Annotated in this window: 43 protein-coding genes, 2 tRNA genes and 1 other RNA gene (2 of these 46 cut by a window edge); 40 read left to right on the forward strand and 6 right to left on the reverse strand. The window is 62.3% G+C overall.

The annotated features are described in order from the left end of the window. From LLH00_16650 to LLH00_16820, 35 genes are all read left to right on the forward strand, one after another. Positions 1 to 1601: the 3' portion of a hypothetical protein gene (locus LLH00_16650; GenBank protein MCE5272911.1), read on the forward strand. 271 nt of this gene lie to the left of the window's left edge; only the last 1601 of its 1872 coding nucleotides appear in the window; its start codon lies beyond the left edge, outside the window; it ends in the stop codon at positions 1599 to 1601. 245 nt (positions 1602 to 1846) lie between these two features. Then, positions 1847 to 3094: an isocitrate dehydrogenase (NADP(+)) gene (icd, locus tag LLH00_16655; protein MCE5272912.1), complete on the forward strand. Its 1248-nt coding sequence runs from the start codon at positions 1847 to 1849 to the stop codon at positions 3092 to 3094. Positions 3095 to 3381: 287 nt separating this feature from the next. Next, a complete protein-coding gene (gene obgE, locus LLH00_16660; protein ID MCE5272913.1) occupies positions 3382 to 4395 on the forward strand; it encodes a GTPase ObgE in 1014 nt (337 codons plus the stop codon). 39 nt (positions 4396 to 4434) lie between these two features. After that, positions 4435 to 5559 carry a DNA-processing protein DprA gene (dprA, locus tag LLH00_16665; protein MCE5272914.1) on the forward strand — a complete coding sequence of 375 codons (1125 nt, stop codon included), beginning with the start codon at positions 4435 to 4437 and terminating at the stop codon, positions 5557 to 5559. Positions 5560 to 5582: 23 nt separating this feature from the next. Continuing rightward, positions 5583 to 6746: a radical SAM family heme chaperone HemW gene (gene hemW, locus LLH00_16670; protein ID MCE5272915.1), complete on the forward strand. Its 1164-nt coding sequence runs from the start codon at positions 5583 to 5585 to the stop codon at positions 6744 to 6746. A 63-nt stretch (positions 6747 to 6809) separates the two neighbouring features. Then, a complete protein-coding gene (hrcA, locus tag LLH00_16675) occupies positions 6810 to 7862 on the forward strand; it encodes a heat-inducible transcriptional repressor HrcA (protein MCE5272916.1) in 1053 nt (350 codons plus the stop codon). 46 nt (positions 7863 to 7908) lie between these two features. Beyond that, entirely contained in the window at positions 7909 to 9078 is a 1170-nt protein-coding gene (gene dnaJ, locus LLH00_16680; protein MCE5272917.1) for a molecular chaperone DnaJ, read from the forward strand. Positions 9079 to 9103: 25 nt separating this feature from the next. Next, positions 9104 to 9886 (forward strand): 16S rRNA (uracil(1498)-N(3))-methyltransferase, encoded by a 783-nt coding sequence (locus LLH00_16685; GenBank protein ID MCE5272918.1) that lies wholly within the window; start codon positions 9104 to 9106, stop codon positions 9884 to 9886. Between the two features lie 126 nt (positions 9887 to 10012). Further along, entirely contained in the window at positions 10013 to 11278 is a 1266-nt protein-coding gene (locus LLH00_16690) for a hypothetical protein (protein MCE5272919.1), read from the forward strand. A gap of 113 nt (positions 11279 to 11391) precedes the next feature. After that, on the forward strand, positions 11392 to 11583 hold the full coding sequence (rpsU, locus tag LLH00_16695; GenBank protein MCE5272920.1) for a 30S ribosomal protein S21: 192 nt from the start codon (positions 11392 to 11394) through the stop codon (positions 11581 to 11583). Positions 11584 to 11794: 211 nt separating this feature from the next. Continuing rightward, the gene (locus tag LLH00_16700) at positions 11795 to 14260 is read left to right on the forward strand and encodes a Smr/MutS family protein (GenBank protein ID MCE5272921.1); all 2466 of its coding nucleotides are present in this window, start codon (positions 11795 to 11797) and stop codon (positions 14258 to 14260) included. 193 nt (positions 14261 to 14453) lie between these two features. Beyond that, positions 14454 to 16271, forward strand: coding sequence for a DNA primase (dnaG, locus tag LLH00_16705; protein ID MCE5272922.1), 1818 nt, complete (start codon positions 14454 to 14456; stop codon positions 16269 to 16271). A gap of 372 nt (positions 16272 to 16643) precedes the next feature. Then, positions 16644 to 18311: a sigma-70 family RNA polymerase sigma factor gene (locus LLH00_16710; GenBank protein ID MCE5272923.1), complete on the forward strand. Its 1668-nt coding sequence runs from the start codon at positions 16644 to 16646 to the stop codon at positions 18309 to 18311. Between the two features lie 71 nt (positions 18312 to 18382). After that, positions 18383 to 18459: transfer RNA gene (locus LLH00_16715), tRNA-Ile, on the forward strand. A gap of 12 nt (positions 18460 to 18471) precedes the next feature. Beyond that, positions 18472 to 18547 (forward strand) — tRNA-Val (locus tag LLH00_16720). A gap of 189 nt (positions 18548 to 18736) precedes the next feature. After that, positions 18737 to 19456, forward strand: coding sequence for a C4-type zinc ribbon domain-containing protein (locus LLH00_16725; GenBank protein MCE5272924.1), 720 nt, complete (start codon positions 18737 to 18739; stop codon positions 19454 to 19456). 26 nt (positions 19457 to 19482) lie between these two features. After that, positions 19483 to 19858, forward strand: an RNA gene (rnpB, locus tag LLH00_16730) — RNase P RNA component class A. 46 nt (positions 19859 to 19904) lie between these two features. Beyond that, positions 19905 to 21614 (forward strand): single-stranded-DNA-specific exonuclease RecJ, encoded by a 1710-nt coding sequence (gene recJ, locus LLH00_16735; GenBank protein MCE5272925.1) that lies wholly within the window; start codon positions 19905 to 19907, stop codon positions 21612 to 21614. Further along, the gene (gene rsmD / locus LLH00_16740) at positions 21615 to 22175 is read left to right on the forward strand and encodes a 16S rRNA (guanine(966)-N(2))-methyltransferase RsmD (GenBank protein MCE5272926.1); all 561 of its coding nucleotides are present in this window, start codon (positions 21615 to 21617) and stop codon (positions 22173 to 22175) included. Beyond that, positions 22172 to 22663 (forward strand): pantetheine-phosphate adenylyltransferase, encoded by a 492-nt coding sequence (gene coaD, locus LLH00_16745; protein MCE5272927.1) that lies wholly within the window; start codon positions 22172 to 22174, stop codon positions 22661 to 22663. The genes rsmD and coaD overlap by 4 nt, the downstream gene beginning before the upstream one ends. Positions 22664 to 22849: 186 nt before the next feature. Further along, positions 22850 to 23314 carry a ribosome maturation factor RimP gene (locus LLH00_16750; GenBank protein ID MCE5272928.1) on the forward strand — a complete coding sequence of 155 codons (465 nt, stop codon included), beginning with the start codon at positions 22850 to 22852 and terminating at the stop codon, positions 23312 to 23314. 86 nt (positions 23315 to 23400) lie between these two features. After that, a complete protein-coding gene (gene nusA / locus LLH00_16755; GenBank protein ID MCE5272929.1) occupies positions 23401 to 25197 on the forward strand; it encodes a transcription termination factor NusA in 1797 nt (598 codons plus the stop codon). A gap of 251 nt (positions 25198 to 25448) precedes the next feature. Continuing rightward, complete coding sequence (gene infB, locus LLH00_16760) at positions 25449 to 27734, forward strand: translation initiation factor IF-2 (protein ID MCE5272930.1); 2286 nt, start codon at positions 25449 to 25451, stop codon at positions 27732 to 27734. A gap of 26 nt (positions 27735 to 27760) precedes the next feature. After that, entirely contained in the window at positions 27761 to 28042 is a 282-nt protein-coding gene (locus tag LLH00_16765) for a DUF503 domain-containing protein (GenBank protein MCE5272931.1), read from the forward strand. Continuing rightward, positions 28042 to 28452: a 30S ribosome-binding factor RbfA gene (gene rbfA / locus LLH00_16770; protein MCE5272932.1), complete on the forward strand. Its 411-nt coding sequence runs from the start codon at positions 28042 to 28044 to the stop codon at positions 28450 to 28452. Before LLH00_16765 ends, rbfA begins: the two co-directional genes overlap by 1 nt. Next, positions 28439 to 29428, forward strand: coding sequence for a tRNA pseudouridine(55) synthase TruB (gene truB / locus LLH00_16775; GenBank protein MCE5272933.1), 990 nt, complete (start codon positions 28439 to 28441; stop codon positions 29426 to 29428). The genes rbfA and truB overlap by 14 nt, the downstream gene beginning before the upstream one ends. A 46-nt stretch (positions 29429 to 29474) precedes the next feature. Next, entirely contained in the window at positions 29475 to 30410 is a 936-nt protein-coding gene (gene ribF / locus LLH00_16780; GenBank protein MCE5272934.1) for a riboflavin biosynthesis protein RibF, read from the forward strand. A gap of 105 nt (positions 30411 to 30515) precedes the next feature. After that, on the forward strand, positions 30516 to 30785 hold the full coding sequence (gene rpsO / locus LLH00_16785) for a 30S ribosomal protein S15 (GenBank protein ID MCE5272935.1): 270 nt from the start codon (positions 30516 to 30518) through the stop codon (positions 30783 to 30785). Between the two features lie 167 nt (positions 30786 to 30952). Then, positions 30953 to 33043: a polyribonucleotide nucleotidyltransferase gene (locus tag LLH00_16790; GenBank protein ID MCE5272936.1), complete on the forward strand. Its 2091-nt coding sequence runs from the start codon at positions 30953 to 30955 to the stop codon at positions 33041 to 33043. Positions 33044 to 33053: 10 nt separating this feature from the next. Then, positions 33054 to 34322 carry an insulinase family protein gene (locus tag LLH00_16795; GenBank protein MCE5272937.1) on the forward strand — a complete coding sequence of 423 codons (1269 nt, stop codon included), beginning with the start codon at positions 33054 to 33056 and terminating at the stop codon, positions 34320 to 34322. A 104-nt stretch (positions 34323 to 34426) separates the two neighbouring features. Further along, entirely contained in the window at positions 34427 to 35329 is a 903-nt protein-coding gene (gene rsmA / locus LLH00_16800) for a 16S rRNA (adenine(1518)-N(6)/adenine(1519)-N(6))-dimethyltransferase RsmA (protein MCE5272938.1), read from the forward strand. An 88-nt stretch (positions 35330 to 35417) separates the two neighbouring features. Further along, a complete protein-coding gene (locus tag LLH00_16805; protein MCE5272939.1) occupies positions 35418 to 35759 on the forward strand; it encodes a FliM/FliN family flagellar motor switch protein in 342 nt (113 codons plus the stop codon). Positions 35760 to 35794: 35 nt separating this feature from the next. Next, on the forward strand, positions 35795 to 36364 hold the full coding sequence (locus LLH00_16810) for a hypothetical protein (GenBank protein MCE5272940.1): 570 nt from the start codon (positions 35795 to 35797) through the stop codon (positions 36362 to 36364). 146 nt (positions 36365 to 36510) lie between these two features. Then, complete coding sequence (locus LLH00_16815; protein ID MCE5272941.1) at positions 36511 to 38721, forward strand: GH92 family glycosyl hydrolase; 2211 nt, start codon at positions 36511 to 36513, stop codon at positions 38719 to 38721. A gap of 239 nt (positions 38722 to 38960) precedes the next feature. Continuing rightward, positions 38961 to 41246 (forward strand): beta-N-acetylhexosaminidase, encoded by a 2286-nt coding sequence (locus LLH00_16820; GenBank protein ID MCE5272942.1) that lies wholly within the window; start codon positions 38961 to 38963, stop codon positions 41244 to 41246. 143 nt (positions 41247 to 41389) lie between these two features. On the opposite strand, the gene LLH00_16825 is transcribed toward LLH00_16820, so the two are convergent. The 5 genes from LLH00_16825 to LLH00_16845 are packed head-to-tail and all read right to left on the reverse strand — an operon-like array spanning position 41390 to position 46785. Next, the gene (locus LLH00_16825; GenBank protein MCE5272943.1) at positions 41390 to 42595 is read right to left on the reverse strand and encodes an ABC transporter permease; all 1206 of its coding nucleotides are present in this window, start codon (positions 42593 to 42595) and stop codon (positions 41390 to 41392) included. Then, positions 42595 to 43326 carry an ABC transporter ATP-binding protein gene (locus LLH00_16830; GenBank protein MCE5272944.1) on the reverse strand — a complete coding sequence of 244 codons (732 nt, stop codon included), beginning with the start codon at positions 43324 to 43326 and terminating at the stop codon, positions 42595 to 42597. Before LLH00_16830 ends, LLH00_16825 begins: the two co-directional genes overlap by 1 nt. Next, positions 43323 to 44606, reverse strand: a complete 1284-nt coding sequence (locus tag LLH00_16835; GenBank protein ID MCE5272945.1) for an efflux RND transporter periplasmic adaptor subunit — start codon at positions 44604 to 44606, stop codon at positions 43323 to 43325. Before LLH00_16835 ends, LLH00_16830 begins: the two co-directional genes overlap by 4 nt. Further along, on the reverse strand, positions 44606 to 46081 hold the full coding sequence (locus LLH00_16840; protein MCE5272946.1) for an efflux transporter outer membrane subunit: 1476 nt from the start codon (positions 46079 to 46081) through the stop codon (positions 44606 to 44608). The genes LLH00_16835 and LLH00_16840 overlap by 1 nt, the downstream gene beginning before the upstream one ends. 44 nt (positions 46082 to 46125) lie before the next feature. Then, entirely contained in the window at positions 46126 to 46785 is a 660-nt protein-coding gene (locus LLH00_16845; GenBank protein MCE5272947.1) for a CerR family C-terminal domain-containing protein, read from the reverse strand. 509 nt (positions 46786 to 47294) lie between these two features. Here LLH00_16845 and LLH00_16850 point away from each other — a divergent pair. Then, positions 47295 to 47720 (forward strand): response regulator, encoded by a 426-nt coding sequence (locus LLH00_16850; protein MCE5272948.1) that lies wholly within the window; start codon positions 47295 to 47297, stop codon positions 47718 to 47720. Here the strand turns inward: LLH00_16850 and LLH00_16855 are convergent. Further along, complete coding sequence (locus tag LLH00_16855; GenBank protein ID MCE5272949.1) at positions 47698 to 51276, reverse strand: PAS domain S-box protein; 3579 nt, start codon at positions 51274 to 51276, stop codon at positions 47698 to 47700. The genes LLH00_16850 and LLH00_16855 overlap by 23 nt on opposite strands. Before the next feature lie 298 nt (positions 51277 to 51574). On the opposite strand from LLH00_16855, the gene LLH00_16860 reads away from it, so the two are divergent. The 4 genes in view from LLH00_16860 to LLH00_16875 are tightly spaced (at most 49 nt apart) and all read left to right on the forward strand, a layout consistent with a single transcriptional unit that may run on beyond the window. Beyond that, positions 51575 to 52291 (forward strand): helix-turn-helix domain-containing protein, encoded by a 717-nt coding sequence (locus tag LLH00_16860; GenBank protein MCE5272950.1) that lies wholly within the window; start codon positions 51575 to 51577, stop codon positions 52289 to 52291. Positions 52292 to 52329: 38 nt separating this feature from the next. Continuing rightward, positions 52330 to 52995 (forward strand): hypothetical protein, encoded by a 666-nt coding sequence (locus tag LLH00_16865; protein ID MCE5272951.1) that lies wholly within the window; start codon positions 52330 to 52332, stop codon positions 52993 to 52995. A gap of 49 nt (positions 52996 to 53044) precedes the next feature. Beyond that, on the forward strand, positions 53045 to 55558 hold the full coding sequence (locus tag LLH00_16870; protein ID MCE5272952.1) for a T9SS type A sorting domain-containing protein: 2514 nt from the start codon (positions 53045 to 53047) through the stop codon (positions 55556 to 55558). 36 nt (positions 55559 to 55594) lie between these two features. Next, positions 55595 to 57671 carry the 5' end (the start) of an Ig-like domain-containing protein gene (locus LLH00_16875; GenBank protein MCE5272953.1) on the forward strand. The gene runs 7247 nt beyond the window's last position, so 2077 of the gene's 9324 nt are visible here — the first part of the coding sequence; it begins with the start codon at positions 55595 to 55597; its stop codon lies beyond the right edge, outside the window.

Consider the following 57671-nt stretch of genomic DNA (forward strand, 5'->3'; position numbering starts at 1 on the left):
TTTCCAGCCAGCTCCAGCTTTTGCGCAAGACCTATTCCGACAACATCGAGGAGATTCGTCTGCGCCACCTGCTGGGCGAGTACGGGCCGGAGGAGTTCGACCGTCTGACCCGCGACCACGAGGAGCGCATGCGTATTTTCGAGGAGAACCTGGCGCGCTACGACAGTGAGGAACGCCGGATCCAGGCTTTCCTGGAGCAGACCGGGTTCAGCCGCGCGGAGATGGCGGCGGGCGCGGCAGCCGCACCCGAACCAGCCCCGTCCGCGCCGCAGGCCAAGGGCGCAATACGGGTCAAGGCCGAGCCGCAAGCCAAGGCGGAGCCGCAGGCCAGGGTCGAAACTCCAGCCCCGGTCATGCCCGCGCCGACTGCGCGAAGCGCTCCGGAGCCGGCCGCCGAACCGGTGCTCGAAGCTCCGGCCCCGCCCAAAGCCGAGGCCGTCCCGAGCACGCCGCCCCCAGCGGCTGCGCGGCTCGAATTGCGCCAGGCGCCAGCGCCCAGTCAGAAACGCCCGCCGGTCGAGGTCACGCCGTCGGATATCGCCGACCTGATGGGTCCCTCTCCGGTGGGCCGGCCGGGCAGCGAGCCGCAGCCGGAACCTGCACCGGAGTTCAAGAGCGAAACAGAGGGGCTCCCCGGCCTGGAGGAGATATTCGGCGCACCCGTCCCGGAGAAGTCCCTGGAGATGGCAGTCGCGCTGGATGCCGTTGCCCCGGCCGAACCCGCTACGCCGGTCCAGGGCCAGGCCGCCGGCCCGGAGGAGCTGTTCGAGTCCCTGCTTCAGGAACAGAGCGCAGCGGAGCCGGTGGCGGCTCAGGAAAGCGAACCGGTCGAAGCCGCTGCCGAGGCGGCCCCGGAGGCATTGGAGCAGTTCGCCACGGCGGGAATCCCGGAGCTTGAGATCAGACTGGACCAGGCCCCGACTGCGGCCGAGACTGCACTCGCCGAAAAGCAGGGCGCGGTCCAGGACGAGCTGGATGCGCTCGACTTGGACCTGCTGCAGATAAAGAACGCCGCTGCGGCCAAAAGCCCGGCGGAGGAGCCTGCGCAGTCAGAGAAAGAGCCCGTGGCCGCCGCGCCCTCGGTCAGCTTCGACCTCGACCTGGAGGCGCTGATGGAGGCCAACCGTGGCGCCGAGCAGGCGCCCAAGCCCGCGGCTCCGGTCCCGCAACCGCCTGTCGAGGCCGCTCCGGTCCAGCCCCCGCTGATCGAGATACCATCCGCTCCGGCCCTGGATGCCCCGGTCCCGGTCACGGACGCGGCCGAGCCGGAAATGATCCAGCCGCCGGCTGCGGCGGAGGAAGAGATTGAGCTGCGCTGGGAGCCGCTTCCACGCGAGAGCGCGGCTGAGCACGAGGTCCAGCCGGCCTCCGGCGTGCCGCAGACGGAGAAGGCCGCGCGGCGCGCCCTGCCGCTGGACGGCAGGATCGAGCTGACACTGGACCTCGACCGCACGGACCTCGATCCGCAGAAAATCCTGACCGTCAATCAGACTATCGACGCGATCAAGAAAAAGACAGTCAAGTGCCCCAACTGCGGGACCATGAATTACGCCATCCGCTGGTACTGCGAAAACTGTGAGGCCACTCTCACCACTCTCTGAGCCCGGGGCGATACTGAATGCGTGAGCCGGCGGAGCCGCCTGTCCGCCGGTTTTTTTTGTCCCCGCCGCCCTGGCCGCCGAACGAGTTGCCGCGACGGCGGTTGGACAGTATATTTTCAATGTCCGGCGCGATTGGGCTTTACACGTGCATGGCCCGTGACCGACCGTCAGGGACCATACCGTAAACGATTTCATGTTCGGTGCGATAGAACAAGACTGAACCAATACGCAAGGAGACCAGAGCCATGACCAAGATCGACATCTCAGCCCCGGCCGGAGCGGAGGCCATAAAAGCCAAGCCGGACGGCGCCCTGGCCGTGCCGGACCATCCGGTCATCCCGTTCATCGAGGGCGACGGCACCGGGCCGGATATCTGGGCCGCCTCGGTCCGGGTGTTCGACGCCGCGGTGGAGAAAGCCTACGGCGGCAGGCGCAAGATCCACTGGCTCGAAATCTATGCCGGCGAGAAAGCGTTCAACCGCTTCAACAACTGGCTGCCCGAGGAGACCCTCGACGCCGTGCGTCGCTACCTGGTGGCGATCAAGGGCCCGCTGACCACACCGATAGGCGGCGGTTTCAGAAGCCTCAACGTCACGCTGCGCCAGAAGCTCGACCTCTACGCCTGCGTGCGCCCGGTGCGCTGGTTCAACGGTGTGCCCAGCCCGGTCAAGCACCCGGAAAAAGTGGACATGGTGATTTTCCGCGAGAACACCGAGGATGTCTACGCCGGAATCGAGTGGGCCGAGGGCAGCCCCGAGGCAAAGAAGGTGATCGATTTCCTCAACGGCCAGATGGGCTGCTCGATCCGCCCTGACAGCGGTATCGGGGTCAAGCCGATCAGTGAGACCGGCACCAAACGCTTGGTGCGCAAGGCGATCCGCTACGCGATTGACAACAGGCGCCGCAGCGTGACCCTGGTGCACAAGGGCAATATCATGAAATACACCGAGGGTGCGTTCCGCGACTGGGGTTATCAAGTAGCGCGCGAGGAGTTCGGCGCGCAGACAATCACCGAGGCCGAGCTGTGGGACACCTTCGGCGGCAAGGCCCCGGCGGGCAAGGTGGTGATCAAGGACCGCATCGCGGACGCCATGCTGCAGCAGGTCCTAACCCGGCCGGATGAGTATGACATCCTGGCCCTGCCCAACCTCAACGGCGACTACATCAGCGACGCCCTGGTGGCGCAGGTGGGCGGCCTGGGCATGGGCCCCGGGGCCAACATCGGAGATACGATGGCGTTCTTCGAGGCCACCCACGGCACCGCGCCCAAGTACGCGGGCCAGGACAAGGTCAACCCCGGCTCGGTTATCCTGAGCGGAGTGCTGATGTTCGACTACCTGGGCTGGCAGGAGGCCGGGCAGATGATCACCCAGGCCATCGACCGTACCATCGAGGCGCGCACGGTGACCTACGACCTGGAGCGCCAGATGGAGGGCGCCCACCTTCTCAGTTGCAGCCAGTTCGGCTCGGCCCTGATCAAGAACATGGGTTGAGACCAGCGCTGGCGCTGGCACGAGTATCAAACTGCAGGAAAGACAAATCCCCCTCGGTCCCCCTTGTACAAAAGGGGGAGGCGGCTCTCTGCCGGCCGGTGAGAGGATTCCCCCCTTTTCCAGGGGGGCAGGGGGGATTAAGCTGTTTGACTATATGCAACTATCATGACATCAGGCTATGGCCATTATCTGTGTACCGTGCCGCTTTCATTAAAGATGGCCTCTTGATCCGTGGATCACAGGCGGCGTGAGCCTACAGGTATAAAACTGATTGCTAAGGTGGGCGGATGTTCGTAGACCGGGCCGAAATATCGGTGCGCGCGGGCGAGGGCGGCAAGGGGATGATCGCGTTCCGCAAGGAAAAATACAACCCCAGGGGCGGACCCTCCGGCGGCACAGGTGGCCGCGGTGGGAACATCTGGTTCCTGGCGGATGAGGACATGTCCACCCTGATGGATTTCCGCTACCGGCGCGAGTACCACGCCCCGCGCGGCGAGAACGGCGGTCCCAACGACTGCACCGGCCACAACGGAGAGGACGTGGTGGTGCGGGTGCCAGTGGGCACTGTGCTGCGCGATGCCGAGACCGGCCGGCTGGTGGCCGACCTGACCGAGAAAGGCCAGAAAGTCCTGGTGGCCGAGGGTGGACGTGGCGGGCGGGGCAACGCCTCTTTCGCCAACCCCACGCGCCAGGCCCCGGATTTCGCCGAGGACGGACGTCCGGGCCAGGAGTGCACGCTTCAGCTCGAGCTCAAGCTGATCGCGGATGTCGGCCTGGTCGGGTTCCCCAACGCGGGCAAGTCCACCCTGCTGAGCCGGGTCTCCGAGGCGCACCCCAAGATCGCCGACTACCCGTTCACCACGCTGACCCCGAATCTGGGGGTGGTGCGCACGGACACGGACTCGTTCGTGATGGCCGACATTCCCGGCCTGATCGAGGGCGCGCACGAGGGCCGCGGCCTGGGCCTGGAGTTCCTGCGCCACGTGGAGCGCACCCTGGTGCTGGTGTTCATGATCGATGTCTCGGCCGAGGAGCCGGAGAAACAATACGAAATTCTGGAACGCGAGCTGGAGGGGTACTCCTCCGAGATGACCCACAAGCCGCGCTGCCTGGTGTTCACCAAGCTGGACCTTATGCCCGCGGACCAGCCGCCGCCCAGGATCGATGACCCGGCCCTGTTCCTCCAGACAGGGATCAGCGCGGTCAGCGGGCGCGGCCTGGCCGATTTCACCCGCGACCTGATGCGCAAGGTCCTGGAGGTCCGCCGTCAGGCCGCCGCCTCTGTCCGCGATGATTTCTGAGCGCGTGCCGGAAAGCTTCCCATCCAGACCGGAGCCGGGATGAGCCTGCCCGAAGTCGATACCCTGCGCGACATGCTGCGCCTGCTGTTCGTGCCGGGCCTCGGCGCGGTGCGCCTTCGCCGCCTGCTCGAGGCTTTCGGCGGGCCCGCGGCGGCGGTGGCGGCGGATTTCGAGTCCCTGCGGCGCGTGCCGGGTCTGGCCGCCGGGCCGGAGCTGGAGTTCCTGGCGCGGAAGAGTTGGAACGAGCGGGCGGTGGAGGCCCAGCTCGAGCGGCTCGACAAGTCCGGCGCGCAGGTGATTTTCTACTGGCAGGAGAACTACCCGGCCTACCTGGCCCAGATTTACGATCCTCCTGTGCTGCTGTTCGCGCTGGGGGCCCTGGACTGCCTCAACCGTCCCTGCGTGGCCGTGGTGGGCACCCGCTCGCCCAGCCTTTACGGCAGCGAGAACGCGCGTGATCTGTCCGGGGCGTTGGCCCGGGCCGGGTTCACCGTGGTGAGCGGCCTGGCCCGCGGGATCGACAGCCTGGCCCACGCCGCCGCCCTGGACAACGGTGGCCTCACGGCGGCTGTGCTGGGCAGCGGGGTCGATAACCTCTACCCGCCCGAGAACGAACCGCTGGTGGAGCGCATGCTGGAGCACGGCTCGGTTGTGCTGAGCGAGTACCCCCTGGGCACTCCGCCGGATGGGCGCAATTTCCCACGCCGCAACCGCATAATCAGCGGCCTGTCGCGCGGGGTGCTGGTGGTGGAGGCCGGCGAGCGCAGCGGCGCGCTGATCACCGCCGAGTACGCCCTGGACCAGGGACGCGAGGTGTTCGCAGTCCCCGGGGATGTGGCCCGCGGCCTGAGCCACGGCGCCAACCGCCTGATCAAGCAGGGGGCCACGCTCGTGCAGAGTGTGGATGACATCCTGGAGGAGCTGGGCGGCGCGCCTGTACCGAGCCGTCAGACCGACGGCCAGCCGGAGCTGCCGGGACTCGGCCCCTGCCTGAGCCGCGAGGAGCGCCGGGTGTTCGACTGCCTGGACCGTCAGCCCCAGCACGTGGATGAGTTGGCCGAACGCAGCGGGGTGGAGGTCTCGCAACTGCTGGGGCTGCTCCTGCAGCTCCAGATGAAACGCCTGGTGCGCGAGCATCCGGGCAAGCTCTACAGCCTGGGTTGACCGGGAGAGGGAAGAGGGCGCGGGTGGAGGAAAGTTTTTCGTTGTATGTCCATGTCCCGTTCTGCCGCGGCGGCAAGTGCCTGTACTGCGATTTCTACTCCGTGCCGGACCGGGTCGAGTTGCTGGATGACTACCTGGACGCCCTGGGCCGCGAGGTCGAGGCCTCGGCCGGGCTCTGGCCACCGGCCGGCAGCCGGGTGCGGACAGTCTTTTTCGGCGGAGGCACGCCCTCGCTGCTGAGCGGGGCGCAGGTGGCTTCCGTGCTGGAGAAAGCCGCCGCAGTCTGGAGCCTTGACCCCGAGACCGAGATCAGCCTGGAGGCTAACCCCGAGGACGTGAGCCTGGAGGCTGCGGCCGGCTGGCGTGCGGCCGGGGTGAACCGTCTCTCTGTCGGCTGCCAGAGTTTCGCTGACCGCGCCCTGGCCGGCCTGGGGCGCCGTCACGACTCCGCCGCCTGCCAGGCGGCGCTCGATCGGGCCCGGAAGGCCGGGTTCGAGCGCCTGAGCGCCGACCTGATCCTGGGCGGGCCGGGCTGCACTGAAAGTATGGTGATCGAATCGATCGACACGGCCCTCGCTCTGGGGGCGGACCATCTGTCGATTTACGGCTACCATCTGGAAGCAACCTGCCCGGCCCACGCCGTCCCTGATTTCGCCGAGTGCGAGGAGTCAATCTACCGCGCCCAGTACCTGGCCGCCTGTGAGAGCCTGGCCCGCGCCGGCTGGCTGCATTACGAAATGTCCAACTGGGCGCGGGATGCGCGCTGCACCTGCAGCCACAACCTGGCCTACTGGACCGGACAGCCCTATCTGGGGCTGGGCCCCTCGGCGCACTCATTCCAGCCGCCCGACCGAAGGTTCTGGAACAAGCGCAGCCTTGAGGAGTACCTGAGTTACGCCTGGAGCCCCGGCGCGCCCAACCCGCTGCGCGAGGGCGAGTTCCTCTCTCCGCGCCAGCGACTGGCCGAGCACCTGATGCTGGGTCTGCGCCTGGAGAGTGGGGCCTCGGTGGCGCTGGTGGGCCAGATCCTGGGGCGCTCTACGGCCCAGGTTCTGCGTGAGCTGGACAGCGCCGGGCTCGTCCGCCTGCGCGACAGCCGCGTGCGGGCCACGCGCGAGGGGCTCCTGGTGCTGGACTCCCTGGTGGACCGGATTCTGGCCCGCGGGGAGTTTCCGCTTGACAAATAGGGGGCGGATTGCAAAAATTATGGCATATCAGGGGGGCTTTAACTCGAATAAAAAAAGGCCGTTATGACTTACGAGAACCAAAAGGCGCAGCGCGATGACCTCACTGAGCGCGAGGCGGTGATCCTCGAGCAGGTGATCGGCGACTACATCGCCACGGCTGCCCCGGTGGGCTCGCGTCACTTGTCGCGCAGCGGCGACAGCGGCCTGAGCGCGGCCACGATCCGCAACACGATGAGCGACCTGGAGGAGAAAGGTTTCCTCTGGCAGCCGCACCCGAGCGCGGGACGGGTCCCCACGGACAAGGCCTACCGCTTTTTCGTGGACACCCTGGCCCGTCGGCACAAGGTCCTGCCCAAGGGCCTGGAACGGATGCTCCAGCCGCTCTCGGGCGACCCGGCCCTGGAGCGGGTGGTCCAGCGCGCGGCCCAGGCGCTAAGCGTGCTGACCTGTGAGCTGGGCGTGGGGATCGCCCCGCTGGTGGATGAGGGCGTGCTGGAGAACGTTGACCTGATCCGGGTGGGGGCGGAGCGTCTGATGCTGATCCTGACCATCCAGCACGGGCTGGTCAAGACCATTTTCGTGGAGATAGACAGCCGGGTGAGCGACCAGCGCCTGAGCGGTCTGTCCGGACGGCTGCGCGAGCGCCTGGCCGGGCTGCCCCTGGGCGAGATTCGCCGCACGGCCCGCGAGCGGCTCAAGGATGCGGTGGAGGATGACGCCGACCCGCTCAACGTGTTCGTCCAGAGTGCGGACAGCATTTTCGAGCTGGGCGAGGGCGGCGGCGAACTGGTCCTGGGCGGGGCGGCCAAGCTGGCCAGCCAGCCCGAGTTCAGCGATCAGGTGAACCTGCGCTCGCTGATCGGCCTGACCGAGAGGCGCGACCTTCTGCTCGAAACCATGAAAAAGCGGGCTGGGGCCGAGGGCCTGCGTATCACCATCGGCGCCGAGAACGAGCTTTCGGAGCTGTCGAATTTCACCCTGATCACCGACACTTACCGTATCGGCCGGATGAAAGGCATAATAGGGGTGATCGGTCCGACCCGGATGAGCTACAGCCGGGTGATCTCGGTGGTCGAGTACACCAGCCGTCTGCTCTCCAAGGTGCTGGAAAGCTGATTCGATGAGGAACGAAGCGTAAGCCTGGAGGAGAAAGAGATTTCCAATGACCAAGCGTGACTACTACGAGGTGCTCGGCGTGGGTAAGGAAGCCACGGCCGAGGAGATAAAGAAAGCCTACCGCAAGCTGGCGGTGCAGTTCCACCCGGACAAGAACCCGGGCGACAAGGCGTCGGAGGAGAAGTTCAAGGAGGCCACCGAGGCCTACGAGGTGCTGCGCGACCAGGAAAAGCGCGCCCAGTACGACCGGTTCGGGCACGATGGGCAGTTCGCCCGCGCGGGCGGCGGAGCCGGAGGCGGGTTCGGCGGGTACCAGGATTTCGACCTGAGCGACGCCCTGAACGCGTTCATGCGCGATTTCGGCGGGTTCGGCTTCGGCGACCTGTTCGGAGGGGGAGGTGGCCAGGGCCGCGGCGGCGGGCGCGGGGCCAACCGCGGCGGCGACCTTCAGGTGCGCCTGCGCCTCGACCTGGAGGAGGTGGCCAGCGGGGTGGAAAAGACACTCAAGATCAACCTCCAGCAGGCCTGCACCGACTGCGGCGGCAGCGGCTCCAAGAGCGGCCGCACCTCTGTCTGCCCGGCCTGCCAGGGCAGCGGTCAGGTTCGCAATGTGCAGCGCTCCATTTTCGGGCAGTTTGTCAGTGTGAGCCCCTGCCAGCGCTGCGGCGGCACGGGCCAGGTGGTCCAGGACCAGTGCGACGCCTGCCACGGCGAGGGCCGTGTGACCCGCGAGCGCAAGATCAAGGTGAAAATTCCGGCCGGGGTGAACAGCGGCAACTACCTCACCTTGCGCGGCCAGGGCAACGCCGGGCTGCGCGGTGGGCCTCCGGGCGACCTGATCGTGCTGATCGAGGTGGAGGAGCACGAGAGTTTCGAGCGGCACGGGGACGATGTCCTGTACGACCTGCCCATCTCGTTCAGCCAGGCTGCCCTGGGCGCCGAGGTGGAGATACCAACTCTGGAGGGCAAGGCCCGGCTCAGTATCCCGCACGGGACACAGACCGGCAAGATACTGCGCATGCGGGGCAAGGGCCTGCCGCACCTGAACGGCTCGGGGCGCGGTGACCAGCTTGTGCGGATCACGGTCTGGACCCCGGGCAGCCTGTCGGCCAAGGAACGCGAGCTGTTCCAGGAACTGAGCCGGGTCGAGAGCCAGAGCCCGCCCTCGGCTGGGCGCGGATTCTGGAACCGGATGAAAGAGGCGTTCAGCGGCTGAGACATGCCGAGGGAGGCGGGACAGCGTGCGCGCCAGGAAATCCGGTGAGGATGAGCAGTTCGAGGAGCTGACAACCACGGCCCTGTACGTGCCGGCGGAGAATATCAGTGACGGCTGGCTGGAGTTCCCGGACGAGGAATTGCACCATCTGACCCACGTGCTGCGCCAGGGAGCGGGCAGCCGGGTCCAGGTGCTGGACGGCTGCGGTGGGGTTTGGTCCGTGCTCGTGGAGCGCCGCGAGGGCCGTCTGGCCGGACGGGTGCTGGAGCACGAGCAGGCCACCGCGCCCGTACCGGCGATAAGCGTGGCCCTGGCCCCCGGACGCAAGGAACGTCTGCGCTGGGCCGTGGAGAAGCTGGCTGAGCTGGGGGCGGCGCGGATAATCCCGCTTCTCAGCGCTCAGGTCTCGTTCCCCGGCGACCCCGGCCGTCTGCCCGAGCGCCTTCAGCCGGTCTGCGTGGCCGCGCTCAAGCAGTCGCGGCAGCCGTTCCTGACCCGGGTCGAGCCGCCGCTGGGTTTCGCAGATTTTATGAAAACATGCACTGCAGCAGAGGTGCAGGCGGTATTCTGCCATAAAAAAACTCAAACCCGCGCCCCGATAGGCCGAAATAGATTAGGGGGAGCGCGTGAGTTGGTTCTGGTGGTGGGGCCGGAGGGTGGCTTCGACAGCGCCGAGAGCGGGTCGATCCTGTCCAGCGGCTTGCCCTGCCTGGATTTGGGTCTGTCCACATTGCGTTTCGAGACCGCGGCGCTGGCCGGATTCGTTCTGCTGCGGCAGATGTTGCGTGGCGATCAGGGGTTGTACTGAAAGCCGCACCGTTATATGTTTGAATTGAATGTTAGGCCCATACAACAGTTAAACCCTGAACCAGATCGGTCCGGGAAAGCGCCGGGCCGCCGCCGGGGCGGCTGAAACCGGTTGAGGAGTTCGACCATGCAGGAGAGGGACATCAATGGCATTCTGCAAAAAGTCGAGGAGCTGAAATCAGTTTTCTCGTTCGGGGTCAGGTTCCTGCCGTTCCTGGAGGACCTGCTTGTGTTCGTCCAGGAAATGGCCCCCATGCTGAACGAGATGAACCAGTCCATCCAGGACAGCTCCAGTAAGATGCCCAAAGCCGTTCAGCAGCTCGATAAGGTGACAAGCGCCACGGAGCTGGCCACGAACGAGATTTTGGACAAGGTCGATTCCATGCTCGGCCGTCTGGACCAGGTGACCACCAATTTCAATGTTGTACGCGAACGCCTGTCCGCCGAACAAACCGCGCTTAGCGGGATCGCCGGGGCGATCGAGGAGCTTCTGGAGCTGCCCGGGGTGCGCGAGGGCCTCAACCGGGTGTTCGAGGACGAGAAAGCGCGCCAGAAGGGCGTCGAGATCAAGAAGATCGTCGATGAGTTCCTGTCCGGCAAGATCGGCGAGGATGTGCCGCAGTCAGTCGAGAACCTGCTGCAGGACACACAGACCGACGCCTACGACATAATGAACGCCCTGCAGGTGCAGGATATCACCGCCCAGCAGATCGAGGGCGCCCACGGCCTGCTGCGTTCGGTCCAGGAACGGCTGAACATGCTCATCACCAAGTACTCGGAGGCCGAGCCGCCGGCGATTTTCCGCGAGGCCAAGGCCCATGACATCAACGCCATCTTCGACATGGACGATGACCGTCAGAAGGCCGTGGACGAGGTGCTCGGCCAGAGCCCGGAAAACCTTCTGGCCGAGAGTGAACCCGCCCCGGCCGAGGCGTCGGATGAAAGCGATCTGCCCGCCTCCAGCGCTTTCGATGAAAGCCTGCCTGAGGCGGTCGAGGCCGAAGCCGAGGCCGAGGTAGCGGGTGAGGAGCCGAACCAGGCCGAGATCGACGAGTTGCTGAGCTGGGGCGATGGCGGCGCCAACGCCGCGCTGCCCGGTGAGGAAACGGCCGCGCTGGATGAGCAGGCCGCCGATGAAATGTCCGCGGAGGACCTGCTGGCCGGGGCCGACTTGACGGCCGTGGAGCCGGAGCAGGTCGAGGAACCGCTGCTGGAGGAGGTCATCCCGGCCGATTCCGGCAACGGGAAGCTTGAAGAAGTGGTCGTGGAGGAGCCGGAGGTTCCCAAAGCGAAAAAGGGACAGGGAAAAAATGAAAAGCCGGCCAAGGAGAAGGAAGACGGCGCGGCAAGCATAAAAATCTCCCAGGAAGAGATCGACAAGCTGTTTTCGTAGTGGACCCGGTGCCGAAAACAAATGTTTCTGCTCTTGACTTTATTAGCAACGCCAATTATTTTTTATTTTCACCGGGGTCAACTAACCGCAAACTCTTCCAGGGAGGTACCTGCGTGCCGGAAGTATATATCGATGAAGGCGAGTCCTTTGAAAAGGCCTTGAAAAAATTCAAGAAGAAATGCGAAAAGGCCGGAATCCTCTCCGATTTGCGCAAGCACCGTCATTTTGAGAAACCCAGCGAGAAGCGTAAGCGCAAGATGAACGCCGCCAAGAGGAAACTCAAGAAGGAGGCGCGTCACCGTTAGTCCCCTTCAGCGCGGGAGTCGGGAAATGGCCTGCGAAAAAATACTGAACAGGGTTCGCCTGCTTAAGTGAGCCTTCGACGCCTGGCACGGTCGGAGGCTCTTTCATTTTAGTGGCGCCCGGCGGCGCTTTTTTTATTTTTACCGTCAGGGCGACGGCAGCTCCTGGTGAAACAAACGGCTGCGAGAGAATGAACTCAGACCGGAAGACTATATGCTCAGCCAACAGACCCGCGACATCCTTGAATATGACCGTCTCCTGGCCCTGGTGGCCGGCTACGCGGTGAGTCAGGACGGGGCGGCGCACGTGCGCGCCCTGGCTCCGCTGGACGACCCGGAGGCGATCGGGCGGCACTATGACTGCCTGGACGAGATGCGCTCGATCACGGGCGAGGGCCACAATTTCCGGCCCTCCGCGGCGCCGGTGCTGGCCGGGCCCCTGGCCCGGCTGACCAAGGCCGGGGTGATCCTGGAGGGGGCCGAGATCGTGGCGGTGGGACGGATGCTGGAGGCGGCCGGGGACGAGCGCGGCTACATCCTGCGGCGCGAGGACTCGCTGCCAAGGCTGAGCGCGCTGGCCGGGGCTCTGGACAGCCAGGAGGAGATACGGCGCGAGATCGAGCGCACGTTCGACGAGAACGCCGAGGTGGTGAGCAACGCCTCGCCGCTTCTGAGCAAGCTGCGCCAGGATGCCCGTCACGTACGCGAGCGGATCGAGAAGCAGCTCGAGCAGATCTCGGGCCGTCTGACCGAGGCCGGCTCCACGGGCGACAATTTCGTCACCCTGCGCCAGGAGCGCTATGTCCTGGCTGTCCGCCGCGATGAGATGCACTCCTGCCCGGGGATAATCCAGGGCGAGAGCGGCAGCGGGGCCACCCTGTTCATCGAGCCGGAGCAGGTGGTCTACTCGAACAACCGGCTGCGCGAGATCGAGCTGGACATCCAGCGCGAGAAACTGCGTATCCTGGCCGCCCTGAGCGCCCGTCTCTGCACCTGCCGTCCGCAACTGGCCGACAACGTGCGCGTGCTGGCCGAGCTGGACAGCCTCTACGCCCGGGCCGTGTTCGCCCGCGAGTACGGTTGCACGCGGCCGGGCCTGACCCGTGGCGGGGCTTTCGTGCTGCGGCGCGCGCGTCACCCGCTCCTGCTGGAGCGCCACCTGAAAGAGGCCGATTCCCCGGCCGCTGCCGCAGCCGCCGCCGAGGCGGTGGTGCCGCTGGACATCGAGCTGGCCGCGGGCGAGCGCACGTTGCTCGTGTCCGGTCCCAACGCCGGCGGCAAGACAGTCCTTCTGAAGACCGCCGGGATCGTGGTCCTGACCGCCCAGAGCGGGATTTTCCCTCCCCTGGGCGAGGGCAGCTCGCTGCCGGTGTTCGCCGGGGTGTTCGCCGCCATCGGGGATGAGCAGTCACTGGACCGCGACCTTTCGACTTTCTCCAGCCACGTGCTCGACCTGGTCACTGCCATCGACTCGGGCAACCCGGACAGCCTGATACTGCTGGATGAGATCGGCGTGGGCACCGACCCGGCCGAGGGCGCGGCCCTGGCCGCCAGCGTGCTGGAGCACCTGACCCGCCGCGGCTGCCTGACCCTGAGCACCACGCATTTCGGCGAGCTGAAGCTCCTGTACGAGCGAATCCCCGGGCTGGTCAACGGCTCGCTGGAGTTCGACCCGGAGCGGATGCAGCCCACGTTCCATTTCCGGAAAGGGCTGCCCGGCCAGAGCTACGGCCTGGCGATCGCCCGCAACATGGGGATGAGCCCCCTGGTGCTGGAGCGCGCCGCCACCTACCTGACCGGTGGGGCGATCAACATCAACGAGTACCTGGCCCGTCTGGAGGCCCAGCAGAAAAAGCTGGAGGCCGCCACGGTGGAGGCCGAGTCACTCCAGGCCCGGCTCCAGATCGAGAGTGAGGCCCTGCGGCGCGAGCGCCAGGAGTCGCGCGAGCGCCTGGTTGAGTTGGCCCGCCGGGAGAGGGACTTCCAGAAGGAGATGGCACGCCGCGAGCGCGAGCACATGCTGCAGGCGCGCCGCAGCGTGGAGGAGGTGATCGCCCGGCTGGAGAGCCAGTGGCGCGAGGGCCAGGCCGAACAGGCCGCCCGTGTCGCCCGGCGCAGCATGGAGGAGCGGATCGCCGAGCTGCGCGCCGCGGCCGAGGCCGACACCGGGGCCGGTCAGTCCGGCCTGGGGGAGGAGGGTGAGCCGGGAGGAGCGTTCGAGGCAGGGGACCGGGTGCGCGTGGTCGGGCTGGGCCTGGAGGGCGAGATAGCCGAGGGCCCGGACAACACGGGCCGCTACACGGTGATCGCCGGGCGGGCCAAAATGAGCCTGCGCGCCGATGAGATGCTGCGCTCATCCAACCGGGCCGCCCGCAAGCGTCACACCGCCGGGGCCGGCTTCAGCGCGCCGGAGCCCGAGGCCGACTCCGCCGAGCCGGGCCGGCTGGACCTGCGCGGCCTGCGGGTGGATGAGATCGACCAGGAGCTGGACCGTTTCCTGGCCCGGGCGCGCGGGGCTGGCCTGGGCAGCGTGGTGATCGTGCACGGCAAGGGCACCGGGGCGCTGCGCAGCCGGGTGAACGAGCTGCTTTCCCGTGACCGGCGCGTGGCGGCGTTCCGCCTGGGGGCCTGGAACGAGGGCGGCTCCGGGGCTACTGTGGCCACGTTCGTCGCTGAATGAGCGGGACTGGAGATGCCATAGTGGCGCGGCGCGCTGTGCCATGCCCCTGCGAAACCCCGGGACAGGGCTTGCGGCCACGGCATTTTTTGCTCCTTGACGGCCCCCCGGTTTTGGAAAATGAATCAGAACCATTAATGTAAACACTGATTGCAATTCGGAATTGTCCTGAACGGGCGTATTGGAGGAGGGCCGGGTGAGCGGTTTCATACCGGATGAGATAATCGACCAGATACGCCTGCAGACCGACATTGCGGAGGTCATCGGCCAGTTCGTCGAGCTGCGCCACCGCGGGCGCAACTGGCTCGGCCTGTGCCCGTTCCACAGCGAGCGCACGCCCTCGTTCACGGTCACGCCGGACAAGGGCTTTTTCAAATGCTTCGGTTGCGGCAAGGCCGGGGATGTCTACTCGTTCCTGATGGAGCACCAGAAACTGGATTTCGCCCAGGCGGTGGGGTTCCTGGCCGAGCGGCTGGGAATAACCATCCCGCGGGGGCAGTTCGATCAGAAAGAGGACGAGCACCGCGGACGGCTGATCTACGCCAACCAGTTCGCGCGGGATTATTTCCGCGGCTGCCTGGCGGAGCCGGCCGAGGGCCGCGCGGCGCGCGACTACCTGGCCCAGCGCGGCCTGAGCCCGGAGGTCGTGGAAAGAAACGAGCTGGGTTGGGCCCCGCGCGAGCGGGAGGCCCTGAAAAAAGCCGCCCTGGGCCACGGTATCGAGGAGGCGACCCTGCGCGAGGCCGGGCTGCTCACCACCCCGGATGAGCAGGGCCAGAGCGTGGACCGTTTCCGCGGCCGGGTGATGTTCCCGATCCACGACCTCGGCGGGCGGACCATCGCTTTCGGCGGGCGCATCCTGGGGCCGGGCGAGCCGAAATACCTGAACAGCCCCGAGACCCCGCTGTTCCGCAAGGGCGAGATACTGTTCGGCCTGGACCGCGCCCGCGGGCCGATCCGTCAGGAGGGCTGGGCCGTGGTGGTGGAGGGCTACATGGACCGGATCGCCCTGGCCACGTACGGCTACGAGACTGCCGTGGCGCCGCTGGGCACCGCGCTCACTCCGGAGCAGGCCGCCCTGCTGTCGCGCTACGCGCGCGAGGTGTTCCTGCTGTACGACCCGGACACGGCTGGGCTGAAGGCCACGTTCCGCGGCGGGGATGAGCTGTTGGCGGCGGGCCTGGCCGTACGGGTGATCAGCCTGCCCGGGGCGGAGGACCCGGATGAGTTCCTGCGCGCCCACGGGGCGGCCGAGTTCGAGACCCTCCGGCGCGCGGCGGTGGATTTCCTGGACCGCAAGATCGATATCCTGCGTCAGAAGATGGACCTGCGCCAGGTGGCCCAGCGCGAGCAGGCCGCGGACAAGCTGCTCGAATCGGTGGCGCGCTGCAAGGACAGTATGGCCCGCACGCTCTACCTGCGCAAGTGCGTGGAGTTCATCGAGGTGCCGGAAGCCGTGCTGCAGGAGCGGCTCTCCCGCATCGAATCCCGCGCCCGGCGGGTCCCGCAGCGCACCACCGCGCCGGTCGGGGAGCAGGCCGCTGCGGCGGCAGAGACCCCCACCGGCGGAGTTTCGGGGGCCCTGGATGCCGAGCGCTATGTCCTGGCAATCTGCATCCTCCATCCCGACTACATCCCGCAGACCCTGGAGGCCCTGGGCGATCCGCCTTTCGAAAGCTCCCTGTACGCCCAGGCTTTCGACACCCTGTCCGAGCTGCAGCGCTCGGGAGTGCGTAACCTGATCGAGGCGCTCTACCAGGGCCTGCCATCCGCGCTCTATCCGCTGCTGGCCGAGCTGGCCGCGGACGCAACCCGCTACGAGCCGGCCCCCCAGGTGTTCGGCTACTGCTGGCGCAGGATAAAAGTGGGCCGTATACTTAAACATTTGGAAGAGAGTATGCAGAAACTGGCCGTTGCGGACGACCCGGAGCTGATCCGTGAGCAGGCCTTGCTTCACAAGGAAATGAAAAAACTCGAACGTGAAATGTCCAGTCATTTTGCTATCCAAAAGTAAAGCATTTGTTGACTTCCCACCCGCCGGTGTTTAAATTCAAACAGTCAAGATACAATCAATCCGCTCTATCTTGGCCGGTAATGAGCAGCAACGCGGTCTTTTTTTCTCGCAACCGCAGTCGCCGTGGATGGCCGGGATGCCCGCAGGAAGGGTGTTTGCGCGCCATCTGTCCCTGTTTTCGAGGAGACGGGCATGCAGCTCTGCCACCCAGGCTTGCCGGTTTTTTGTCCAATCGGAACCCGCGAATTCAATATTGATTTATTTATAGAATCTGTTGTTTGGGCCACGTTCAGTTTGCTGGACGTGGTTTTTTGTTTTCCCGCGGACCCGCCTTTCCGCGCAACCTCTTAATCCACGCACGGATTGTGTGTAATGAACCGACGAGCATCCAGCATCCAGAGCGGCAGTGCATCGGTCGAAGAGAGCCAGGAGACTGTGGAAACCCCGGTTGTGGAGACGAGGATCAGACAGGCGCGTGAGCCCCTGAGCGCCAGGCGGAAGCTTCGCCTTAGGCGCGCCGGGCACGAGCATCTGGCCGAGGCCGAGGTGCAGAGTGGTGGTGGTGATGATCCGGTCAAGCTGTACCTTCAGGAGATGGGCCGGGTGCCCCTGCTCGACCGCCAGGGTGAGATCGCCCTGGCCGAGGTGATCGACCAGGGGCGGCGCAAGGTTCGCGCCGCGGTGTTCGAGAGCCTCCAGTCGTTCCGCCTTCTGATCGAGGGCAAGGACATGCTGGAGTGCGAGAACATCACGATCGAGGAGTTTGTCGAGACCGACCTGAGCGACTGGAAAGGCAGCTACCTGGGCAATCGGGAGAAGAACCGTATCCTCAAGATGCTGGCCAGGGCCGAGTCCCAGTTCCGCGAGCTGGAACAGACTATGCTGGCGCTGGAGTCGGCAGGGCCGGGCGCCGGGCGTGAGGGGCTGGAGAGCCGGATCACGGCGGAGCGCCGCACCCTGCGCAACGCTTTCGCCCGCATACCGGTGAACTCCTCGCAGATCCAGAAACTGGTGGACTCCATCGCGGATGTCTGCGCCGAGGTGGAGGACGTTATGCGGCGGCTCGAATACCTGGACCGGGTGCTGGTCCGGGTGCGCAAGGCGGCGCGGCCACTGCCCGCGGCGCAGATACGCCAGTACCTGGCGCGCAAGGCCGGGATGGGGTATTTCGGCGATGGGGCCGAGGGCGACCTGAGCGCCTACCGCGACGAGATCGCCGCCCGCCTGACCCGCCTGGAACACGATTGCGGGCTGGCCGGCCGCGAGATACTGCGCCTCGGACGCCGTCTGACCAAGTACAACGAGGCCGTGGCAGAGGCCAAGCAGATGCTGATCAAGTCGAACGTGCGGCTGGTCATCTCGGTGGCCAAGCGCTATGTCAACCGCGGCCTGGAGTTCCTGGACCTGATCCAGGAGGGCAACAAGGGACTGATGCGCGCCACCGAGAAATTCGATTGCCGCAAGGGCTACAAGTTCTCGACCTACGCCACCTGGTGGATCCGCCAGGCCATCACGCGCGCCATCGCCGACCAGGCCCGGGTGATCCGCGTGCCGGTGCACATGATAGAGACCTTGAACAAGGTCAACCGCATCGCCTGGAAGCTGGTCCAGGAGTTCGGCGCCGAGCCCTCCCCCGAGCAGATCAGCGCTCAGCTCGGCCTCCCGGTGGACAAGGTGCGCGAGGTGATGAAGATCAGCCAGGAGACGGTCTCGCTCAACGATTTCATCAAGGAGGGCGAGGACAGCTCGCTGGGTGAGCTGATCGAGGACACCGAGTTCGACTCGCCGGCCCGCACGGCGGCCTACTCGATGCTGCGCGACCAGATCACCACCGCTCTGGGCTCGCTGACCGCGCGCGAGGAAAAAGTGATCCGCCTGAGATTCGGGATCGACGACGGGTGCCCGCGTACGCTGGAGGAGGTGGGCGAAATCTTCAACATCACCCGCGAGCGTGTGCGCCAGATCGAGGCCAAGGCCCTGACCAAGTTGCGCCACCCCAGCCGCAGCGGCATCCTGAAAAAGTATATGTTTTTCCCTTGAGTCCGGTGAGCGGATAAATAGGGTTGACAAGCGGGCCTTCGGTGATTAACTTGAATCTCTCTTAGCGGGAGGGGCCCATAGCTCAGTTGGTTAGAGCAGCGGACTCATAATCCGCCGGTCCTAGGTTCAAGTCCTAGTGGGCCCACCATATTGAATCAATGGGCGATTGGCTCAGCGGCTAGAGCGTCCGGTTCACATCCGGAAGATCACTGGTTCAAATCCAGTATCGCCCACCATTTTGAAAACAACCGTTCTTATGGAACATTCAAAATACACTGTCGACGTGTCATATTCTTCCGGGGCTTGGTGCAATGGAAGTGTACTGTCCGAGGACGGTACACTTTTTTGTTTCTGAGGGTTTCATAAGATATGGCGGGGCGGGGAAAGCAGCGCAAGGGTCCATCACGACGTTCAGGAGGGGGAGGATGGAAGAACCACTGGAACTCCTGTTGAGGCTCCAGGAGATCGATGTCGAGATCAACGAAATCCAGGGCCGCAGGTCGACGATCCCGGCGCAGATTGAGGCGCTGGAACACGAAATGGATTCGGCCCGCCAGGAACTTGTCGACAAGGAATCCCAGTTGAAAGCGGCCCGTCTCGTCATCCGCGAGACCGAGGGCCGGGTGGCTCAGCTGGACGAGGGCTCAAACCGCTACAAGCAGCAGTTGCTCGCGGTCAAGAGCAACCGCGAGTACTCGGCCCTGCTGACAGAGATTGAGGCGATAAAGCGGGAGAAGGCGGAGCTGGAGGAGCGCATCATCAGCCGCATGGAGCAGATCGAGCAGTTGAACCAGTCCCTCGATCAGTCCCGCGCCTCCCTGGCGGACCAGGAGAGCGGTCGCCGCGAGCAGTACGACAGCCTCAAGGGCCAGATTCAGGACCTGGACGAGCAGATCGCCATCCGCCGTCAGAAGCGCGAGGGCCTGTCGGTGCGGGTCAAGCCGCGTCTGCTCGTTCTGTACGAACGGATCATGGGCTCGCGGGTAAACCAGGCGGTGGTAGCCCTGCGCAACGGAAGTTGCGGCGGGTGCCACGCGATGATCCCGCTCCAGCAGGTGAACGATATCCGCAAGGGCCGGGACATCCACACCTGCGAAAACTGCGGGCGGATACTGTATTACGAAGAAAACGGCAACGGGGCCTGAACCGGCCGCGTGGAGCCTTAAGGCAGGGAGCGAAGCGGACAGCCGCGGTCGGCTCACCGCAAGGCCGGCCGAGGAAAGTCCGGACTCCGCAGAGCAGGATGCTGGATAACGTCCAGGCAGGGTGACCTGACGGAAAGTGCCACAGAAAACATACCGCCCCGCACCCTCGGGTCGGGGTAAGGGTGAAAAGGTGCGGTAAGAGCGCACCGCTCGTCCGGTGACGGACGGGGCAGGGTAAACCCCATCCGGAGCAAGACCGAATAGGGGAGGAGAGGCGGCTCGTCTCGCTCGACTCCCGGGTAGGTTGCATCAGAGCGGCGGGAGCAATCCCCCGCCAAGATGAATGGCTGTCGCCCCGCTCTCGGGCGGGGTACAGAATCCGGCTTATGCTTCGCTCCCGTAAATTTTTCAGCAGCACCCGATAATTCTCAGCCAGGGTGGAAGAGCGATGAAGTATCGTTGGGTCAGCCCCGCCGTACCAGAGGCTGCGCCGCAGCCTGAGTTAAACAGCCGCTTCGGGCTCCATCCCCTGGTGGCCAGGATTCTTTCCAATCGCGGGTTTTTCGGCGAGGCTGAGATCGAGCGCTTTCTGCACCCCAACCTGGATGACCTGTACGACCCGCACCTGATGCTGGGCATGGAGCCGGCCGTGGTGCGCCTGGCCGAGGCCCTGGGCCGCCGTGAGAAAATCGTGGTCTACGGTGATTACGACGTGGACGGGATCACCTCGATTTCGCTGATGGTGCGCTACCTGCGCCAGCTGGGCGGCTCGGTGGGCTACTACATCCCAAACCGTATGGTCGAGGGCTACGGCATCACCGAGGTGGGAATCGACGCCGTGGCGGCGATGGGAGCCACGCTGCTGGTCACGGTCGACTGCGGGATCACCGCGGTGGAGGCTATCGAGTACGCCAAGAGCAAGGGCATGGACGTGATAGTCACAGACCATCACGAGCCGGGCCCCGAGATACCGGAAGCCACGGCCATCCTCAACCCCAAGCAGCCGGGGGACACCTATCCCGAGAAGGAGCTGGCCGGGATCGGAGTGGCGTTCAAGCTCTGCCAGGGACTCTGCCGCCGTATGGGCGAGAATGAGAACGAGCTGTACGAGCACCTCGACCTGGTGGCTGTGGGCTCCATCGCCGATATAGTGCCGCTGTTGGGTGAGAACCGCATTTTCGCCCGGGTGGGGCTGGAGAAGCTCAAGACCTCGCGCAAGCCGGGCATCCAGGCGCTGATCGAGCTGGCCGGGCTGAGCGAGAAGAAGCTGGGCAGCGCGGACGTGGTGTTCTCGATGGCCCCGCGGATCAACGCGGTGGGCCGCATGGGCGATGCCCTGCGCGGGGTGGAGCTGTTCCTGACCGACGACATGGAGCAGGCCATGCGCCTGGCCCAGGTGCTGGACCAGGAGAACCGCTCCCGCCGCGAGGTGGACAACCAAACCCTGCTCGAGGCGCGCCGGATGATCGAGGACACGGTGGACCTGGAGAACCGCTGGTCAATCGTGATCCACTCGCGCAACTGGCACCCCGGGGTGCTGGGCATAGTGGCCTCGCGCATTGTCGAGGAATACTACCGTCCCACCGTGCTGATCACTTTCGATGACGAGGGCGAGGGCAAGGGCTCGGCGCGCTCGATCGCCAATTTCCACCTCTACGAGGCGCTCAAGAGTTGCGGCCACTGCCTGGATGTGTTCGGCGGGCACAAGTACGCCGCGGGCCTTCAGCTCAAGCAGCACGACCTGGAGGAGTTCGTCGAGGCTTTCGACCGGGCGGCGCACGATATGCTCAGCCTGGAGGACCTCACCCCCGAGATCATGGTCGACCTGGAGGTGAATCTGGAGCAGGCCGACTACGACCTTCTGCACTGCATGCAGATGTTTCAGCCCTACGGTCCGGGCAATCCCAAGCCGGTGCTGGTGGCCAACGACCTTTCGGTGGTGGGCTATCCGCGGATCGTGGGCAACAACCACCTGAAAATGCGGGTGCGTCACAACGGCCGTCAGATCGACGCGATCGGGTTCCACCTGGCCGACAAGCTCAAAGAGATCAACACGGCCCGGGACAAGATCAGCATGGCGTTCGTGCTGGAGGAGAACGAGTGGAACAACATGCGTCACCTCCAGGCCAACATCAAGGATATCAAGGTTTACGAATAGATGCGGATTATCGCCGGGCGTTTTCGCGGCCGGAAGCTGCAGGCGCCCGCCGGGCGCGTGGTGCGGCCGACCGGTGACAGGCTTAAGGAGTCGATGTTCTCCGCTCTCGGGGACGTCTGCCAGGGGGCCGGCGTCCTCGATCTTTTTGCGGGCAGCGGGGCGCTGGGCCTGGAGGCCCTGAGCCGCGGGGCGAACCGGGTGGTTTTCGTGGACAATTCGCGCACCTCGCTGGCCGCGCTCGAGCGGAACATCACCACGCTTCAGGTGCGCGAGCAGTGCGGGGTGACCTGCGCCGAGGCGGTGCATTTCCTGTCCCGCGAGAGCGCCGAGTGGTTTGACCTGGTGTTCGCCGACCCGCCCTACGGCCAGGGCCTGGACCGCCGGGTCCTGGACTGGTGGCTGTCCGGCGCGGCCCGTCCCGGCGCGGTGCTGGTCCTGGAGTATCCGGCCGAGGCGCCGCCGCAGCGCCCGGATGACAACCTTCAGCCGCTGAAGGAGCGCGCTTTCGGCGCCGGGGCCTACAGCATCTATCTCCGGCCCGAGGAAAGGACAGCCCTGTGAGGATCGGCATCTACCCCGGATCGTTCGACCCGATCACCCTCGGCCACATGGACATCATCCGCCGGGGCCTCAAGCTGGTCGACCACCTGATAATCGCCGTGGCCAAGTCACCGAGCAAGCGCACCACATTCGGCCCCCAGGAGCGCCGGGACATGATCCACGAGTCCCTGGCCGAAATGGGCCTCGACCTGGAGGTGGATCTGTTCGAGGGGCTGCTGGTCGACTATGCCCGACGGCGCGGCGCGGTGGTCATTTTCCGTGGCCTGCGCGCGGTCTCCGATTTCGAGTTCGAGTTCCAGATGGCCCTGATGAACAAGAAACTCGACCCGGAGATAGAGGTGGTTTTCATGGCCCCCGAGCAGGAGTACATCTACCTCAGCTCCAGCCTGGTGCGGGAGGTGGCCTCCCTGGGCGGTCAGGTCTCGGACCTGGTGACCGAATGCGTGGCCCGCAAGCTTTACGGGCGTTTTCAGTCCGACCGGCGATGAGGTGGGATTGATTACTGTCAGTTCAGGGTGGGTGTTGTGGCGAACAGGCAATAAAATCAAGGCTTTTCGTCAACTTTTCCTTGCATTTTCTCAGTGGCGGGGTTATTTTTTAAGAGAAGAGTGGGGACCGCCCCACTCTTTCTTTTTAAATGGGCTGTTTGAGGCCCACTGACCGCGGAGCCGATTATGGAGCTGGAGGAACAACTGGCCGAGGCCTGCGCGCCAGCCCTGGCCGCGGCAGGCCTGGAGCTGGTGCTGGTCGAGGTGGCCGGCCTGCCGCGCCGCCGCACCGTCCGGCTGTATATAGACAAGCCGGAGGGGGTGGACGTGGAGGACTGCGCCCGCGCCAGCCGTCTGGTCGATCCGCTGATCGAGGCCGCGGGGGTCTTGACTGTCTCCTGGGTCCTGGAGGTCTCCTCACCGGGCCTGGAGCGTCCCCTGGTCAAGGCCGCCGATTACGAGCGCTTTACAGGCCGCAAGGCCCGGCTCAAGCTGAAACGCCCGTTGCTGGAGAACCGCCGGAACCTGACCGGCACACTGCTCGGGCTGGATGGGCAGGGACGGGCGCGCGTGCAGTTGGAGGGCTCAGAGGAAGTCCAGGTGGAGCTGGAGAATGTCGCCCGCGCCAACCTGATCTACGAGTGGAAATAACGACATGTCCGCCGGGCGAGCCATCCTCCCCGCCCGGTGGTCGAGGCTGTCAATCCATACAACAGGCTGCAAACGGAGCTGTCAAAATGATTAATCCGATTCTGGATGCCTTCGGCGAGATCGCGCGTGAAAAGAGTATCAGCCAGATCGAGCTGATCGAGATGATCGAGGCCGGGCTGGTGGCCGCGGTGCGCAAGCGCTACGGTGCGAACTGCGAGGTGAAAGTCCAGATCGAGCCCCGCGAGGGTCGGATCCGGATCCAGGTGGGACGCCACGTGGTGGAGACGGTCGAGGACACTACGGCCCAGGTCGCTCTGGAGGAGGCACAGCGGATTGACCCCAAGATCGCCCTGGAGGGAATCCTCTGGAACGAGGTGCCGTTCTCCGATTTCGGCCGCAACGCGATCCAGGCCGCCAAGCAGGTGGTGATCCAGCGCATCCGCGAGGCCGAGCGCGACAAGATCCGCTCCGAGTACTCGGGCAAGATCGGCGAGCTGCTCTCGGGCACGATCCAGCAGGTGGAGCGGGGCAACTATGTTGTGTTCCTGAACCGGCAGACCGAGGCGATCATGCCGATGAAGGAGACCAACCGCAAGGACCATTTCAAGCAGGGCGATCCGGTGCGCGCCTGCCTGATCGATATCCGCGAGACCACCAAGGGTCCGCAGCTCATCCTGAGCCGCACTCATGAGTCGTTCCTCAAGGCCCTGTTCCAGTTGGAGGTGCCCGAGATATACCAGGGCATCATCGACATCCGGGGCGTGGTGCGCGAGGCGGGCAGCCGGGCCAAGATCGCGGTCTACTCGCACGATGACCACATCGACGCCGTGGGGGCCTGCGTGGGCCTCAAGGGCAGCCGGGTCCAGGCCGTGGTCAACGAGCTGGGCGGCGAACGGATCGACATCATCCCGTTCAGCGACGAGCCGCAGGAGTACGTGCGCGCCGCGCTCAATCCGGCCAAGATCTACCGCACCTCGATCAACCGCGAGGACGGCCAGGTGAACGTGGTAATCGAGGATGACCAGCTCTCCCTGGCGATCGGCAAGAACGGCCAGAACGTGCGCCTGGCCTCCAAGCTCACCGGCTGGAAGATCGAGTTGATGACCAAGAAGGATTTCATGGCCCAGCGCGATGAGGGCCTGGCCGGTATCTTCGGGCCCAAGAAGCCCGCGTCGGATGAGTCTGCCGCCGGCGAGGGGTCGGAGAAGGAGCCGGTCGCGGTGGAACCGTCGCGGCCCGAGATCAAGCTGGCGGACCTGTTTGCGCCCAAGGCGCCCGCGGCCAAGGCGCAGGAGCCCAAGGCGCCCGCGGCCAAAGCGCCGGAGCCCAAGGCGCCCGTGGCCAAAGCGCCGGAGCCCAAGGCGCCCATGGCCAAAGCGCCGGAGCCTGAGGAAGAGGCGCCGGAGGAGGAGTCCGTTCCGGCCGTGGCGGCCGCCGCAGCCGTGCCGGAGCAGGAGCCTGAGGGCGCGGGTCCGGAGGAGGGACCGGCCGTGGAGCAGGAGGAGCCGGTTGCCGAGGCGTCGCCTGCGGCGACTGAGGAGCCGGGGGCCGTGGAAGAGGCGGGTGAAGAGGCCGGGTTGGAAACCGGGGAAGAGGAGTATGAGAGCGGTCCGCGGCGCGATCTGGAAAAGCTCGGTCCGGAGCAGCAGGAGTTGATCGATAACCTGCCGGTGGAGGATTTCCCGCTCAACCTGATCGAGGCGATCTCGGGCAACGTCCGCGAGAAGCTGGAGGAGGCCGGTTACGACAGTTTCTACCAGCTCGTGCTGGCCGACCTGGAGGAGCTGTCTGGAGTGAAGGGGATCGGACGCAAGACAGCGACAAGAGTGAAGGAAATTGTGGATTATCTGGTTGAGCATTATTCCGAGGAGGAAGAAGACTGATCTTGGCGCGGCGGCCTTCAGACACTGAAGTGCCTATATTATCAATAAGTGGATAAACTATTTACAAATAGCAGCCGTGCTGCTATTATAGATGGATATTGGAATTCGTGTCTCAGGCGCCGGTCGATGCCGCGCCCGCGAGATTTACGGCCCAGAACGGTCTGCGCTGACGGCTCGAGAGGTCTCCCGAGGCAAGCGGGAGACCTGTGGTTCGGCAGTTACGGATGTAATTTAAAATTGAGGAGAAGACTTTGGCCGGATATCGCGTATATCAGGTGGCAAAAGACTTCGACATCTCGAGCGAGGCTCTGGTTAAGCTTCTTGAGGAGATAAACCTGCCGGTTAGCTCCCACATGAGCACGATCGACGAGAAGACGGTGGAGCTTATCACCAGGAAGCTCGCACAGGAAAAAGCCGCCGTTCGACTGAAAATCGAAAACAAGAAGAAACATGTCCCCGTGCGCACCAAGGCGGAGGAAGAGCTGGAAAAGAAACGCGACTCCCACCGCTCGAAAAGCGCGGTGCGGCGCAAGCGCTTCGACTCCGATCGTCCCGTCGCCAGCCCGCCCGTTGTCCCGCCCGCTGAGGACGAGGATCGCAGCCAGGCCAAGCCCTGGGGTAAAAAGAAGAAGAAAAAGAAACAGGTCAGCCAGAAAGTAATCGCCGACAACATCCGCAAAACCCTGGCTAAGATCGACGCCGGAGTGCGCAAGAAAAAGCGCCGCCGCCCGATCCCCGGCGGAGTCGAGACGGTCGAGGTCCGCGAGCCGGAAAAAAGCGTGCGGGTGATGGAGTTCATCTCCCTGGCCGAGCTGAGCGACCTGATCGGTATCCCGGCCGCCACGCTCATTTCCACCTGCATCGACCTGGGCCTGATGGTCACGGTCAACCAGCGGCTGGATTTCGAGACGATCAGCGTGATCTGCGAGGAGTTCGGCTACAAGGCGATCCACGCCGAGGAATACGGCCAGGAGCTGCTGCAGGAGGTGGTGGAGGAGGTCCAGGCCGATGGCGTGGAACCCACCCGCCGCGCCCCGATTGTCACGGTGATGGGCCATGTCGACCACGGCAAGACCACCCTTCTCGACTATATCCGCAAGACCAGCGTGGTCTCGGGCGAGGCCGGCGGTATCACCCAGCACATCGGCGCCTACAAGGTGGAGACCGAGAGCGGGATGGTCTGTTTCCTGGACACCCCGGGCCACGAGGCGTTCACCTCGATGCGCGCCCGCGGGGCCCAGGTGACCGATATCGTGGTGCTGGTGGTGGCGGCGGATGACGCCGTGCAGCCCCAGACCCTCGAGGCGATCAACCACGCCAAGGCCGCCAACGTGCCCATAATAGTGGCGATAAACAAGATCGACCTGCCCCAGGCCAATCCGGGCAAGACCAAGCAGGCCCTGGCCAACCACGGCCTGTTGATCGAGGAGTTCGGTGGCAAGGTGCTCTGCGCCGAGATCAGCGCCAAGAAAGGCATCGGCGTGGAAAAGCTGATGGAGTTGATCCTGCTGCAGGCCGAGATGATGGAGCTGACCGCAGTACAGAGCGGCCCGGCCCGCGGTGTGGTGATCGAGGCCAAGCTCGACCGCGGCATGGGTCCGGTGGCCACCGTGCTTCTTACCGCCGGCTGCCTGCACGTGGGCGACCCGTTTGTCTGCGGCCTGGTCTCGGGCCGCGTGCGGGCCATGCGCAACGAGCGCGGCGAGCACCTGACCGAGGAGGGTCCCTCCTCACCGGTGCAGGTGCTGGGCTTCAGCGGGGTGCCCCAGGCCGGAGACACGTTCCACGTGATGCGCGAGGAGCGCGAGGCCAAGGACATCTCCAACAACCGCCAGCGCCTGAAACGCGAGCAGGAGTTCAGCCGCCACCGCAAGATGACCCTGGGCCAGCTCTACGAGCGTATCGAGGCCGGCGAGGTCCACACCCTGCACCTGATTATCAAGGGTGATGTGGACGGGTCGGTGGAGGCGCTGAGCGACGCCCTGGAGAAGCTGTCGACCCAGGAAGTGAAGGTGGAGGTGATCCACCGCGGCGTGGGCGCGATCAGCGAGCATGATGTGATCCTGGCCTCGGCATCGGACGCGATCATCATCGGTTTCCACGTGCGGCCGGATGTGAAGGCCCGCGAGACCGCCCAGCGCGAGGGCGTGGACATCCGCCTCTACCGCGTGATCTACGAGACGGTTGACGATATCCGTAAGGCGATGGAAGGCCTTCTCACCGCCGAGCAGCGCGAGAGCCTGCAGAGCACTATCGCTGTGCGCCAGGTGTTCAAGCTCTCAAAGGTGGGGGCCATCGCCGGCTGCCATGTCTCCAGCGGCACGGTGAACCGCAACCACAAGGCGCGCCTGGTGCGCGACGGCGTGGTGGTCTGGGAGGGGACGATCGCCTCACTCAAGCGCGTGAAGGACGACGTGCGCGAGGTAAACACGGGTTTCGAGTGCGGTATCCGCCTCGAAAATTACATGGACATTAAGGCCGGTGACGTCATAGAGACTTACATCATCGAAGAGGTCAAGCGCCAGCTTACCTCCTGAGGGCCCGAACCTGGGCGCGGTGTTGAATGGTTATCGGGGTCTGTGAGTTCGAGCTGCACCTGGCCGGCATTCAGTCGCTCAAGTCCAAGCGCGGCGTGCTGAACCGGCTCAAAGCCAGGATCAGCAACAAATTCAATGTCTCGGTGGCCGAGGTGGACCACCTGGACAGTTGGCAGAGTTCGGTGATCGCCGTGGCGATTGTCTCCAACGAGCAGCGCTTCGCCAACCAGGTGCTTTCAAAAGTCTCGGAACTGGTGGCCTCAGACCACCAGGTGATGTTGATCGACCAGAGGATGCAGTTTCTGTAATGAAACGACAGCATGGGTTCAAGAGAAGCGACCGGATAGGCGAGTTGCTGCACCGCGAGATCGGCGGGATCATCCGCTTCGAGGTGCGCGACCCCCGTCTGGAAGAGGTGACTGTGACCGCGGTGCGTTGCGTGGATGACCTGCGCGAGGCCACCGTGTTCGTTGCGGTGCTGGGTGAGGACAAGACCCCGGCCATGAAAGCCCTGGAGCGGGCGGCCAGTTTCATCCGCTCCTCGCTGGGGCGGCGCTGCTATCTGAGATTTGTGCCCAACTTGCATTTCCGTCTCGATACCAGCCTGCAGAACGTGGCTCGGATCGAGGACCTGCTCGACCGTGTTCACCGTGAGCAGGAGCAGATCGAGGCGGAGCGGGAAGCACGGCGGGGGGAGCAGAGCAGTGACGAGCCGTGAGGCGGCCCCCGGCGCCGGGAAAGTGACCGACATCCGCGGCCTGCTCCTGCTGGACAAGCCGGTTGGGCCGACCAGTCACGATGTGGTGGACAAGGTGCGGCGTCTGTTCGGGCTGCGCAAGGTGGGGCACACGGGCACGCTGGACCCGCTGGCCACGGGCCTGCTGGTGCTGTGCCTGGGCGGGGCGACCCGTTTCGCCTCGTACCTGGCGGGCCAGGACAAGGTCTACCGCGCGGTGATCCGTCTGGGCGAGGTGAGCAGCACGGATGATGCCGAGGGCGAGATAATCCGCCGCTTCGAGGGCGACCTGGCCGGGCAGGTGGGCGGCCGGGAGGCGCTGGCACAGGTGCTGGCCGGTTTCCTGGGCGTAAGCCGCCAGATGCCGCCCAGCTACAGTTCCAAGAAAATCGAGGGCGTGCCGGCCTACGCCCTGGCCCGCAAGGGCAAGACGCCGGCCCTCAAGCCAGCCACGGTGCGGATCGACCGGATTAGCCTTCTGTCGGTCGAACTGCCGCACCTCGAGCTGGAGGTGGCCTGCTCGGCCGGGACCTACCTGCGCTCGCTGGCCCGTGACCTGGGTGAGCGGCTGGGTGTCGGGGGGTTGCTGGACGGCCTGGTGCGCACGCGGGTAGGGGCTTTCGCGCTGGAGGAGGCGACCAGCCTGGCCGCCCTGGCAAACCTGGAAGAACGCGCCGACCGCGTGTCCTGCCTGCTGCCGGTCGAACGGGGCCTGGAGAGGCTGAAGCCGGTGGCCCTGACCGCCGAGGGTCTGCAGAAAATGTTTTTCGGCCGCAGCCTCGATCTGGCTGCGGGTGAGTTGAGCCTGGAGGGGGAATACGCCCTGGGACCGAACGATGTCCGGTTGCATGCGCCGGATGGCTCATTCCTGGGAGTCGGCGTGCTGGAGTTGATCGGGCGGGGAGCCGGAGTGCTCCGTCCGCGCCGGTTGATGATAGAGGCGTTCCCGGCCGATTGAGAGTGTGGGGCCGGGGCTGCGTCGCCGGCCGTCCGAGGATGGTTCGATGGAAGTGTGGAAAGATGACGGCTCCCGGCAGTTCCCATCGGATTCCGGCACGGCGTTGACCGTGGGGACGTTCGACGGGGTGCACCGGGGGCATGTGCATATACTGGAAGAGCTGGTCCGGGTGTCACGCGAGGGCGGTCTGCGCTCGGTGGTGGTCACTTTCGATCCGCACCCCAGGCATGTGCTTCAGCCGGCCGTGGAGTTCGGCCTGCTCACCGGCGAGGCGGCCAAGACCCGTCTGATCGGCGCGCTGGGTGTGGACTATCTGGCCGTGACCCGTTTCGACCTGGCGCTGTCGCAGCTCCCGCCGGAGCGGTTCGTGGTCGATCACCTGCTCGAACGCTTCCGGATGCGCACCCTGGTCGTGGGCTATGACCACGCTTTCGGCAAGGATCGCGCCGGGGGGCAGCAGATGCTGTCCGAGATGTCGGACCGCCTGGGGTTCTCTCTGGTGCGGGTGCCGCCCGTGCTGCACGAGGGCCGGCCGATCTCAAGCTCGCGGGTGCGCCGGGCGCTGGAAGAGGGCCGCATGGCCGAGGCCGAGCACCTGCTCGGACGGTTCTACTCGTTCAGCGGGCGCGTGGTGCACGGCGCCGGTCGGGGACGCAAGCTGGGACACCCCACGGCCAACCTGGTCCCGCTGTTTGAGCGCAAGCAGCTTTTCCCGTCCGGTGTCTACGCCGCGCGGGTCAGTCTGGACGGGCGTTGGGTGCAGGGAGCGCTGTACTGGGGGCCGCGGCCGACTTTCAACGAGGATGAGCCGGGCTTGGAGCTGAACCTGTACGAGTTCGAGGCCGACCTGTACGACCGGGTCCTGGAAGTGGAGGTGGTCGAGCGTATCCGCCCGATCCGGAGCTTCCCGGATTCCGATGAGTTGATCCGGCAGATGGACCGTGACGATACGGCGGTCAGGAGGGTGCTGGAAGGCATCTAAAATCCGGCGCTGGACATGGCCGGGCAATTACTGAAACGAACCTGTCATACCAATAAACCAAAGGGTTGTTCACAACCTGAGTCAGCATCTGGAGGGAAGAGGTAGATGAGCATCACAGCAGAAGTAAAGGCCGGGCTGATCGAGCAGTACCGCAAGAACGAGAAGGATGTCGGATCGGCCTCCGTGCAGGTGGCGATCCTGACCGAGCGCATCCGCAACCTGACCGAGCATTTCAAGACGCACAAGAAGGACCACCATTCGCGGCGGGGACTGCTGAAGCTGGTCGGCCAGCGCAAGCGCCTGCTCGAATACCTGCGCAGGAGCAGCTTCAATGAGTACAAAGAACTCATTGGACGGCTGCAGTTGCGCAAGTAATCTGTTTCCGGCCGGGGCCTTTTTAGGCCGCGGCGCGAGTAAGCCCGTCGGAATAAGGGCGGCGTAAATCTTTCCGCTTGTCGGAAGTCCCGGTTTACGGACCTGAAATTTCGGGCGGTCCCCCTTAGGGAATCGGCTTATTCAAATCACAAAGCGGAAGGAATCACATGGTTTACAGACTTGAAAGAATGATCGGCGGGCGACCGCTGTCAATCGAAACCGGCCGCATGGCCAAACAAGCCCACGGCTCGGCCCTGGTGCGCTACGGCGATACGGTCATCCTGGCCGCCGTTGTGGCGAGCAAGGAACCCAAGCCGGGGGTGGATTTCCTGCCCCTGTTCGTGGATTACCGCGAGCGCGCGTTCGCCGGCGGCAAGATACCGGGCGGATTTTTCAAACGCGAGGGCCGTCCCAGCGAGCGCGAAATCCTCTGCGCCCGCCAGGTGGACCGTCCTATCCGGCCCCTGTTCCCCAAGGGCTACAACCACGATGTCATAGTGATGCTCACCGTGCTCAGTTCCGACCAGGAAAACCAGGCGGATGTTCTGGGTCTGGTGGCGGCCAGCACAGCCCTGGCGCTCAGCCACATCCCGGTTACGTCCACCGTGGCCTCGGTCCGGGTGGGCTACATCGACGGACAGTACGTGCTCAACCCCACGTTCAGCCAGATGGACTCCAGCAGCCTCGACCTGACCGTGGCCGGAACCCGCGGCGACATCGTGATGGTCGAGGGCGGCGCCAATGAGCTGCCCGACACCCTGGTGCTGGGCGCGCTCGAATTCGCCCAGAAAGGCATCGCCGAAGTGGTGTCCCTGATCGACGAGCTGGTCGGACAGGCCGGAGCGCCCAAGCAGCAGTTCGTCCCGCGTGAGATGGACCCCAAGCTGCGCGAGCTGGTGCGCAGCCGGGTCGAGAACCCGCTGGACGACATCCTGACCATCGCCGAGAAGCAGGCCCGCGAGGAGACCTACAACCAGCTCGTGGCCGACACGGTGGATGACCTGGCCGAGGAATATCCCGAGATGGAGAAGGAAATCTCCTCGGTGATCGGCGAGATGGAGAAGGAAAAGATGCGCCGCATGGTCCTGGAGCAGCATCGCCGGGTGGATGGCCGCAGCACCACCGAGATCCGCCAGATTACCTGCGAGATCCAGGTGCTGCCGCGCGTGCACGGCTCGGCGCTGTTCACCCGCGGCCAGACCCAGGCCCTGGTTTCGGCCACCCTGGGCACGAGCATGGACAGCCAGGTGATCGACTCGATCGAGCAGGCCGAGTTCCGCAAGACTTTCATGCTGCACTACAATTTCCCCTCGTTCAGCGTGGGCGAGGTGGGCATCCCGCGCGGCCCCGGCCGTCGCGAGATCGGTCACGGCGCGCTGGCCGAGAGGGCCATCCGCCCGATGATCAACATCGAGGGCTTCCCCTACACCATCCGCCTGGTCTCGGACATCCTGGAATCCAACGGTTCCAGCTCGATGGCCACGGTCTGCGGCGGGTCGCTGGCCCTGATGGACGCCGGTGTGCCGCTGAAGCGGCCGGTGGCGGGCATCGCCATGGGCCTGATCTTCGAGAGCGGCCGTCACGCCGTGCTCAGTGACATCCTGGGCGTCGAGGACCACCTGGGCGACATGGATTTCAAGGTGGCCGGCAGCCGCGAGGGCCTGACAGCTTTCCAGTTGGACAGCAAGATGGGCGGCATCCCGCTGGCAGTGCTGGGCGAGGCCATGCAGCAGGCCATAACCGGCTACCGCTCGATCCTCGACCTGATGGACAGCGCCATCGACACCCCGCGCGCCGAGATCAGCCCCTACGCGCCGCGTATCGTGACGATCAAGATCCATCCGGACAAGATCCGTGAGGTCATCGGCCCGGGCGGCAAGATGATCCGCAAGATCACCGAGGAATCGGGGGCCAAGATCGAGATCGAGGACGACGGGACAGTGACCATCGCCTCGGCGGATGAGAACGCCTGCAACATCGCCATAGAGCGGATCAACGAGATCGCGGCCGAGCCCGAAATCGGGCGGGTCTACAACAGCGTGGTCAAGACAGTCACCTCGTTCGGTGCGTTTGTCGAGTTCATGCCCGGCCGCGAGGGACTGGTCCATATCTCCGAGCTGGAGAAGACCCGGGTCAAGGACATCGAGTCCGTGGTCAAGGTCGGCGACAAGTTCAAGGTCAAGCTGATCGGGATCGACAAGCAGAACCGGATCAAGCTGTCCAAGGTGGCGGCGATGGAAGAGGAAGGGGTAAACTGAGCACGTGAGCATGGAACAGGTAAAGCATCTTACCACCGAAAGCGGGCTGCGTATCGTGATGGAGCGTATTCCGCACGTGCGCTCCTGCTCGCTGGGGGTGTGGATTAACCGCGGCAGCCGTCACGAGCCGCTGGAGAAGGTGGGTATCAGCCACCTGCTGGAGCACATGGTGTTCAAGGGCACCAGCCGGCGGGACGTGAAAGAGATCGCCAACTCCATCGAATCGGTGGGCGGCAGCCTGGATGCGTTCACCAGCCGCGAGTTCACCTGTTTCCATGCCAAGGTGCTGGATGAATACAGCGATTTCGCCCTGGACGTGCTGGCCGACCTGATCGACTCGCCCTGTCTGGCCGAGGACCAACTCGCCCGCGAGAAGCAGGTGGTGTACGAGGAAATCCGGAACATGGAGGACACGCCGGATGACCTTATACACCAGCTCTACTCCGAGACGATCTGGGGCGGTGGCCCGCTGGGCTATCCGCTGCTGGGCACCTACGAGACCGTGGAGGGCATCGGCGGCGAGGACCTGCGCGGCTACCTGACCGGGCAGTACCAGGCGCGCAACATGGTGATTTCCGTGGCCGGCAACATCGATTTCGCATCGGTCGAGGCCACGATTCACGAGAAGTTCGCTTTCGCGGCGGCGCGCAACGGCAACGGCGCCTCCGGGCTGAGCACAGAAAGCCAGACAGCCTCCGGCCCGGTGCGCCGACATGTCAGCCGGGCTTGCCAGCAGACCCACCTGTGCCTGGGCACGCTGGGCATGTCGCATTCCGACCCGCGGCGCTACGCTTTCCTGCTGCTGAGCAGTATTGTGGGCGGCGGTATGAGCTCGCGCCTGTTCCAGCGGGTGCGGGAGGAGGAAGCCCTGGCCTACGTGGTCTACAGCTTTCAGCAGTTCTACCGCGACATGGGTGTGTTCGGGGTTTACGCCGGGGTGGAGCCCAGCCGCAGCGAGCACGCGGTGGAGGTAATCCGCCAGGAGTATTCCAGTATCCTCAGCCAGGGAGTGACAGCCGAGGAGCTGGAGGGGGCCAAGAACCAGCTCAAGGGGCAGCTCGTGCTGGGGCTGGAGAGCACCACCACCCGGATGTTCCGCCTGGCCAATTTCGAGTTGAACGAGGAGCCCTACCAGCCCATAGACGATGTGATCGCCAACATCCAGGCGGTGAGCCTGGAGGATGTGGCCGCGGTCGCCGCCCTGGTGCTGGACCCGGACGGGCAGTACGTGGTCTCCCTCGGCCCGGAAAGTGAAAGCGACAGCGCGGCGGAGGAATGATCCGCCCGGAAATATGAGCATCGAACGGCCCCGGGGCGCTTTGGAGCGGCCCGGGGTTTTTCGCTTGAGCTTGATTATTTCACCCTTTGAGCCCAGATATAAGCATGGCTGACGACAATTACCACCGTCGGAGCGAGGGAGACCGCACCGCCTCCCGGGCCGAGCGCGACCACCGTCGCGCCCTGGGCCAGAATTTCCTGAAGAGCGAATCCATCGCCCGTCGGATTGCCGAGAGCCTGGGACCCCTGGAGAGCTCGCACGTGCTGGAGCTGGGGGCCGGGCCGGGACGGTTGAGCGGACAGATTGTACAGCGCGCCGCGGTGGTCACCCTGCTGGAGCTGGACCCGGCCCTGGTCGCGCGCCTGGAGGAAAAATACCGCGCCGATGCGCGGGTGTCCGTGGTGCGCGGGGATATCCTGCGCTTCGATTTCGGGCACTGGGCCGGGGGCTGCGCCCCGCTCACGCCGGTTGTGGCGGGCAACATCCCCTACAACATCACCTCCAACCTGCTGCACTGTCTGCTGGAAGCGCGCAGCCACCTGGGCACGGTGGTGCTGATGCTGCAGGAGGAGGTGGCGCGCAAGCTGACCTGTACGCCCGGGGGCAAGGCCTGGGCCATGCTGCCGGTGCTGATCAACTGCTACGCCTCATCCGAGTACCTTTTCCGGGTGGAGGCCGGCAATTTCAGCCCGCAGCCCAAGGTGGACTCGGCGGTGGTGCGGCTCGATTTCGCTTTCGGCCGCGGCGGATGCCCGCAGCGTCCGCAGGATGAGCGTCTGTTCCAGGCCCTGGTCAAGCGCCTGTTCCTGGAGCGGCGCAAGCAGGTGCAGAAAGTGCTGCGCTCCGACCCGCTCTACCGCCTGGGTCCGGAGCAGCTTGAGCGCCTGGCCGCCGCCGTCGGGCAGGACCTTGGCCGAAGGCCGGAGGAGCTGTCGGTGGAGGATTTCATCCGCTTGGCCGACTGCCTGGCCACGCTGCGGGCCGTGGAACCTGGCCCGGCGGATTGATCACTGGTATGGAAATTGCCTATCGAGTGGGCGGACAAGTATCCTCACCCCTGCAATCCAAAGTCTTTCGCCGGTCGGGGAGGCGCGGTTGGACCAGCCGAAAATCAGGAAACTCGAATTCGAGAACTTCGAGCCGCAGTCCCGCGGCGAGGGAGCTCTCGAGCTCAAACGCCTGAACGACATTTCGTTGCAGCTTCGGGCCGAGCTGGGACGATCCAAGGTGACCCTGCGTGAGATACTGAGCTGGAAGCGTGACACGATTGTCACCCTGGAAAAGCTGGCCGGCGAGAACGTGGACATCTACATCCACGGTGTGCGTTTCGCCAGCGGAGAGGTCCTGGTGGTGGAGGACAATTTTGCCGTCCGCCTGACCGAACTGCTCAGCTACATTGAGCGGGTCAAGCTGGGTTTGAGCCGCGCCGCGGAGTGAACCTGGACCTTTTCCATTCCGGCAGCGGGGACCGTATGACAGAGGATATCCGCAATTTTATTCTCACCCTGCCTTTCGTCGTCATCCTTCTTCTGCTCCTTTTCTGGCTGATCAAGGCCCTGGCCCCCTCGCGCCGCGATATGGAGCGCCGGGACCGTTTCGACCAGGCCGGCTACGAGACGGTGCGCCAGACCCGGATGAAAGAGTATTCGGTCATGGGCCTCTCGGTCGCGGTGATTGTTTTCTGCCTGGGGGTGATGGGCTATCTGGCCTGGCAGCTTTTTCACGCCGGGGCCGGCGCCGGGGTCGAGGCTGCGACCCGCTCGATGGAGACGATGCTGATGTTCATCCCGGCCATCGTTCTGCTGACCTTCGTGGCAGTAGCCTCACGGCGCTACATCCGCCGCCAGGAGGAAACCCTGCACGAGTTCAACGAGTTCAAGGCCAAGCGCGAGCATGCCCTGAAAGCTTACGATGAGAAACGCCGCGGCCGCGGGCTGGAAAACGAGGACGGCACTCCGGTGACTATCAAGCAGAAAGTGGACCGCAGCAAGAAAGACCGGCCGGACAACGAATCCGGGCGGCACCGGCGGAGGGGAAAATAGGGATAGCCGGTTTGCGGCAGCTGCCGGTGAATACAGTTTTGACAAAAAGCACGCAATGCAATTAAATTTGCCCAGTCTCGAAACCCCGCAGTTTGGCTTTCCACGGTATGGCCCATTTCCGTTTCTTACTAACAGGGATATTTCACATGCGAACAAGCCTGTTCCAGCTCTCATTCACCCTGCTTCTGATTCCCTCGGTCAGTCTGCTATCACAGGGAATGCCGCCGGTCGGCAATTCGCAATATGTGAATCCTTTTGTCGGTTCGGTTGGCGGAGGGAACACTTTTCCCGGGGTGACTCTGCCTTTCGGCCTGGTGAAACTGGGGCCGGACTGCGCGGAAAAAGGCTCCAACTCGGGCTATGAACCGGACTCTCCGGTGCGGGGGTTCAGCCACGTGCATGTGAGCGGCACCGGCGGCGGCCCCAAGTACGGCAACATACTGTTTTTACCTGTCTGCGGAGATTCTTTCCAGGTTGGCGATGGGCTCAGGCCGAGCCGCGAATATGCCGAACCGGGCTATTTCCGGATGATGCTGGAACGGTGCGGCGACAGCCGGGAGGGAACCGGCCGGCCCGAGCAGGGCATAATCGCGGAACTGACCGCGAGCCACAGTGTCGGGTTCCACCAGTATACATTCCCTGAATCGAGCGACCCGCGGATAATCATCGATGTGGCGAGCCTGTTGGGGCCGAACCATTGCTGCGGCGAGAAGCAGGAATTTGTGGACGGGGAAATCACGGTCGAGTCGGACAGCACGATCAACGGCTACAGCACGGTCAAAGGGGGCTGGAACCAGGGGCCGGCCTACACGGTCTATTTTTATGCGCTTTTTCAGCAACCGTTCGATTCCTACCTGGCGCGGGGGAAATACGTAACCGAGGTTAAATACAATAAAACAGCCGCTCAGAGTATCAAGATCAAAGTGGGTATCTCGTTCCTGAGCACCCGGAAAGCGCGTGAGAATATCGACACGGAAATCCCGCACTGGGATTTCCAGCGGACACGCCTGGAGGCGCTCGGAAAATGGGATGCGATCCTGGACCGGGTGCAGATCGACACCGATTTCCCGGAGAGCCGGGTCAATTTTTTCAGTTCCCTGTACCGCTGCTATCTGATGCCGGCGAACCGCAGCGGAGAGTACAGCCGGATCAAGGGTGTCTATTATGACGATTATTATGCAATCTGGGACACCTACCGAACGGCCGATCCGCTGCGCCTTCTGCTCACTCCCGGAAACCAGCGGGACATCCTCAACTCACTGCTCAATATCTACCGGGCCGAGGGCTACCTGCCAGATGCGCGAAGCGGCAATGCCAACGGCCGGACCCAGGGGGGAAGTAACGCCGACATCCTGCTGGCCGAGGCGTTTGTGAAAGGCATACAGGGAATCGACTACGAGACTGCGCTCAAAGCCATGCTGAAAGACGCTGAGGCGCCGCCTGAGGACGCACGGAAAGAGGGCCGCGGCGGCCTGGAGGACTATAGCCGGCTCGGCTATGTCTCCTCGGCCAACGAGCGCTCCGGCACCCGGACCATGGAATATTCCTACTGCGATTACGCGATCGCGGTCCTGGCGGAGGGGCTGGGCCACAAGGAGGTGGCGGCTGAATACTATAAAAAAGCCGGCAACTGGCAGAACCTCTGGCGGGATAAGACCGTGGATGGGATAACGGGATTCATCTGGCCCCGGGACCGCAGCGGCGCCTGGGTGCCGGATTCCTCCTTTTTGACCGAGAGCGGCACCTGGCCCGATTACTTCTACGAGGGCACCACCTGGGAATACAGTCTTTTCGCGCCGCACGACATGCGCCGCCTGATCGCGAAGTGCGGCGGCCGGGACAAGACCCTGAAACGCCTGGACCACCTGTTCGACCGGAACTACTACAACGTGGCCAACGAGCCCTCTTTCCTGTTCCCGTTGCTTTATCACTGGATCGGCCGGCCGGATAAATCCTCCGAGCGGGTCCAGCGCATTCTTAGGAAATACTATCAGCCGACCCGGGACGGTCTGCCGGGTAACGATGATTCCGGGGCCATGGCGGCCTGGTACGTGTTCAACTGCCTGGGGCTTTACCCGGTGGCCGGCACCGACTTCTACCTGATCGTAAGTCCCTCTGTCAAGCGCACGGCTGTCAGTCTCGAGAACGGCAACCGGTTCGAAATCACGGCCGCGGGTCTGACCGAGGACAATATCTACATCCAGTCGGCCCGGCTGAACGGCGCCGCTTTGGACCGGACCTGGCTTACCCACGCCGAGATTGTCAAAGGCGGGAGCCTGTGGCTGGAGATGGGGAACAAGCCCTCAGCCTGGGGACAGAACGCTGTCCCGCCCTCGCCGCTGGAGCAGACGAGATAAGATTGTTGTGCCTAAGGCATTGTTAATTAAAAGTATAGGGTTGGATTAATGGCTGTTCTGTCTCCAGGCTGCAACATGTGGAGCAGGACAGCCATTGTCTTGGGAGCAGGTCTGCCACCGGCTGTATACTTTTTTCCATGCCACTTGGCTGTTATTATACTAATCGCGAAATCTGAAAACACAGTCCACCTTGTCGAACTGAATTGAATTCTCAAAATCGTCACCCATGCGAGGTATCCGTGAAATGCAATCCGTCTGATCTGTTCCGCACCGCCGGCCGCGCCATTCTGTTACTGGCCGCCGTGATCGTCTGCCTGGGCTTGCCGACTCGCTACGCCATCGGTGCCGAGCCAGTGTCACGCACTGTCGCCACCGCACTGCGCAGCCGCGGCTACAGCCTCATTCCCGCGCCTCAGCGGGTGGACCTGGAGCCGGGCGATATCCGTCTCGACCGGACCTGGGGCATAGTGTCCGAGGCGGGCGAGGGCACGATCGCCGAGCGCCGTCTGAAAGAGGCGGCCGCCGAGCTCCACGGCCTGGAGTTCTCCGGCAGCGGCGCGGGGCGGATTGTCCTTGCGATCAAGCCGGGCACGGTCACCACGGCGGTGGACAAGGCCTGTGAGGAGCAGGCCTACCGGATAAGCCTTCAGCCCGGTCGTGTCGAAATCTGCGGCAACGCCCCGGCTGGCCTTTTTTACGGGGTCCAGAGCCTGCTCCAGCTCCTGCGTGCCGACAACGGGCAGTGGCGCGTTCCGGCCGGGACAATCACCGACTGGCCCTCCATGCGGCTGCGTTTCATCCACTGGGACACCAAGCACCACCAGAACCGGATGGAGACCCTCAAGCGCCAGATCGATTGGGCGGCCTTTTTCAAGGTCAACGCCATCGGGTTCGAGCTGGAGGACAAGTACGAGTACCCGCGCCACCCGGTGATCGGTGCGCCCGGGGCCTACACCAGGGCCGAGATGCAGGAGCTGACCCGCTACGCCCTGGAACGCTATGTCCAGCTTGTGCCGCAGATCCAGGCCCCCTCCCACATGGCCTACGTGCTGAAACACCCCGAGTTCGCCCACCTGCGCGCCGACAACAGCAACTACCATATCTGCATGTGCGATGAGGAGGCGATGCGGCTCATTTTCGACATGTACCAGGATATGATCGACGCCACCCCGGGGGTGAAATATTTCCACGCCTCCACGGATGAGGTCTACTACGCCGGCTCCTGCCCCAAATGCACGCGGAAACGTCCCTATAATGACATCAACCGCAGCCTCACCTGGGTCGAGTATGTCAACCGCGCTTTCGACTGGCTCAAGGCGCGCGACCGCCGGATGCTGTGCTGGGTGGAGTTCCCGCTCCTGACCGAGCATATCTCGCTCCTGCCTCGCGGGCTGATCAACGCGGAACTCGTGGCGGAGCGCAGCGACGAATGGAACCGCGGCCTGGAGAAGGCCGGGGTGGAGCAGCTTATCTACAGCTCCCAGCAGGGGGAGGAATACCTGTTCCCCAACTATTTCTCCTCCAGTTTCCTGTATCGCGGTAAGCCTGTAACCGGACGGATCGGCGAGCCAGAGGCCCTGGTGAACGGCGTGCTGGACAAGGGATACAAGGCCATCGGCACCTACGCCGCGGCCTGGGATGACAGCGGGCTTCACGATGAAACTTTCTGGCTGGGTTGGGCCACGGTCTCCCAGTACGGCTGGTCGCCCGCGGCTCCCTCGACCGCGCAGAGCGTCGCCGATTTCATGGACGTGTTCTACGGCCCAGGCAACAGCGACATGCTCTCGGTCTACCGCACGGTAATGGAGGGCGCCCGCGTGTACCAGGAGGCCTGGGACAGGGTGCCGGCCACGCGGCTCAAGCCCTCCTACGGCCTCTGGACCCAGAAAGGGCGCGACACCACGCGCATCGACCTGACCATAGAGCCGCCGCGCCTGCCTTTCAGCTATGACATGACCCTGGTGGTGGGGGACAATTTCAGCCGCAGCTACGGCCCCCTGATCGCCCAGACCGCCGAGATGGCGCTCCGCTTGCAGGACCTCGAGATCGTGCTGAACGACAAGCTCAACACAGTCAATCGCAATCGCTACAACATCGAGGTGCTGCTCTCGCTGGTCCGTTTCGAGGAGTATTTCTGCAACACGATCCAGACCCTGAAGAAAGTGGAGGCTTTGTTCCTGGAGGCCAGGGGCCCCATGGACCGTCAGGAGGAGGCCCGGGTGCTGGCCCTTCTGACCCAGGCGCACACCCTGGTGGCCGATAATTTGCGCGAGCGCCAGGTGATGTGGAACGGGTTCCAGCAGACCTGGGAGAAAAGCCGTTTCCCGAAGAACCGGACCGTGGACGGCCGGGTGTTTTTCCACGAGCTTGACGATCTCAAGGACCACCACGCCGACCGCAGGCCGGGTCTGGATTACCTGCTCGAACCGCTCGACAACATCGGGCTCGAAAAGTGGAACCGCGGCCTGGCGGACTACATCCGCAGTTTCGCCGTGGGCAGCAAGCTGCCTGTACCCGAGCTGTAGCGCCACAACGGTTGCACCGCAATCGTCGTCTCGTTGGAAATCGTATAAATAGAACAGGGGCGGGTTTAAAACCCGCCCCTACGTTTTTGTAGCGGACCGCGTAGCGCTGGGAAAGACCAGACTTATCCGGCGAACGCCCCCCCTCACTCGTAGCGCAGGGCCTCGATCGGGTCGAGACGCGCGGCCTTGACCGCCGGGAAATAGCCGAACCCCACGCCCACCGCGGTGGAAAACAGGAAGGCGATCAGGACTATACCCACGTTGACGATGAACGGCACGTTAAGGATGAACGACAGCCAGAGCGAGGCGCTCAGGGCCAGTACAATGCCAACTATGCCGCCGAACGAGGACAGCACGGCCGACTCCACCAGGAACTGCACCAGCACCTCGTGCTCCAGGGCGCCTATCGCCAGACGGATGCCGATCTCGCGGGTGCGCTCGGTCACCGAGACCAGCATGATGTTCATGATCCCGATGCCGCCGACCAGCAGGCTGACCGCCGCCACCGCGCTCAGCAGGGCGGTGAGGATCTGCGTGGTTCCAGCGAGCATGTTGGCGATCTCCTTGGTGTCCATCACGCTGAAATTGTCGTCCTCGCTGGCCGCCAGGTGACGGCGCTCCCGGATCAGGGCCCGGATGTCCTGCTGGGCCTTTTCGGTCGAGGCGCCATCCTGCACCGAGACCTGGAACAGGGAGACATTCTGGTTGCCCGAGATACGCCGCTGGAAAGTGCGCAGTGGGATGATCACGATATCGTCCTGATCCATACCCATCGTATTCTGGCCCTTGGTGGCCAGGACCCCGACCACCGTGCAGGTCAGCTTTTCCAGACGGATGTTCTCGCCAATCGGGTCCTGCGAGCCGAACAGCTCCTTGACGATGCTGGAGCCAATGATGCAGACCGCCGCCCCGGCGCGCATCTCGCTGTCCGAGAACTGACGGCCGCTCTGGATGCTGCGGTTCGAGGTCTTGAGGTACTGGTTTTCGGTCCCGGTCACGGTGGTGGACCAGTTCTCGTTGCCGTAGACCACCTGAAGGCTGCGCGAGGCTATGGGCGCCACGGCCGCGATCGAGCTGACGCCGGTCAGGATGGCCTGGCCATCGGCCACCTTGAACGGTATGCTCTCGGAGGACTGGCCGGGGCCGAGACGCTTGCCGGGGCTGATCATCAGAAGGTTGCTGCCCATGCTTGAAATCTGTTGCCGCACCTGGGCCGTGGCCCCCTCGCCGATAGTCACCATGGTAATAACAGCCGCCACACCGATAACTATGCCCAGGATGGTCAGGACCGAGCGCATGACATTACGCCTGATTTCGCGCAGGGCGAGCAGAATAGCGTTCCAGAACATTATGCCGCCCTCCCGTTGCCGTTGTCCGACTCGACCAGGCCGTCCAGAAAGTGGACCACGCGCTTGGCGTAGGACGCCATGTCCGGCTCGTGGGTGACCATGACCACCGTGATCCCACGGTCACGGTTGAGGCCGGTGAGCAGGTCCATGATCTCCCTGGCCCGGGCCGTATCCAAGTTGCCGGTTGGCTCATCCGCGAAAAGCACCGCGGGATTGGTCACGATGGCGCGGGCCACCGCCACCCGCTGCTGCTGGCCCCCCGACAGCTCGGACGGGGTGTGGGTCATCCACTCACGGAGGCCCACCACATCCAGGGCCTGAAGCGCCTGCTTGCGCCGTTCGGCCGCGGGAAGGCCGCGGTAAAGCAGCGGCAGCTCCACGTTCTCCAGGGCCGAGGTGCGGCTCAGCAGGTTGAAACCCTGGAAGACAAAGCCCAGGTAGAAACGGCGCAGCCGCGTGCGCTGGGTGCGCGACAGTCTTTCCACCGGGACGCCCTTGAAACGGTATGTCCCAGCGGTGGGCGTGTCCAGGCAGCCCAGGATGTTCATGCAGGTGGACTTGCCCGAGCCGCTGGGTCCCATCACGGCGACGAACTCGCCTGTCTCTATCCGCAGGTCTATTCCGCGCAGGGCCGCCATCTCGGCCTGACCGCTGCCGTAGACCTTGGTCACGCCCTGCAGCTCGATCAGGGGCTGAGTGTCTGTTGTATGTTCTGCGGCCGGCATGTTCATTTCTCCTGGCTGATTATATCGGTCACGACCGCTGCGCCGGGCTCGATCTCGCCGCTGGTTATCTCGGTCCGGCTCCCGTCAGTCGAGCCGACAGTGACCGTCACCGCGGTGAGCTTGCCGTTATTCAGCACCCAGACATGCTGCTGCTTGCTGTCGCCATTGGCATGGTTGCCGGTCTGCGACATGGGCGGGTGCGGCAGAATCGAACTGACCAGGCTGCCGGAACGTTTTTTCTTGACCGCCTGGACCGGCGGAGAGAAACGCAGCGCGGCGCTCGGCACCAGCAGCGCGTTCTCCACTTTCTGCACCGTGATATCGGCGGTGGCGGTCATTCCCGGCCGCAGGGCCAGGTCGGAGTTGTCCACTTTCAGCACGGTCTCGTAGGTCACCACCCCGGAGGTGGTGGAGGAGCCGAAATGCGCCTCGGTAATCACCGCCTTGAAATTCCGGTTGGGGTAGGCGGCCACGTTGAATTCGGCCTCCTGGCCCTCGTGCACCTTGCCGATGTCGGCCTCGTCCACGTCCACGTGCAGCTCCATCTGAGTCAGGTCCTCGGCCAGGGTGAACAGCACGGCCACCTGGAACGAGGCGGCCACGGTCTGGCCCGGCTCCACGTTGCGGCCGAGCACCACGCCGTTGACCGGCGAGCGGATTATAGTCTTGGACAGGTCGGTCAGGTTGGCGCTGAGCGTGGCCTGGGCCTGGAACACCGACGCGTTGGCGCTGGCCAGATCGGCCTTGGCCCGCTCGTAGTCCGCCTCGGCGGCATCATACTCGGTCTGTGAGGGCACCTTGTTGTCGCTCAGCTCCCGGACTTTTTTCATCTGGTCGAGCTTGGCCTGTGTCTGCATGAGCGTGGCCTTGGCCTCCAGCACCTTGGCCCTGGCCGACTCGAGCGCGGCCCTCGACTGCATCACCTGGGCCGAAATCTTGGTGGTGTCCAGGTGCGCCAGTGGCTGGCCCACCGTGACCTTGTCATTGAAATCCACCTCGACACTCTTGACTATGCCCGACAGCTCGCTGCCCACCTCGACCTCGTTGGTCGGCTGCAGAGTACCGGTGGCGGTGACAATCACTGTCAGGTCGCCGCGGGTGGCCTCCTGTGTCTTGTACTGGACCTGCTCGGCATGGCCCATCATTTTCCAGACCAGGATCACGGCCAGCACCACCGCCGCGAGGACCACCACCTGCCACTTGCGCGAACCTTTCCTGCGCCCCGCGGGCTGATCGAGTTCCAGGAGCCTGGATATCTCGGAATCGGGATTGATCTTCGTGCTCATCAGTTCTTTTCCGTGTTAGAGAGTCCACTTGTCTCGGGGGCCAGGGAAGTCCAGCCGCCGCCCAGGGCCTTGTACAGGCTGATCAGGTCCGAGGTCACCGCCCCATCGCTCTGCGCCAGCTGGTCCTGGAACGACAGGAGCGAGCGCTGGGCCTCCAGGATGCTGCTGAAATCGGTCAGTCCGGCCTCGTATTCCTGACGGGCCAGGTCGGCGGCTTTGCCAGCCGCCGCAGCCGCCGCGCTCAGCGACTGACGGCGTTTCTGCTCCTTGGCGTAGGCGGTCAGGGCGTTCTCCACCTCCTCCACCGCACCCAGCACCGAGGATTCGTAGGCGGCCAGGTACTGCTCCTGGAGCGCCGACTGCACCTGGATGTTCTTACGGATCGAGCCGCCGCGGAATATGGGCCAGCTTATCAGGGAACTGCCGCTCGCGGCCCGGCTGCCGGAGGTGAAAAGGTTGTCCAGGCTGAGGGCCTCCAGCCCGATGGAGCCGCTCAGGGAGAGCTTGGGGTAGAGGTCCGCCTTGGCCACGCCCACCCGCGCGGTCTGGGCGGCGAGCTGACGTTCGGCGTGGCGGATGTCCGGACGGCGGCGCAGCATGTCGGCCGGTATCCCGACCGCCACGCTGAGCGGTGTGACCGGGATAGTCCCGCGTTGCTCCAGCTCAGAGTGCAGGGCGCCGGGCTGCTCGCCCAGAAGGACCGCCAGGCGGTTCAGCGCCCCCTCCAGGCCGGTCTGCAGCGTGGGTATCTGCGAGCGGGTGCTCTCCAGGTTGTAGCGGGCCTGCTCCACGGCCAGCTCATCGCTCAGACCGGCCTGGGCGCGCCACCGGGCGAGCTGGTAAGTCTCGCTCTGCGCGGCCAGGTTCTGCTCGGCCACGCTCAAACGGGTCTGATAGGTGCGCAGCTCGGTGTAATTGAGCGCCACCTCGGCGACGAGGGAGACCAGGACATCGTGAAGGTCCTCCTGGCTGGCCTGGAGGTCGGCCGTAGAGGCCTCGACCGAGCGCCGTGTCCCGCCGAAAAGGTCCAGCTCCCAGCCCGCGTCGAAACCGGCCTGGAACATGTTGCGCGTGGCCCCGCCGCCGGTTTTCTTGCTGCTCTGGCTGCGCGAGGCCGAACCGCTGGCATCCAGCGTGGGGAGCAGGCTGGCCTGGGAGGCGCCCCGGCGGGCGCGGGCCTCCCGCACGCGGGCCTCGGCCTGACGCAGGTCGCGGTTGCCCTTGACCGCGCGCTCGACCAGTCCGCTAAGCTCCGGGTCGCCCAGCGCGTTCCACCACTGCGCCAGGGCCTGCGGGTCGGCTTCTCCGAAAGCCAGGCTGCTGTCCGGACCGCTGTGCCACTGCGCGGAGACCGTGTCGGTGGGGCGGACATACTTCGGCCCCACAGCGGCGCAACCGGTCAGCAGAACGGCCGCCAGAAAGGCTGTCAGTCCGGATGCCGTCCTGAGGACATATCCTTCGCTTGTGTCTGTCATATTTCCTATCCCTTTGTTCATGTTTACCACCCCATCTTTCTGCTCTATGACACCACCCGGTTCGATTCGGTTTCAGCCCGGATCGCCTTCATACCGGCCAGCGAGAACGCTATCACGTGCCTGGCATAGGCTTCAATATTTTCTATCCGCAAGGGGATATCCTTGTCTTCTCTGCCTGCGGGCCGGTTCAGTCTGGCGATCGGACCGATGCACTGACTGATCACGCTGGCCGCGCAGAACCGGACCTGCATATCGGGCACCAGCGGGCCGACCAGATCGCGGATCAGGATCAGCAGATTCTGCCGCAGCGGCTCGAGGGCTTTCCTCATCACCTCAACCAGCAGTCCGGTGGGGTTGGCCAGCTCTTTCTGCACGATCAGAAACTCCATGTTGTCCCGGTCGGCAATGCGGGCCAGAAGGGAGGTGACCACCCCCCGGAACCGCTCCTCGGGCGGCGCCCCGGAGCTCACACCCCCATCGGGGGGAAAGCGCGTGATGGATTGATGGAAACTGTGCCGCCACGTTTCGACATACAGGTTTTCCTTGTTCCCGAAATGGTAATTCACCGCCGCGACATTCGCTCCCGCTCGCCGGCAGATTTCGGCAATCGTGGCATTCCGGTAGCCGTTTTCCGCAAACACCTGGCTGGCTGCGGCGAGCAGTTCCTCGCGTGTTTTGTTGTGGCCTTTCCTATTGCGATCCATCGATTTCTCCGTCTGTTTGGGGGGCTGTTTCCTGTAATCAAATATAAATTTAAAATAAACATTTAAAATAATCAATAGGAAATGATGGGCCCGGAAAGAGAGACTTATCCTTTCATTACGGCGATCACCTCGCGGGCCACGATCGAGCGGACGATCAGCACCACGGCGCGCCGCCCACGAAAGAATGCGAGGAAAAGTGTCGCGGCCATGCGATGGATTACGAGGACGGTTCTCCAGTCATGGTCAAGCTGGGAGCGGACCGCAGTTGCAGGCGGGCTGGAGCGATGACTCCGGACATCGCAGGTGACGATGGTAGAGGTGAAGGGGGAAGTCCTTGGAGGATAATATCTAAGGCTCAGATCTCTGGCTGGCTGTGGCTGGCTGTTCGGAAGAGTCGCTGAGGTGGCAAGGATTGAGCTTTTTGTTTCACAATCTGCAATGAAAACAGATTGACGTTTGTGTCCTGTGAAATGAGAATAATGGATGTTTGCTACCGCGTGACGAATAGCATGCACCACAGCCATGAAATCTCACAGAAAGAGATGGAGATGGAACAAAATAAAACCATACTTCTCGCGGATGACAACGTCCAGATACTGCGAATGCTGAACAGTTTTTTTAGGCGAGCAGGTTATAGATGCAAATTATGCACATGCGGGGAGGAAGCCGCCAATATCCTAAGAAATGACAGGGACATAGGTCTGGTTCTAACCGACCACAAAATGCCCGGGAACGAAGCGCTGCAGATGGTGAAAGAGATAAGGATAAAGTATCCGGATATAAAAATAGTCGTGATGTCAGGAAATTATTCAGATGATACACTCTTGGAATTGAAAGGAATAGGCGTCAGAAAGTATTTGCAGAAACCTTTGGAATTGAGGCAATTGCAGATGACAATACAGGAAGAGCTGTTCAGTTCAATGGCAGGTGAATGAGGAAGGAAACATTGCGTTCGCCATCGAAATTGTGCTTCATGAAACCTCCAATCGATTCAAGCAGTGTTCTCGCCGTAGAAAACCCTATCCCGACTCCCCGGAGAGTACCCTCAAGATTCGGTTGCATTGTGAACGAAGACTCAATGCTACTCCTTATCCGAGCTTGCTCCACTATCGAGTTAAGGCTGTCGATACGGATGATGACGAGATTGCCCTTTTCACTGGCAGTGACCGTGATTAAACCGCCACGGCTTACCGGGATGAGCTGCTCCAGGCAATTGTGAACAATCTGCTTGATTACGGATACTTTGGCCGGGGCAACGGAAATATCAGTGTTGATATCGAAAACCATTTCGATGTTTCTGGCTTTCAGCTGCTTTTCAAACATCCGGGTGACTTGTTTTAAAATATCGGCTATCGAGCCTGGAGTGGCGTGCGTTCGGCCGTACAGCTCGTAAAGATGCGAGAGTGTTTGCGAAATGTGATTGATTTCTGAATTCAAGAGTTGCAGATACACGTAGTCCGGATTTTCGGGCGTAAAGCTTTTACCGATAATGTAGAGGGAGTTTTTAATCGTTGAAAGTGGGTCGCTCAGAGTCTGGGCGATTTCAGAGGCGATCCTTCCAGTCAACGCTATTTTATTGATACTCAAATTTTCAAGAAGAAGCTCTCTGCGGTGTAGATAGTCGGAAAGCAGGCCGCTTATTTCATCCAGATGATTCTGGTCGAAAGGCATATCCCAGGTGGCAGAAGTGGAAAAAACCGTGATGGAGCCTTTCACAACGCCTGTGATGACAATTTTACTGGATATGTATCCACTATCCGAAACCTGATTGTTTTCGGGATAGGATTTTCCATCATAGAAGATGACCACCAGCCTTTCTTGCGGATCGGCATAGGAGTCTTTAATGATAAACGCCACGTTGTTAAGAATATCCGATAAGTTGGCTCCCTTCTCAAATTCTGCTCTTATCTGGTTCCGGCAGGAGAGCTGCTTTACCTGTTTCTTCAAATCTTTTTCGGATTTCTGAAGTTCAGCCGTTCTTTCCTTGACCGTCAGCTCAAGCATTTTTTGGGATTTATATACTTCCTCCTCGGCTTTCCTACGGTCGCTGATATCGGTGATGAAACCCTCTACAGCCACAGGTTGTCCATCTTCTCCATAGACACAACTGCCCTTTTCCAGAACCCATTTATCAGGGCCGTTGAGTGTAACGATTCTATAATTCAGTTCAAACGGTCTTCTTGAGGCGACCGCTATTTCCAGATTGCTTTTCAGAATGCGGTAATCTTCTGCAGTTACGAGTGTGCACCTCGATTTGCCGACCAACTCCGATACAGTGTAACCGGTAAGTTCCCGGCAGCCCTCGCTGGCGAAAGTAAAGATGCAATCTTTCCCATCCATTACGCAACGATAGACCATGCCGGGAAGATTACCCAGCAGGGCGGTCATGGCTCTACGGCTTTCGTCCAACTCTTCAGCGATTTTCTTGCGTGCCGTAATATCCCTCGAGGTCCCATAGATGAAAATCGCAGAATTATCGGGTTCGACATAAAAAGAAAAAGTGAAGCTAACCCATATGATATCGCCGGATTTGCTAATACAACGGCATTCTCTGCGTTTTTCGTTTTTCGGGAGGTCTTTGTATTCCCAGGGATTATTCAACAGCTTGATAAGCTGTTGTCTGTCATCCGGGTGAACGATTTCGAGGATGAGGCCGTTTCTGGCATAATACTCATCCCGCGAGTAGCCGAAGAACGTCTCTATAGCAGGGCTTAGGTAATTGATTTTGACTTCAGGATACACTTGGAATTTGTAAATAATGTCGAGAGATTCTTCGACAAGACTTTTGAACTTGTTTTCGCTTTGCTCCAGGGCCAGAATGTGCCTTTTTATTGAAAGGGCATTGCTGACAATGTCGGTAAGGGTGGATACTGTTATTCGCAGTTCTTGCATCCATTCCTTATTCTCTGCCATGGAATGGATCCCAAGGAGGCCAACGATTCTTTCGGATGAGACAACCGGAGCGATCAGTAAAGACTTGGTGCCAATTGTATTGAAATGCTTGCGGGCTTTTTTATTCTTCGAGGCAAGGGATTGATCGGGAAAGAAAGTAAAGGCACCGGCCTTTTGGGATATTTCTTTTTTCCCCGGAAACTGATCCGAAACAAACTTTCTGATAAGGTCTGTCTGGGGACTCAAACCTTCCCTGCACCAGTAATTAGCCAATACTATATTATTTCCGTCCTGGTCGTATAACGAAAGATGAACCCTGTCCGCCTCAGCCAGGTTGCCGATAAATCCGAGAATTTTGTCTATTTCAAGATCGATGCTTTGAGGATCGGCGATGATGATATTTCTGGAAAACGCACTGATCTGATTCTCCAGCCTTAATCTTGCCTCGAGTTCCTTCCTCAAGGATGTCTCACTTGTAACATCTTGAAAAATCAGGGTGTGCACCGACTCGCCCAGCGAGACATCCGTGCCCATGTGCACCCTGAAAACCCGTCCGTCCGGCTTGTCTTCCTTCAGGCCCGTCTCGATATCCAGCGGGAATTGAAACTGCCGGATATCGTACTGCGATTTCCGGGTGAAAACCTTCACCTCATAGATGCAGGCTTCTCCTGAGAACGTCGTGAATCCAAAATAGGGACGCCGGTCGTAGCAGGCGTTGATATCCGTCGATTCGATGCCGGTCAGATGTTTTCCGGACGACAGTTCACGAATGCTTCTTTTTAATTTACCGCCGATTCGCGAAGCCGTTATTTCATACTCGGTCCCTGGCTCCAGGATTTCCATGGTGCTGGCCAGGTTGGCGCCCTGCCTCTGGATGCGGGCTTCGAGATTGTAGTTGGAGGCGGTGCAGAAAGCATAGCCGGTAAGGTCACAGAGGGGGTGCTCCCGGCCGGAGTAGCCTGAAATAACAAGGGAAAGGTCTCGTATCAAGTCTGGATTGAGACTGGTTTTTATTCGGAAAGTTATCCGGATGTCCTCATCCGGACGGCAGAGCGGTTCTTCGTACATCAGGTAGCAATTGAGCGAATCAGAGACATGCGGGTGATGGAATATGATCCATTTCCCATCCTGTTCCTTTATTTGCCAGTGGTCGCCGCAGGCATGGTGGCAGAACCAGTTGACTCCGATCTTGTCTTGCTCCGAGGGGCCTGTGTAAACCGGGTTCCAGCCGCTTTCCTCGTCCGCATTCAAGGAGCAGATGTCTTTCATCTTCTCCAGATGCTTTTTTATCCGAGAATACCCTTCCTCATCCAGCAGTTCTTTCAAATGGGCTCTGTCATGAGCCAGTTGAGGCAGTCTCTCTGAAAGCAATGGGAAATTACTTGAAAAGCCGATAATCGAGAATCGGTCGTCAAGATAGACCTCCGGGATTTCAGCAAAGGCGCGGATGGTGAAAGCCGAGCGGCCAAACTTGTCCCTTTCACCGATTTCGAAGGCGTATCTGTCCCGCATCTGTTTTAGCAATAAAGCGGGAACCTCTCCCCTGCAACTCACAGCACCACCCCGGAAGTTTGAAGAATTAGTTATAATAATTTCCAAATACTAAAATCTCTTGAGAAATATTGCAAGAGATTTGTGGTATATACGGGTACGTAATTAAAGAATAAAAGCGTTGCAAAATTAAATAAAACGAAAACCGTTTAAACAGACGTTTTGAAAAAATATTTACAGAATTTACAATGTATTTATCTTGAGTCAAGCTTTGTAACAGGATAGAATTAAGTGAAAAAATTTGTGCAAATTATTAAAATGGGCTCGGATGCGAATAAGTTGCATATACAATAGAAGGTGATGCTAATAAAACAAGATAAAGTCAATAACCGTTAAAGAGAGATTTATGCTGGCTGATGATTTAACAATCAGAAGTTTGTTCGACTCTGTCCTCTGGCTGCTGGAACAAACCAGCGTGCCGGCCCTACTCGTTGATTACCGCGGCAAGATAATAACAGCCAACACCCCTTTTCTTAGCGTGACAAAATTCCAGGAGGAGGAACTCCTGGGGAAAAGGTGCAGGGAATTGGAAGTAATTGAAGATTTGGTGGAAATACAAAGACGGAAAAAATATCTGAAATCACAAATAGGGCACTACCACGGGTACTCAATCATTATCGACCGGGACAAAAAGGAATTTTTCTGCCGACTCAGTATCGATAAAGTCGCCTGCGATAGCGCCGCCTACTATCTGAAGCAGTTCCAAATGATGAACCACAACAAAATTGAGGAATTCAAAGACCTTGTAAAAATACGCAATACTATTGAAGAAAATCTCCAGGAAATCAGGGATGTATTTGTCCTGGCTCGCGTGGTGCGGATGGATTACCGCAGGATCCTGTTTCTGATGAAGGAGTTTGAGGGGGTCACTCCCAAGCGTTACCTGACCGGCGTGCGCTTGAGACGCTGTCTCGAACTGATAGAGGCTTCGAGCAAGACTCAGAAGGAGATCGCTTTCGAGCTCGGTTTCTGCGATGTCTCCCACCTGTGCAATGTCTTCAAAGACAGCATGAAAATGACGATTACCGAATACCTGAAAACAAACTGCTGCCAGAACGGTTGATTCCATATTCCCCCAATCCCCTCCCTGGGAGGTACGAGATGTTAAGAACAATCCTCGTTACTCTGTTGTTTGTCTTACCAGCCTCCTTGATGTCGGCAGATGGAGTGAAATATCAGAAAATTACGCAGGGCGACTGGGCGGTGGTGCTGGTCCGGGGCCTCAATCTGGATGCAAACAAGCCGCTCGAAAAGGTGCAGGATTTCACCAAATTACTCGAAAAAGTCCAAATTGTGCCCCAGGACGGTTGGAAGATCGACCGGATGATTACGGAAAGCGATTATCTGGGGACTCTGGGAAAAGCCCTGATTTATCTGAACTCGCAGAAAGTCGACAAGAAGCAGGCGGAATTCGACCGGTTCTTCGCTTTCCTCGAGGATAAAGTCGGCCTCGATCTTTCCCAGCTGCTTGCTCTGCTGCCCAGGAATGGCAATCTGCAGAACCTGACGGATGGTCTGGCGAACTACATCTCCTCCAAAACCGGTGCTTCAGGGAGTGACACCCGGCCGGGTGCTGAAAGTACCGCCTCCGGCACGAAGAGCAAGATCACGGGTGGCGGGAACAGCGGTCCCGGCCTGGCTGCGGTATCCAGCCCGGTGGCCAGCCTGGCCGCGGCGCTGACTGCATACGCGCCCGGACCCGGACCCTCGAACCCTGATTACTGGAATATTTTCTCCAAGCCGGCAAGCCCGATACTGCCGAATTAGGGTGAGCTTGGGTCGATTTCTTTCCTGAATCCTGAATGGAGGTAGATCCATGTTGCGTTATGTCAGGAAACTGTTGCCGGCGCTTGTTTTCGCTTTCACACCGATGGTCCTGAACGCCCAGCCGGCTGTTATCCCCCTGCTGCCGGATGACAATGCCGAGCATGTCGCCTTTACGAAACAGAGTTTCGATGCGTTGCTACAGAAAAGCAAATCCCTGTCAGACCAGAAGATGCCCAATCTGGCCTCTGGAATCAATTCCATGAGCCATGAGGCGGCCCTCAAAGCGGCGGTCGATTATTTGCTCGCCGCCCGCGTGAATGTCGGCGGCTCGTTCAGCGAGGGCGCCTTGCCCACCGGCGGCAGCGGGTTGACCAAGGCCTGGCCTTATTCGGCCGGCGGCACAGTCGCGGCCAGAAGCACTTACGGCGAGATCGGCCTGGCCCTGCTCTATGCCTGGGACCATTCCGGCAACAGTACGACTTTACAGAACGCGATCAAGTCGATGGCCGACGAGATGGTGAACGACTACACGGTGAAAAGCGGCCCGATCTCCGGGACCACCAAGCCATTCATGACCGATGTATTGTTCCTTCTGAAAGTGTCCGAGTCCGGCTTCTCCGGGACATCAACCTACGGGGACATCGCCGCGACCCTTTTCGAAAGGCTGCGGTCGGCCAGACCGGCGGCCAGCGACGAGGTGGACAGAATAGTCACCGCCAGGACAACCCAGGGAGCAAAAGAACTGTCCGGCTACGACATCGCCTGGCTGTACCTGGCGGCAAGCAGTATCGGCAGCTCCAGCAAAGTGACCGGCGGGGCGGTCAAGACCAACGCCGCGGCTTACGCTGCTGCCGTCCGGACTGCGTACAACGGCCTGGGGGGAAGCTGGGAAGTCAACGGGGCTGGCTCGACCAACGCCCAGGTCCGCACCAGCACCGGCAACATGCTCAGCCGCGGCCTGCTGGCTCTGGCCGGTCTGGGGGACAGCGGCTTGTCGGTTTTCCTGACTGCGTCCCAGGAAACCTCCGCGGGCGCCAATTACGGGGCTTTCATGCCGGCCGGTAACGTCCAGAGCAACGGCTACATCATCGCGGCTCTCAGAAAACCTGGATGCTCCATCGGCGCTTACCGCGGTTGCAAGTACCTGCTTGAGTATCAGAACACGGACGGGTCCTGGTACAGCTATCCCCTGACCTCCAACACCGACATCTACCCGAGTGAAGTAGCTGCGGCGTTGAGCGGCCTGGCCAACGCGGCCTATGTCGTCTCTGTCTCGGGGATCAAGGACCGCGAGGGCAGCACGAGTCTTTCCCGCATTCCGGTCGTGCTGAAAAACGAGGACGGGGACACCGCCTACAAGGTCACCAGTAACGGCGCCGCCGAATTCTACGCCGTGCTGGACACCAACCTCATAATGTCTTTCCCCGTGAGCACAGCTCTCAGTAACGCCTTGAAAGGCATTGTAATAACCTCGACCGATGCCTCCTATATCCTGGAGCAGGCGGTCAAGTCTCCGCCTTTCGGTACGGATTCCCCGAATTACGGGACCGGCTCCATTGCCTTGCAGGCGGCCAACCTCGCCAAGAGCACCTCTTTCACGGGCGGCAGCGTCAACAGCCAGATCGCGGCCGAGATACTGCGTTTCAGTGTCGGCCTCAGCTCGCAGTACCCGCCGATCTATTTCGATCTGAGCATGCTGGACGGCGCATCGCTGAAAGACACTCTGCGCGTTTTGTACGACCATTCTGGAACGATGAATTTCACGGCAGCCAAGAATTTCGTACTGCGCGGCGACATCACCAACAGCATGAAAACCTCAGGCGGTCTGCCCTCCACCTCGACCCTGCTGGCTTCCGCCGGAGCGGTGGAGTCGCCGTTCCGCCTGGCCCTGGACAACCTCGGCGTCCAGTCCGGCAGTCTGAGCCTCCAGGTGAGAGTGGCCGGCATCAGCTCATCGGACAAGGGCCCCCGGGCGTTCCAGTACCTGGTCACCTATGATCCGAGTCTCGTGAAGTACAACGGGCTCGAGCTGTCGGCCGAGGCCGCCGGTTTCATGTACGCGGTCAACGATTCCGAACCCGGCCGGCTCAGGATCGCCATGGCGGGCGGGATCCCCCTGCGGGCCGACTGCGTGATCGCCTCGCTCCGGTTTGTCCCTCTCGGTACAGGCGTTGCGCCGATATTCGGTCTAAACAGTGTCATGATCGAGGATAAGATCGCGGATGTCGAGAGCGCGGTCTATTCGGCTCTCCAGGCCGATGCGGCTTACCTGCCCAAGGCGTTCAGCCTGTCGCAGAACCAGCCCAACCCGTTCAACCCGTCCACCACGATCAGCTACACCATCCCGGAGGGGGCGGAGCCGCTCAAGGTGAACCTCTCCGTGTTCAACATGCGTGGGCAACTGGTCAACTGTCTGGTCGACCGGGACCAGGCGGCCGGGACCTATTCCGTGAACTGGGACGGCCGTGGCAGTGACGGCCGCAGCGTTGCCTCGGGGGTCTATTTCTATCGGATACAGGCAGGAAAATACTCTCAGGTCAGGAAGATGATCATCCTGAAGTAATTATTCCTGAATGGTCCACGATAGAGGAGACTTCCTATGTTGATAAAATCGAAGTTGCTGCAGCTTTCGACCTTCCTGGCGGTGTTCCTTTTCACCGGTTTTGCCTACGGGCAGGTGAGTCTGCGGGTGGTGGACATACCCGCGGCGGCGAACGGGACAACCATCGGGGTGGTCGTAAAAGTCGGCCCGGCCAGCGGAGTATCCTCCGCGGACATCTGGCTGACCTATGACAACACGAAGCTGAGCCCGACCGGGACGGTGAGCAAAGGCGTCCAATTCGGCAATTTCAGCATCGTGTCCTCCACCGAGGCCGCGAGCGAGGTCCGGGTGGCGATGGCCGGAAGCACTCCGGTCAACGTCGGCAGCGAATCGGACCTTATCACAGTCTATTTCAACGTGCTGACAGGCAGCGGCTCGACCACGGTCGACTTCAGCAAGAACCTGCTGAACGGGACGAACCTCACCACCACCACACAGTCCGGGACTGTCACCTTTACCGCGCTGCCGGCGGTGAACCTGTCCGTGCAGGATTATCCGAACGCAGCCTACCAATCGGTGATCGGGATCCCGGTCAAGATCGGCGCCTACAACGACATCTCATCGGCGGATATCTGGCTCGTTTACGATCCGGCGAAGTTGCAGCCGACCGGCACTGTAAACCGGGGAGCCTCTTTCCAGGCGTTCTCCCTGTCCTCCTCGACCGCCAATTCAGGCGAGGTCAGAGTGGCCATGGCCGGCTCCAGCCCGGTCAATATCACGGCGGCGTCAGACCTGATTGTCGTGTACTTCAAGGTCCTGCAAGCCAGCGGGACGGCGAGCATAGGTTTCAGCAAGAACCTTGTCAACGGCGGGAATTTCCCCACGAACGTGACCTCCGGAACAGTCAGTTTCGTCTCCCAGTCGACGAGCTTCACTCTCCCGATCAAGGTGGCAAACCCGGGTGAAACGGTCTCGGTCGATATTTCGGCGCCATCGGTGACCGGGGTCAGAGGCATCGATGTCTGGATCAGCTACGACCCGGCCGTGCTCGCTCCGGCGAGCGCCTCGCTGGCGAGTGAACTGTCCGCGGCCGGTTTCTCCCTCCAGAGCAACCTTTCCGGCGCCGGTCTGGCCAAGCTGGCCCTGGCTGTCGGAACTCCGGCCACGATCAGTGGGACCGTGGCTACGATAGCTTTCACGGTTGTCGGCGCCGGAGGGCAAAGCACAGCGCTGGGTTTCAACCGGTTGAACATCAACGAGGGCGGCATCCAGGCCACGACACAGAACGGAAGCGTTGCGATCAACCGGGCGCCAGTGCTGTCGGAGATCGGGAATAAAAGTGCAGTGACCGGCACGCCGCTGACATTCAGCCTCCAGGCCACGGACCCCGACGGGGACGGGATCGTCTTTTCGGCGACCGGCCTGCCGACCGGCGCGACTCTGAATACTGAAACCGGGGAGTTCAGCTGGACACCGTCCGCGACCGGTACGTTCAATATCACTTTTAAGGCCACGGACATTCACGGAATTGAAGACAGCGAGACGATCAGTGTCAGCGTGAGCCAGGCGCATGTCAATCAGGCCCCGGTGCTCAGCACCGAGGGTGTGCCCACATCCACCTCCGTGACTGTTGGTGGCAATGTCAATTATACGTTTGTCGCCACGGACCCGGACAGTGATCCGGTAAGTTATCAGTCCAGCGACTTGCCGGCTGGGGCAAGCCTGAACTCCGGCACTGGCTTGTTCAGCTGGACCCCCACGGCCGCCGGGACTGCGAGCATCACTTTCTGGGCCACTGACGGGAGCTTGAACTCCAACACCCACACCCTGACAATAACTGTCAACGCCGGCGCCGTCCCCCCACCGCCTCCTCCGCCGGTAAACACTCCACCGGTTCTGAACCCCATACAGAACCGCAGTGTCGCGGCAGGTGATGTGGTCAGCATTCTGGCCCAGGCCACCGATGCGAACGGGGACCAGCTCACCTATGCCTTGAGCGGCAATGTTCTGAGCGCAATTCCCGCCCCGGTCTTCAACACCGCTACCGGACAGTTCACCTGGTCGACCACTGCGGCCACTATCGGTGGTATCTACCAGGCGACAGTCACGGTGAGCGACGGACACGGAGGAGTGG

It is taken from the genome of bacterium (genome assembly GCA_021372515.1).
Lineage (GTDB): Bacteria > Gemmatimonadota > Glassbacteria > GWA2-58-10 > GWA2-58-10 > JAJFUG01.

What these genes read in the sequence shown, in the direction of transcription:
- recJ (MCE5272925.1), top strand. Translation starts at nt 19,905, where the DNA reads ATGAAGTATCGTTGGGTCAGCCCCGCCGTACCAGAGGCTGCGCCGCAG.
- rpsO (MCE5272935.1), top strand. Translation starts at nt 30,516, where the DNA reads ATGAGCATCACAGCAGAAGTAAAGGCCGGGCTGATCGAGCAGTACCGC.
- LLH00_16815 (MCE5272941.1), top strand. Translation starts at nt 36,511, where the DNA reads ATGCGAACAAGCCTGTTCCAGCTCTCATTCACCCTGCTTCTGATTCCC.
- dnaJ (MCE5272917.1), top strand. Translation starts at nt 7,909, where the DNA reads ATGACCAAGCGTGACTACTACGAGGTGCTCGGCGTGGGTAAGGAAGCC.
- LLH00_16865 (MCE5272951.1), top strand. Translation starts at nt 52,330, where the DNA reads ATGTTAAGAACAATCCTCGTTACTCTGTTGTTTGTCTTACCAGCCTCC.
- LLH00_16830 (MCE5272944.1), bottom strand. Translation starts at nt 43,326, where the DNA reads ATGAACATGCCGGCCGCAGAACATACAACAGACACTCAGCCCCTGATC.
- LLH00_16700 (MCE5272921.1), top strand. Translation starts at nt 11,795, where the DNA reads ATGCTCAGCCAACAGACCCGCGACATCCTTGAATATGACCGTCTCCTG.
- rsmD (MCE5272926.1), top strand. Translation starts at nt 21,615, where the DNA reads ATGCGGATTATCGCCGGGCGTTTTCGCGGCCGGAAGCTGCAGGCGCCC.
- LLH00_16845 (MCE5272947.1), bottom strand. Translation starts at nt 46,785, where the DNA reads ATGGATCGCAATAGGAAAGGCCACAACAAAACACGCGAGGAACTGCTC.
- LLH00_16765 (MCE5272931.1), top strand. Translation starts at nt 27,761, where the DNA reads ATGGTTATCGGGGTCTGTGAGTTCGAGCTGCACCTGGCCGGCATTCAG.
- LLH00_16840 (MCE5272946.1), bottom strand. Translation starts at nt 46,081, where the DNA reads ATGACAGACACAAGCGAAGGATATGTCCTCAGGACGGCATCCGGACTG.
- hrcA (MCE5272916.1), top strand. Translation starts at nt 6,810, where the DNA reads ATGACTTACGAGAACCAAAAGGCGCAGCGCGATGACCTCACTGAGCGC.
- icd (MCE5272912.1), top strand. Translation starts at nt 1,847, where the DNA reads ATGACCAAGATCGACATCTCAGCCCCGGCCGGAGCGGAGGCCATAAAA.
- LLH00_16725 (MCE5272924.1), top strand. Translation starts at nt 18,737, where the DNA reads ATGGAAGAACCACTGGAACTCCTGTTGAGGCTCCAGGAGATCGATGTC.
- LLH00_16810 (MCE5272940.1), top strand. Translation starts at nt 35,795, where the DNA reads ATGACAGAGGATATCCGCAATTTTATTCTCACCCTGCCTTTCGTCGTC.
- obgE (MCE5272913.1), top strand. Translation starts at nt 3,382, where the DNA reads ATGTTCGTAGACCGGGCCGAAATATCGGTGCGCGCGGGCGAGGGCGGC.
- LLH00_16710 (MCE5272923.1), top strand. Translation starts at nt 16,644, where the DNA reads ATGAACCGACGAGCATCCAGCATCCAGAGCGGCAGTGCATCGGTCGAA.
- LLH00_16835 (MCE5272945.1), bottom strand. Translation starts at nt 44,606, where the DNA reads ATGAGCACGAAGATCAATCCCGATTCCGAGATATCCAGGCTCCTGGAA.
- LLH00_16790 (MCE5272936.1), top strand. Translation starts at nt 30,953, where the DNA reads ATGGTTTACAGACTTGAAAGAATGATCGGCGGGCGACCGCTGTCAATC.
- LLH00_16860 (MCE5272950.1), top strand. Translation starts at nt 51,575, where the DNA reads ATGCTGGCTGATGATTTAACAATCAGAAGTTTGTTCGACTCTGTCCTC.
- LLH00_16690 (MCE5272919.1), top strand. Translation starts at nt 10,013, where the DNA reads ATGCAGGAGAGGGACATCAATGGCATTCTGCAAAAAGTCGAGGAGCTG.
- ribF (MCE5272934.1), top strand. Translation starts at nt 29,475, where the DNA reads ATGGAAGTGTGGAAAGATGACGGCTCCCGGCAGTTCCCATCGGATTCC.
- LLH00_16825 (MCE5272943.1), bottom strand. Translation starts at nt 42,595, where the DNA reads ATGTTCTGGAACGCTATTCTGCTCGCCCTGCGCGAAATCAGGCGTAAT.
- LLH00_16870 (MCE5272952.1), top strand. Translation starts at nt 53,045, where the DNA reads ATGTTGCGTTATGTCAGGAAACTGTTGCCGGCGCTTGTTTTCGCTTTC.
- LLH00_16750 (MCE5272928.1), top strand. Translation starts at nt 22,850, where the DNA reads ATGGAGCTGGAGGAACAACTGGCCGAGGCCTGCGCGCCAGCCCTGGCC.
- rbfA (MCE5272932.1), top strand. Translation starts at nt 28,042, where the DNA reads ATGAAACGACAGCATGGGTTCAAGAGAAGCGACCGGATAGGCGAGTTG.
- LLH00_16795 (MCE5272937.1), top strand. Translation starts at nt 33,054, where the DNA reads ATGGAACAGGTAAAGCATCTTACCACCGAAAGCGGGCTGCGTATCGTG.
- nusA (MCE5272929.1), top strand. Translation starts at nt 23,401, where the DNA reads ATGATTAATCCGATTCTGGATGCCTTCGGCGAGATCGCGCGTGAAAAG.
- LLH00_16850 (MCE5272948.1), top strand. Translation starts at nt 47,295, where the DNA reads ATGCACCACAGCCATGAAATCTCACAGAAAGAGATGGAGATGGAACAA.
- rsmA (MCE5272938.1), top strand. Translation starts at nt 34,427, where the DNA reads ATGGCTGACGACAATTACCACCGTCGGAGCGAGGGAGACCGCACCGCC.
- dprA (MCE5272914.1), top strand. Translation starts at nt 4,435, where the DNA reads ATGAGCCTGCCCGAAGTCGATACCCTGCGCGACATGCTGCGCCTGCTG.